Annotated in this window: 52 protein-coding genes (1 of these 52 running past the window's edge); 20 read left to right on the top strand and 32 right to left on the bottom strand. The window is 56.8% G+C overall.

Going from position 1 to position 57,671, the window contains the following annotated elements:
- Together IE102_RS04725 and IE102_RS04720 are read right to left on the bottom strand one after the other, a co-directional pair.
- Window positions 1-930: the 5' portion of an aspartate-semialdehyde dehydrogenase gene (locus IE102_RS04725; RefSeq protein ID WP_189485211.1), read on the bottom strand. It extends 99 nt beyond the left edge of the window; only the first 930 of its 1,029 coding nucleotides appear in the window; the start codon lies at window positions 928-930; its stop codon lies off the left edge, out of view.
- A gap of 145 nt (window positions 931-1,075) precedes the next feature.
- Window positions 1,076-1,501: a response regulator gene (locus IE102_RS04720; protein ID WP_189485210.1), complete on the bottom strand. Its 426-nt coding sequence runs from the start codon at window positions 1,499-1,501 to the stop codon at window positions 1,076-1,078.
- Window positions 1,502-1,751: 250 nt separating this feature from the next.
- Between IE102_RS04720 and zapE the strand changes: the two genes are divergently transcribed.
- A complete protein-coding gene (gene zapE, locus IE102_RS04715; protein ID WP_189485209.1) occupies window positions 1,752-2,864 on the top strand; it encodes a cell division protein ZapE in 1,113 nt (370 codons plus the stop codon).
- A 56-nt stretch (window positions 2,865-2,920) separates the two neighbouring features.
- Here the strand turns inward: zapE and IE102_RS04710 are convergent, their stop codons facing one another.
- On the bottom strand, window positions 2,921-4,045 hold the full coding sequence (locus IE102_RS04710) for a serine hydrolase domain-containing protein (protein WP_189485208.1): 1,125 nt from the start codon (window positions 4,043-4,045) through the stop codon (window positions 2,921-2,923).
- A gap of 140 nt (window positions 4,046-4,185) precedes the next feature.
- Between IE102_RS04710 and IE102_RS04705 the strand changes: the two genes are divergently transcribed.
- Together IE102_RS04705 and IE102_RS04700 are read left to right on the top strand one after the other, a co-directional pair.
- Entirely contained in the window at window positions 4,186-4,986 is an 801-nt protein-coding gene (locus tag IE102_RS04705) for a class I SAM-dependent methyltransferase (protein ID WP_229807561.1), read from the top strand.
- Between the two features lie 141 nt (window positions 4,987-5,127).
- Window positions 5,128-5,520, top strand: coding sequence for a DUF3597 domain-containing protein (locus IE102_RS04700; protein ID WP_189485207.1), 393 nt, complete (start codon window positions 5,128-5,130; stop codon window positions 5,518-5,520).
- Here the strand turns inward: IE102_RS04700 and IE102_RS04695 are convergent.
- From IE102_RS04695 to IE102_RS04685, 3 genes are all read right to left on the bottom strand, one after another.
- Window positions 5,517-5,798, bottom strand: a complete 282-nt coding sequence (locus tag IE102_RS04695) for a hypothetical protein (RefSeq protein WP_189485206.1) — start codon at window positions 5,796-5,798, stop codon at window positions 5,517-5,519. The two genes, IE102_RS04700 and IE102_RS04695, sit on opposite strands and share 4 nt — an antisense overlap.
- Before the next feature lie 232 nt (window positions 5,799-6,030).
- Window positions 6,031-7,422 carry an adenosylhomocysteinase gene (ahcY, locus tag IE102_RS04690; RefSeq protein ID WP_189485205.1) on the bottom strand — a complete coding sequence of 464 codons (1,392 nt, stop codon included), beginning with the start codon at window positions 7,420-7,422 and terminating at the stop codon, window positions 6,031-6,033.
- 98 nt (window positions 7,423-7,520) lie between these two features.
- Window positions 7,521-8,174: an exopolysaccharide biosynthesis protein gene (locus IE102_RS04685; RefSeq protein WP_189485204.1), complete on the bottom strand. Its 654-nt coding sequence runs from the start codon at window positions 8,172-8,174 to the stop codon at window positions 7,521-7,523.
- A gap of 130 nt (window positions 8,175-8,304) precedes the next feature.
- Here IE102_RS04685 and bioB point away from each other — a divergent pair, with 130 nt between their 5' ends.
- The 7 genes from bioB to IE102_RS04650 all read left to right on the top strand — a co-directional run bounded on the left by bioB (window position 8,305) and on the right by IE102_RS04650 (window position 16,361).
- The gene (gene bioB, locus IE102_RS04680) at window positions 8,305-9,294 is read left to right on the top strand and encodes a biotin synthase BioB (protein WP_268247447.1); all 990 of its coding nucleotides are present in this window, start codon (window positions 8,305-8,307) and stop codon (window positions 9,292-9,294) included.
- Between the two features lie 87 nt (window positions 9,295-9,381).
- Complete coding sequence (locus tag IE102_RS04675) at window positions 9,382-10,674, top strand: glycosyltransferase family 2 protein (protein WP_189485202.1); 1,293 nt, start codon at window positions 9,382-9,384, stop codon at window positions 10,672-10,674.
- Window positions 10,671-12,017, top strand: coding sequence for an O-antigen ligase family protein (locus IE102_RS04670; RefSeq protein ID WP_189485201.1), 1,347 nt, complete (start codon window positions 10,671-10,673; stop codon window positions 12,015-12,017). The genes IE102_RS04675 and IE102_RS04670 overlap by 4 nt, the downstream gene beginning before the upstream one ends.
- Window positions 12,018-12,063: 46 nt before the next feature.
- A complete protein-coding gene (locus tag IE102_RS04665) occupies window positions 12,064-13,059 on the top strand; it encodes a glycosyltransferase family 2 protein (protein WP_189485200.1) in 996 nt (331 codons plus the stop codon).
- Window positions 13,060-13,195: 136 nt separating this feature from the next.
- Entirely contained in the window at window positions 13,196-14,338 is a 1,143-nt protein-coding gene (locus tag IE102_RS04660) for a glycosyltransferase family 4 protein (RefSeq protein WP_189485199.1), read from the top strand.
- A gap of 246 nt (window positions 14,339-14,584) precedes the next feature.
- Window positions 14,585-15,391, top strand: coding sequence for an endo-1,3-1,4-beta-glycanase ExoK (gene exoK / locus IE102_RS04655; RefSeq protein WP_189485198.1), 807 nt, complete (start codon window positions 14,585-14,587; stop codon window positions 15,389-15,391).
- Between the two features lie 4 nt (window positions 15,392-15,395).
- A complete protein-coding gene (locus tag IE102_RS04650) occupies window positions 15,396-16,361 on the top strand; it encodes a glycosyltransferase family 2 protein (protein WP_229807560.1) in 966 nt (321 codons plus the stop codon).
- On the opposite strand, the gene IE102_RS04645 is transcribed toward IE102_RS04650, so the two are convergent.
- The 3 genes from IE102_RS04645 to IE102_RS04635 all read right to left on the bottom strand — a co-directional run bounded on the left by IE102_RS04645 (window position 16,334) and on the right by IE102_RS04635 (window position 19,420).
- The gene (locus tag IE102_RS04645; protein ID WP_189485196.1) at window positions 16,334-17,404 is read right to left on the bottom strand and encodes a glycosyltransferase; all 1,071 of its coding nucleotides are present in this window, start codon (window positions 17,402-17,404) and stop codon (window positions 16,334-16,336) included. The genes IE102_RS04650 and IE102_RS04645 overlap by 28 nt on opposite strands.
- 61 nt (window positions 17,405-17,465) lie before the next feature.
- Window positions 17,466-18,464 (bottom strand): glycosyltransferase family A protein, encoded by a 999-nt coding sequence (locus IE102_RS04640; protein WP_189485195.1) that lies wholly within the window; start codon window positions 18,462-18,464, stop codon window positions 17,466-17,468.
- Complete coding sequence (locus tag IE102_RS04635) at window positions 18,461-19,420, bottom strand: glycosyltransferase (RefSeq protein ID WP_189485194.1); 960 nt, start codon at window positions 19,418-19,420, stop codon at window positions 18,461-18,463. The genes IE102_RS04640 and IE102_RS04635 overlap by 4 nt, the downstream gene beginning before the upstream one ends.
- A gap of 365 nt (window positions 19,421-19,785) precedes the next feature.
- Between IE102_RS04635 and IE102_RS04630 the strand changes: the two genes are divergently transcribed.
- Window positions 19,786-21,282 carry a lipopolysaccharide biosynthesis protein gene (locus tag IE102_RS04630; RefSeq protein WP_189485193.1) on the top strand — a complete coding sequence of 499 codons (1,497 nt, stop codon included), beginning with the start codon at window positions 19,786-19,788 and terminating at the stop codon, window positions 21,280-21,282.
- Here the strand turns inward: IE102_RS04630 and IE102_RS04625 are convergent.
- The 15 genes from IE102_RS04625 to IE102_RS04555 all read right to left on the bottom strand — a co-directional run bounded on the left by IE102_RS04625 (window position 21,279) and on the right by IE102_RS04555 (window position 35,972).
- The gene (locus IE102_RS04625) at window positions 21,279-22,211 is read right to left on the bottom strand and encodes a glycosyltransferase family 2 protein (protein WP_189485192.1); all 933 of its coding nucleotides are present in this window, start codon (window positions 22,209-22,211) and stop codon (window positions 21,279-21,281) included. The genes IE102_RS04630 and IE102_RS04625 overlap by 4 nt on opposite strands.
- The gene (locus IE102_RS04620) at window positions 22,208-23,245 is read right to left on the bottom strand and encodes a polysialyltransferase family glycosyltransferase (RefSeq protein WP_189485191.1); all 1,038 of its coding nucleotides are present in this window, start codon (window positions 23,243-23,245) and stop codon (window positions 22,208-22,210) included. The genes IE102_RS04625 and IE102_RS04620 overlap by 4 nt, the downstream gene beginning before the upstream one ends.
- Window positions 23,238-24,062 (bottom strand): CatB-related O-acetyltransferase, encoded by an 825-nt coding sequence (locus IE102_RS18015; protein ID WP_189485190.1) that lies wholly within the window; start codon window positions 24,060-24,062, stop codon window positions 23,238-23,240. The genes IE102_RS04620 and IE102_RS18015 overlap by 8 nt, the downstream gene beginning before the upstream one ends.
- Window positions 24,059-24,733 (bottom strand): acylneuraminate cytidylyltransferase family protein, encoded by a 675-nt coding sequence (locus IE102_RS04610; RefSeq protein WP_189485189.1) that lies wholly within the window; start codon window positions 24,731-24,733, stop codon window positions 24,059-24,061. The genes IE102_RS18015 and IE102_RS04610 overlap by 4 nt, the downstream gene beginning before the upstream one ends.
- A 15-nt stretch (window positions 24,734-24,748) precedes the next feature.
- The gene (locus IE102_RS04605) at window positions 24,749-26,287 is read right to left on the bottom strand and encodes an N-acetylneuraminate synthase family protein (RefSeq protein ID WP_189485188.1); all 1,539 of its coding nucleotides are present in this window, start codon (window positions 26,285-26,287) and stop codon (window positions 24,749-24,751) included.
- The gene (locus IE102_RS04600; protein WP_189485187.1) at window positions 26,211-26,918 is read right to left on the bottom strand and encodes an inositol monophosphatase family protein; all 708 of its coding nucleotides are present in this window, start codon (window positions 26,916-26,918) and stop codon (window positions 26,211-26,213) included. Before IE102_RS04600 ends, IE102_RS04605 begins: the two co-directional genes overlap by 77 nt.
- A 152-nt stretch (window positions 26,919-27,070) precedes the next feature.
- Window positions 27,071-27,964 (bottom strand): glycosyltransferase family 2 protein, encoded by an 894-nt coding sequence (locus tag IE102_RS04595; protein ID WP_189485186.1) that lies wholly within the window; start codon window positions 27,962-27,964, stop codon window positions 27,071-27,073.
- Window positions 27,965-28,011: 47 nt separating this feature from the next.
- Window positions 28,012-29,013 carry a glycosyltransferase family 2 protein gene (locus IE102_RS04590; protein ID WP_189485185.1) on the bottom strand — a complete coding sequence of 334 codons (1,002 nt, stop codon included), beginning with the start codon at window positions 29,011-29,013 and terminating at the stop codon, window positions 28,012-28,014.
- A gap of 13 nt (window positions 29,014-29,026) precedes the next feature.
- On the bottom strand, window positions 29,027-30,154 hold the full coding sequence (locus IE102_RS04585) for a glycosyltransferase (RefSeq protein WP_189485999.1): 1,128 nt from the start codon (window positions 30,152-30,154) through the stop codon (window positions 29,027-29,029).
- 144 nt (window positions 30,155-30,298) lie between these two features.
- Window positions 30,299-32,065, bottom strand: coding sequence for an ABC transporter ATP-binding protein (locus IE102_RS04580; protein WP_229807559.1), 1,767 nt, complete (start codon window positions 32,063-32,065; stop codon window positions 30,299-30,301).
- The gene (locus tag IE102_RS04575) at window positions 32,052-32,957 is read right to left on the bottom strand and encodes a phosphoenolpyruvate carboxykinase (ATP) (RefSeq protein ID WP_189485183.1); all 906 of its coding nucleotides are present in this window, start codon (window positions 32,955-32,957) and stop codon (window positions 32,052-32,054) included. The genes IE102_RS04580 and IE102_RS04575 overlap by 14 nt, the downstream gene beginning before the upstream one ends.
- A gap of 146 nt (window positions 32,958-33,103) precedes the next feature.
- Complete coding sequence (locus tag IE102_RS04570; protein WP_505595772.1) at window positions 33,104-34,975, bottom strand: asparagine synthase-related protein; 1,872 nt, start codon at window positions 34,973-34,975, stop codon at window positions 33,104-33,106.
- Window positions 34,972-35,391: a lasso peptide biosynthesis B2 protein gene (locus IE102_RS04565; protein WP_189485181.1), complete on the bottom strand. Its 420-nt coding sequence runs from the start codon at window positions 35,389-35,391 to the stop codon at window positions 34,972-34,974. The genes IE102_RS04570 and IE102_RS04565 overlap by 4 nt, the downstream gene beginning before the upstream one ends.
- Window positions 35,392-35,431: 40 nt before the next feature.
- Window positions 35,432-35,716 (bottom strand): PqqD family protein, encoded by a 285-nt coding sequence (locus tag IE102_RS04560; RefSeq protein WP_189485180.1) that lies wholly within the window; start codon window positions 35,714-35,716, stop codon window positions 35,432-35,434.
- A 109-nt stretch (window positions 35,717-35,825) separates the two neighbouring features.
- Window positions 35,826-35,972 (bottom strand): lasso RiPP family leader peptide-containing protein, encoded by a 147-nt coding sequence (locus IE102_RS04555; RefSeq protein WP_189485179.1) that lies wholly within the window; start codon window positions 35,970-35,972, stop codon window positions 35,826-35,828.
- A 164-nt stretch (window positions 35,973-36,136) separates the two neighbouring features.
- Here IE102_RS04555 and IE102_RS04550 point away from each other — a divergent pair, with 164 nt between their 5' ends.
- On the top strand, window positions 36,137-37,174 hold the full coding sequence (locus tag IE102_RS04550; RefSeq protein ID WP_189485178.1) for a nucleotidyltransferase family protein: 1,038 nt from the start codon (window positions 36,137-36,139) through the stop codon (window positions 37,172-37,174).
- A gap of 167 nt (window positions 37,175-37,341) precedes the next feature.
- The gene (locus tag IE102_RS04545) at window positions 37,342-39,504 is read left to right on the top strand and encodes a GumC family protein (RefSeq protein ID WP_189485177.1); all 2,163 of its coding nucleotides are present in this window, start codon (window positions 37,342-37,344) and stop codon (window positions 39,502-39,504) included.
- Between the two features lie 62 nt (window positions 39,505-39,566).
- Here IE102_RS04545 and IE102_RS04540 read toward each other — a convergent pair whose 3' ends face one another.
- The 3 genes from IE102_RS04540 to IE102_RS04530 form a co-directional block, all read right to left on the bottom strand.
- Entirely contained in the window at window positions 39,567-41,768 is a 2,202-nt protein-coding gene (locus IE102_RS04540; protein WP_189485176.1) for a GumC family protein, read from the bottom strand.
- 178 nt (window positions 41,769-41,946) lie between these two features.
- A complete protein-coding gene (locus IE102_RS04535; protein ID WP_189485175.1) occupies window positions 41,947-43,227 on the bottom strand; it encodes an outer membrane beta-barrel protein in 1,281 nt (426 codons plus the stop codon).
- A gap of 133 nt (window positions 43,228-43,360) precedes the next feature.
- The gene (locus tag IE102_RS04530; protein ID WP_189485174.1) at window positions 43,361-43,993 is read right to left on the bottom strand and encodes a polysaccharide biosynthesis/export family protein; all 633 of its coding nucleotides are present in this window, start codon (window positions 43,991-43,993) and stop codon (window positions 43,361-43,363) included.
- A 391-nt stretch (window positions 43,994-44,384) separates the two neighbouring features.
- Here IE102_RS04530 and IE102_RS04525 point away from each other — a divergent pair, with 391 nt between their 5' ends.
- The 4 genes from IE102_RS04525 (at window position 44,385) to IE102_RS04510 (ending at window position 49,232) form a co-directional block, all read left to right on the top strand.
- Entirely contained in the window at window positions 44,385-45,110 is a 726-nt protein-coding gene (locus IE102_RS04525; RefSeq protein WP_229807558.1) for a sugar transferase, read from the top strand.
- A 315-nt stretch (window positions 45,111-45,425) separates the two neighbouring features.
- Window positions 45,426-46,595: a glycosyltransferase gene (locus IE102_RS04520; RefSeq protein ID WP_189485173.1), complete on the top strand. Its 1,170-nt coding sequence runs from the start codon at window positions 45,426-45,428 to the stop codon at window positions 46,593-46,595.
- 9 nt (window positions 46,596-46,604) lie between these two features.
- The gene (locus tag IE102_RS04515) at window positions 46,605-47,720 is read left to right on the top strand and encodes a glycosyltransferase family 4 protein (protein ID WP_189485172.1); all 1,116 of its coding nucleotides are present in this window, start codon (window positions 46,605-46,607) and stop codon (window positions 47,718-47,720) included.
- A gap of 75 nt (window positions 47,721-47,795) precedes the next feature.
- Window positions 47,796-49,232, top strand: coding sequence for a hypothetical protein (locus IE102_RS04510; protein ID WP_189485171.1), 1,437 nt, complete (start codon window positions 47,796-47,798; stop codon window positions 49,230-49,232).
- 94 nt (window positions 49,233-49,326) lie between these two features.
- Here the strand turns inward: IE102_RS04510 and IE102_RS04505 are convergent, their stop codons facing one another.
- Complete coding sequence (locus IE102_RS04505; RefSeq protein WP_189485170.1) at window positions 49,327-49,803, bottom strand: VanZ family protein; 477 nt, start codon at window positions 49,801-49,803, stop codon at window positions 49,327-49,329.
- A 183-nt stretch (window positions 49,804-49,986) separates the two neighbouring features.
- Between IE102_RS04505 and IE102_RS04500 the strand changes: the two genes are divergently transcribed.
- Window positions 49,987-50,301 (top strand): hypothetical protein, encoded by a 315-nt coding sequence (locus tag IE102_RS04500; protein ID WP_189485169.1) that lies wholly within the window; start codon window positions 49,987-49,989, stop codon window positions 50,299-50,301.
- Window positions 50,302-50,478: 177 nt separating this feature from the next.
- A complete protein-coding gene (locus IE102_RS04495) occupies window positions 50,479-50,874 on the top strand; it encodes a VanZ family protein (RefSeq protein WP_189485168.1) in 396 nt (131 codons plus the stop codon).
- A 6-nt stretch (window positions 50,875-50,880) separates the two neighbouring features.
- Here the strand turns inward: IE102_RS04495 and IE102_RS04490 are convergent, their stop codons facing one another.
- The 4 genes from IE102_RS04490 to IE102_RS04475 all read right to left on the bottom strand — a co-directional run bounded on the left by IE102_RS04490 (window position 50,881) and on the right by IE102_RS04475 (window position 55,855).
- Window positions 50,881-51,918 (bottom strand): glycosyltransferase family 2 protein, encoded by a 1,038-nt coding sequence (locus tag IE102_RS04490; protein ID WP_189485167.1) that lies wholly within the window; start codon window positions 51,916-51,918, stop codon window positions 50,881-50,883.
- A gap of 66 nt (window positions 51,919-51,984) precedes the next feature.
- Window positions 51,985-54,183, bottom strand: a complete 2,199-nt coding sequence (locus tag IE102_RS04485; RefSeq protein WP_189485166.1) for a GumC family protein — start codon at window positions 54,181-54,183, stop codon at window positions 51,985-51,987.
- Window positions 54,184-54,336: 153 nt separating this feature from the next.
- A complete protein-coding gene (locus tag IE102_RS04480) occupies window positions 54,337-54,885 on the bottom strand; it encodes a polysaccharide biosynthesis/export family protein (protein WP_189485997.1) in 549 nt (182 codons plus the stop codon).
- A gap of 256 nt (window positions 54,886-55,141) precedes the next feature.
- Window positions 55,142-55,855, bottom strand: coding sequence for a metallophosphoesterase family protein (locus IE102_RS04475; RefSeq protein ID WP_229807557.1), 714 nt, complete (start codon window positions 55,853-55,855; stop codon window positions 55,142-55,144).
- Window positions 55,856-56,286: 431 nt separating this feature from the next.
- Between IE102_RS04475 and IE102_RS04470 the strand changes: the two genes are divergently transcribed.
- Window positions 56,287-57,591 (top strand): UDP-glucose dehydrogenase family protein, encoded by a 1,305-nt coding sequence (locus IE102_RS04470; protein ID WP_189485164.1) that lies wholly within the window; start codon window positions 56,287-56,289, stop codon window positions 57,589-57,591.
- The last annotated feature ends 80 nt before the right edge of the window (window positions 57,592-57,671 follow it).

Genomic DNA, 57,671 nt, shown 5'->3' with positions numbered 1-57,671 from the left:
CCAGAAGGCGAGACCGTTCGGCACGCTTGGGTCTTTGCGGATACGCGAAATGAAGGTGTCAAATTCACCGACACATTCTTTGGGCGTGATGTAGCCGCCCGCTTCGCGTTTATCGATTACCGAGATGCCGGGAGCTTCGCGCAGGATTTCGCGCGCTTCGTCCTCGTCGAGCGGGTTTTCGAACTCGACATTGATCGATTCCGAGTGGCCAACGAACACCGGCACACGCACGCAGGTAGCGAACACTTCAATATTCGGGTCGAGGATTTTCTTGGTCTCGACCTTCATCTTCCACTCTTCTTTGGTCTGGCCGTCTTCCATGAAGACGTCGATGTGCGGAATGACGTTGAAGGCGATTTCCTTGGAGAACTTCTTGGCCGGGACATCGCCCATGACAAAGACCGCCTTGGTCTGGTTCCACAGTTCGTCCATGCCTTCTTTGCCGGCACCGGCGGTCGCCTGATAGGTCGAGACGATGACACGCTTAACCACCGCTGCGTCATGCAGCGGCTTTAGGGCCACAACCATCTGAATGGTCGAGCAATTGGGGTTGGCGATGATGTTTTTCTTCTTGCAGTCCCAGATGGCGTCAGGGTTCACTTCCGGCACGATCAAAGGCACGTCCGGGTCCATGCGCCAGGCCGAGGAATTGTCGATGACGATGGGGCCAAGCTTACCGATCTTTTCAGACCAGGCCTTAGACACGTCGCCGCCCGCGCTCATCAGCACGATATCGACCTTAGTGAAATCAAAGGTTTCCAGATCAAGACATTTGAGGGTGCGGTTGCCGAATGAGACTTCAACCCCAATCGATTTGCGCGAAGCGACTGCGTAAATGTCCTTAATCGGGAAATTGACTTCTTCGAGAGTCGCCATCATTTCGCGACCCACGGCGCCGGTAGCGCCTACAACTGCAACACGATAAGACATCGCGCATACTCCTCAACTAGCCGTAATCTGCGGCCGATATGCGTGCTTTTCGACTTCGACCGCGCACGCAAAAACGGATGCGCGCCCTATACAGCAGTGTGCAGATAATGAAAACGCTTTTTCGTAATCTGGTTATTCAGCAGAGCTATCGCAAAGATATGTGATTGGCGTTGAGCACGCTGTGCAGGCCCATGCGGTTGGCCCCGATCAGGACGCGATCCAGCGCCCCCAGCAGACCCTCAGAGGTAAACGGCTTTTTGAGAATGGCATCACCACCGGCGGCGTGGCCTTCATTGATGTGATCTTCGTCATCATGGCTGGTCACCAGCAGGATCGGGCAGTGGCTGAGGTGAAAGCCCTCTTCGATCTGGCGGATTTCTCGCGTGGCCTCAATGCCCGATTTTACCGGCATCTGAATGTCCATCAGGATGGCATCATATTCGTCTTCCTGATAGGCCTCGACCGCCTCTTCGCCATTACGGACAAAGTTGACCTCGACCCCAGTCGCCGCCAGCATGAGGTCGATCATGCGGGAATGGGTGCTGTTATCCTCAACGCATAAAACTTTCATCGGACGCTCCCTTTGTATCGATGTTTCATCACCGTTCACGCGGCTTTCCAAAAATGAAACATTCCGAAACAAACCCAGCAAGAACGCTGCCAGTTAAGGGTTAACAGGGGATGTGCAAAAAACCGATCCGCAGGCTTAAAACCGTATGTTACCCGGCGATAAACGCGCCGATTTGACACAGTGGGCAGGCTTTACGCATCTGCGGCATTTTTTTAACGCGAACCTCACGAAGTTTTGGTAAGGGTCTGCCATGAGCAGCGCCATTAAATCCCAGTACAAACGTCTGATCAAATCGGGCGACCTGACCCCCGATCCGGCCCAGAGTGCGGCGATTGACGTGCTGATCAAGCTGGAATGCAAGATTTACCGCTCGCAATCTTTTTGGCGGCAGTTTTTAGGAATCAGCCCGCGGGTCTACGGGCTTTATCTGTGGGGCCTGCCCGGACGCGGCAAGTCGATGATGATGGACCTGTTCTATGATCAGATCCGCTCCCCGTCCAAACGCCGTATCCACTTTCATACCTTCATGGCCGAGGTGCATGGGTATGTGAAACAATGGCGCGAAAGCGACCCCAAAGCCCGCAAAGCCATTTTCGGCACCCATAAGGGCGATGACCCGATCCCGCCGATCGCGGGTCTGATTGCCAAGCGCTCAAAGCTGTTATGTTTTGATGAGCTTCAGGTCACCGACATTGCCGATGCCATGATGCTGGGGCGGCTGTTTGAGGCCTTGTTCGCGCGTAAAGTCATCGTCGTCATTACCTCCAACCGCGCACCGGAAGAGCTTTACAAAAACGGTCTGAACCGCGACCTGTTTGTGCCGTTTATCCGTATGATCGCGGAAAAGATGAAGGTGCTTGAGGTCAAAGGGCCGAAGGATTTCCGGCTGGATCGCCTCAAAGGGTCCAAGGTCTATTTCACGCCGTCGGATTCCGATGCTGAGGTCGCGGCCTTCAATGCGCTGTGGGCCAAGCTGACCAAGAACCTGACCGAGACCGGCGCGTGCCTTGAGGTCAATGAGCGGCGCTTAGAGTTCCGGCGCGCGGCGGGGCCGTTGCTTAGGGCCTCATTTGCTGAGCTGTGCGCGGCCAATAACGGCGCGCAGGATTATCTGGCGATTGCCGAGCGCTTCACCACCGTCTTTATCGACCATGTACCAAAACTGAGCGCCGATAAACGCAATGAAGCCCGCCGGTTTGTGACCCTGATTGATGCGCTCTATGAAGCCGGTACCAAGCTGGTTGTACTGGCCGAGGCTGAACCGGCCGATCTTTACCCCAAGGGCGACGGCGCGTTTGAGTTTGAGCGCACCGTGTCTCGCCTGGAAGAAATGCGTTCGGAAGATTATCTTAACCGCGTTTAAAGACTTGCTGTCAAAAGTACACTGAGCCGAGGCGCGTAGCCGCAGCGAGGGACTTTTTACAGAGTTTCATAAAGGGCATCCATCAGCCGCACCGAACGCGGATCACCGATGAGGTGATTGGACTGCTTATTCATCACGTAAGCCGCCGACAATTTCTTATCCGGATCGGCCATGACCATCGACCCACCATTGCCGGAATGGCCGACGGCGCGCTCGTTCTTGCCGTAGATGAGAATGTTTTTATTGCGCAGGAACCCTGCCGCCCACGACAGCTTGAACGGCAACACGCGGTCCGGGCCATAGACCCGCTCCCGCAAGGCCTGCCCCAACGCACTCAACGAAATTACCCGGTCCCCGTCGATAAAGCCGCCGGTGGCGATGATATTCATAAATTTGGCCAGGGCCTCAGACGTGGCATGACCATTGGCTGACGGCATCTCCAGTGAGCGCCACTGCTCAGACCCGCGACCGCCGGGGAAGGCGCCTTTGTTCAGAAACGCCGCTTTTTTGATGTCATCGACCTCACCGAAATTGGGTACGGCTGACGGTTTTTGCAGGTCGCTGATCCGGTCAAATTCACTTTCGGGGGTGCCGATATAGAGATCGAGGCCGTACTTACCCGCGATATCCTCACGCAACGCCGTGCCCAAGGTGCGGCCATCGACCCTGCGGAAAAGCTCACCCAGCACAAAGCCGGTCGTGTAGGGATGGTAACCTGACCCTTCGCCCGGCGCCCACAGCGGGGCCTGCTCGCAGATCGCCGCAAGTACCGCCGGAATGTCGAACCACAGTTCGGCGGCCCGCGGCGGATCAAAGCCCGGAATGCCGCCCTGATGGGAGATCAATTGACCTAGCGTAATCTGGTCTTTACCGTTCTGACCAAATTCCGGCCAATAGCTGGCAACGGTGGCTTCATAATCAAGCTTACCCTGATCGACCAGACGCGCGATCATCAGCGCGGTCACGGCCTTGGTCGAAGAAAATACCGGCACCAGGGTCTTATCGGTAAAGGGCACCTCGCCGCCTCGGTCACACGATCCGGCCCACAGGTCGAGGACGGTTTCTCCGTCCTGCACCACCGTAAAGCGCGCGCCGCGCTCCTGACCGTCGGCGAAATTGGCCGCGAACACATCCTTGACGGGGCCGAGATGAGCCGCCGCAAACCCGTGGATATCCGTCATGAAACCGTTCCCCTTAACCAATAGGTTTGTGTTTATCCCGCGTTGCCAAAAACAGCAATAATGATGACCTGCAATATTGTTATGGCGACGGAAAGAGGGTCTAATGGCGTTCAAGCAACAGAGAATAACGGGAGCTATTCATGACAAATTTCCATCGGATGTTCGGCGCAGCCCTTATGGGGGCGGCCATAGTTTGCGTAAGCGCACCGGCTTTGGCCGCAGATGCAGCCCTGAAAGCCGCAGCCTCTGGCGCATGGCGCGCGCCTGAAAATGCCGCCCGCGATCAGTACCGCCATCCGGTCGAAGCCCTGACCTTCTGGGGCCTGAAACCCGGCATGACGGTGGTGGATGTCAATCCTGGCAACAAGGGCTGGTGGACTGAAATTCTGGCGCCCTACGCCAAGGCAACCGGCGGTGCCTATGTGGCCGCAGTCGGCAATGTCGCCAACTATTCCGCCGGTGATCCGGCCATCATGGGCGATGTCAAGGCCTATACCCTGTCGCCCACGGTCAATGAAGTGCCGGCCGGTTCGGTCGACATGGTTCTGGTGGCGCGCTATTTCCACAACTGGGCTCGTCAGGATGGCACAACTGATGCCTATATGAGCGCGTTCAATACCATGCTTAAGCCCGGTGGCATTTTAGCGGTCGAGCAACACCGCGCCGCCGAAGGCGCAGACCCGAAGGCGGGCACTGGCTATGTGCCGGAGTCCTATGTGATCGAAGCCGCGAAAAAAGCCGGCTTTGAACTGGTCGCCAAGTCCGAAATCAACGCCAACCCTAAGGACAGCCGCGACCATCCATTTGGTGTCTGGACGCTTAAGCCCATTCGCACAAGTGCCGCCCGTGGTCAGGAACCCGCCGCCGATTTCGACCGCGCCAAATATGATGCGATTGGCGAGTCCGACCGCATGACCTTGAAGTTCAAAAAGGTGAAGTAAGCACCGCCCTGATAAGTTCCTTATAAACAGACCGCGCCGGATATTGTGATTATGGCGCACAAGATACAGCTCTTATGGCGTGTTAGGGTTTGAACCTGACACGCCATCATTTTTTTAACGTACATTCCAAGGAGCCGGATCATGGGTATTTTCTCTGCCATCAAGGATGCTATTTTCGGAAAGAAAAAGGCGGCACCTGCGCCAGCGGCACCTTCTGCTCCCGCTGCCGCACAACCGGCACCGACCGTAGCTCCCGCACCCGTTGAGGTCATGGAACCGGTCGATGTCGAAGCCATTATGGAACAGTTGGCCAAAGACTACGGCCAGCCGTCCAACTGGCGCACCTCGATCGTGGATCTGATGAAGTTGCTTGGTCTCGATTCCAGCTATGCGGCGCGCAAAGAACTGGCCGAGGAACTGGGCTTTAGCAGCGCCTATGATGGCTCAGCCGATGACAATATCTGGCTGCACAAACAGGTCATGAAAAAGCTTGCAGAAAACGGCGGCAAGGTGCCGAATGAGTTGAAGGATTAGTCGTCATCCGAGTAAAAGCTATAGCCCGAACCCGCCTCACCGGAGTGTGAAGACAACACCTCAATCTCTTCGAGATAAATCATGGGCGGGTCACTCTTAGGATTGCGAACACGCTCTCTAAGGTAATTGTCTTCGCGGATAAGTTCCACGGCTTTCATCTCGGCATCATCCTCGGAAGTCGCTTCGACATATCGTGTGGTGTAAAAACCATGAACCGTCTGCTTACCGCTAAGCTTCATCACAAAGTTTTCGCCTTTAAGCATCACGCGATACCACATCCTTGCCCCCTCCGTCTGCTTCGCAAGGCTCGCATCCACCTCCCCCGTAAACAGGGGAGGAGAAGTCAGCATAATTTCTCCGCCCCTGCAAGCGTAGCGCTGCGGGGGAGGTGGATGGCCGAAGGCCAGACGGAGGGGGCGATCTGCAAACAAAAACCCCAAGCCATCGGCCTGGGGTTTTTTATTCTTCAATATCGAAAGTACACTGAGCGTCAGCGAAGGACTTTCGATATTAGTATCTATAATGCTCCGGCTTGAACGGGCCTTCGACCGGCACGTTGATATAGTCGGCCTGCTCCTGATTGAGCGTGGTCAGTTTGGCGCCCAGCTTTTCAAGATGCAGAAGTGCGACCTTTTCATCCAGTTTCTTCGGCAACGTATAAACCTGTTTTTCGTAAGCCTTGTTGTTGGTCCACAGCTCAATCTGCGCCAGGGTCTGGTTGGTGAACGAAGCCGACATCACAAACGACGGGTGGCCGGTGGCGTTGCCAAGGTTCACGAGACGACCTTCTGACAGAAGGATGATTTTCTTGCCGTCCGGAAATTCAACATGGTGAACCTGCGGCTTGATCTCGTCCCACTTAAAGTTTTTCAGCGACGCGACCTGAATTTCCGAATCGAAGTGGCCGATGTTACAGACAATCGCGTTGTGCTTCATGGCGCGCATGTGCTCAAGACGCAGCACATCTTTGTTGCCGGTGGCCGTGACGAAGATGTCGCCCTGAGCGGCGACTTCTTCAACCGTGCGGACTTCATAGCCTTCCATGGCGGCTTGCAGGGCGCAGATCGGATCGACTTCGGTGACGATGACGCGCGCGCCGCCGTTACGCAAAGATGCGGCCGAGCCCTTACCGACATCGCCGTAACCGAGCACGACCGCGACCTTACCGGCCAGCATCACATCGGTGGCGCGGCGGATAGCATCGACCAGCGATTCGCGGCAACCATAGAGGTTGTCGAACTTCGACTTGGTGACCGAGTCATTGACGTTGATGGCCGGGAATGGCAGGTCGCCTTTTTGGGCCATCTGGTACAGGCGATGAACGCCGGTAGTGGTTTCTTCCGACACGCCGATGATGGCGTCACGGATGGCCGAATAGAAGCCCGGCTTTTCCTTAAGGTAGCGCTTCATGACCTTATAGAGCGCTTCTTCTTCCTCATTCTGCGGATTGTCGAGCACCGAGGCGTCGGCTTCGGCCTTTGGGCCCAGCACGGTTAGCAGGGTCGCATCGCCACCGTCATCGAGGATCAGGTTGGGATAGCCACCGTCATGCCACTCGAAAATCTTGTGGGCATAGTCCCAGTATTCTTCGAGGGTTTCGCCCTTGATGGCAAATACCGGCGTGCCCTTAGCGGCGATCGCCGCCGCGGCATGATCCTGCGTCGAGAAGATATTGCACGACGCCCAGCGCACTTCAGCGCCCAGGGCTTGCAGGGTTTCAATCAGCACACCCGTTTGAATGGTCATGTGCAAAGAACCGGCGATGCGCGCGCCTTTAAGCACCTGCGCAGGGCCATATTCTTCGCGGGTCGCCATCAGTCCGGGCATTTCACCTTCGGCAATGTCCAGTTCCTTACGGCCCCAATCGGCCAGGCCTAAGTCTCTTACAATGTAGTCGCCCATGGGGTTACGCCTCATCTCGTTTCAAATGTTCCCTGCCTTATAACGGCAGATACGAGACGATGCAATAAACATATAAAGATATCTTTATATGGGCAATTTTATATAGGTAGATTTTGGGCGATCTGTTCAATCCAGCCGACACTGGCCTGATAGGCCCAGAGTGCGAAATCGACGACATAGTGGGCAAAGTAATAGACATAGGCCACGGCCCCGGCTGCCACCGCAAGTCCTGCCAGCATGAACAGGCCGTCCCGTTGCAGGATGGCCAGCCCGGTCAGCACCACCGCTACCCCCGGAATGACATTGGCCCCCGGCATGGGCAGCAACAGGATCAGGGCCATAATCAGGGTTTGTAAGCCCAGATAAATCATAGCCGGCCCGCGCGTCAAAAACACCCAACGCGGTCGCGCCAGATATTCCACCTTACGCAATACCGCCGCACAACCTTTAAGAACTTTTCGGAAATCATCGCCCTTGAAGTCCCAGCGCTTAACGAAGCCCGGCATCCACAGGGCCTTATGCTGCATCAGCATCTGTATTGACGGCCCGATCAGCAAGAACCCAAAAATGGTCGAAATGCCCGGAATATTAGGAATGCAAATCGGCAGGGCCAGAATGATCAGCAACAAACCGATCCCCCGTCCCTCAAGGCGCACCAAAAGATCGCCGACACTAACCCGCGCCCCGTAAAGGCCGTCCGCCAGTTCGTCGATAAGCTGAGACGCCGGAATTCGGTGCTGGCTTTTGGGCATATCGTTCCCCCTCTTAAGATCGTTAACAAAGAATAGTCTGCGGCGTTTGGCAAGCGATCAAACGCTTTCGTCGGGTTTGACCTTAAGTGGCATTTCGGTCTAATCCCTAATGCAAAGAAGGAGCCTCATCTTGGCCGACAGCGTACACCCCGTTCAGGTTTCAGCCCGTCACGACTGGTCAAAGGCTGAGATCGCTGATCTGTTTGATCTGCCGTTCATGGAACTGGTCTTTCGGGCGGCCACCGTCCACCGCCAAAGCTTTGATCCGTCTGAGGTTCAGCTATCGCAGTTATTGTCGATCAAGACTGGTGGCTGCGCCGAAAACTGCGGCTATTGCTCACAGTCGGCCAGCTTTAAAACCGGCCTTAAGGCCTCAAAGCTGATGCCGGTCGATGAGGTGTTGACCGCCGCCAGGGCCGCTCGCGACAGCGGGGCGCAGCGCTTTTGCATGGGCGCGGCCTGGCGCGATCTGAAGGACCGCGATGTGCCCGCCTTGGCGGACATGATCGGTGGCGTGAAGGCGCTGGGGCTTGAGACCTGCGCCACGCTCGGCATGATCACGCCGGATCAGGCCAAAACCCTTAAAGACGCAGGCCTTGATTACTACAACCACAACCTTGATACCTCGCCGGAATATTACGACAGCGTGGTCACCACCCGCACCTATCAGGAACGCCTCGATACGCTGGAGGCCGTCAAAAATATCGGCATGAAAACCTGCTGCGGCGGGATTACCGGCATGGGGGAGGCCCGCGCTGATCGGGTCTCGTTCCTGCACCAACTGGCGACGATGAGCCACCACCCGGATTCTATCCCGATCAATAATCTGGTGCCGGTTTCGGGCACGCCGCTGGGGGATAAAGCGCGCATTGAGGGCGGCATTTCCGGTCTTGAATTTGTGCGCACGATTGCGGTTGCCCGTATCGTCTGCCCACACTCAATGGTGCGGCTGTCGGCCGGCCGCACTGAGATGAGCGAAGAACTTCAGGCCCTATGCTTCATGGCTGGGGCCAATTCGATCTTTGTCGGCGATCAGTTGCTGACCACGCCCAACCCGGAGCGCGGATCGGACGCCCATCTGTTTGCCGAACTAGGCCTCAAACCGATGACCATAACCTAACTATCCACCGCATCGCAGCAAGGGTTTACAGACCGTAAACACATCCGCCCTAAAGTCGCCCCATATCTGCGACAAAACCGGATCAGGATGACCTTGCCCCCCGCCCAACACGCCGTCACTGGCCGTCCTTTAGTGTCCATTATTATGGCCAACTATCGCGGTGGGCGGTTTCTGAACGCGGCGCTGACCTCGGCCCTGTCCCAGACCGTGCGCGATATCGAAATCATCGTCTCCGATGATGCCTCCCCCGACAACAGTGTTGAAATTATTCGCGCCATCATGGCCGAAGACGACCGGGTCAGGCTGATCGAAGCGCCCGAAAATGGTGGCCCCGCCAAGGCCCGAAACCGCGCGCTTGATGCCGCCCGCGGCGAGTGGATCGCCATTGTCGATTCCGATGACTACCAGCACCCGCAGCGGCTGGAGCGCCTTTTAGCCGCCGCCCGCGACCAGAACGCTGATATTGTGGCCGATGATCTGCTGCATTTTCACGATGACAACAGCCAGCCGATATCTTTTCTGATGCTGGATCACGGACTGACCCAACCGTTTGAACTGACCGCCGAGCTGTTTATCCGCGCCAACACGGCCCGCAGCGGCTTGCCGACCCTGGGCTATCTCAAGCCCCTGATCCGGCGGACGCGACTGGGTGATTTGCGTTACGACACCGGCCTTAAGGTGGCCGAAGATTATGATCTGGTCGTGCGCCTGCTGGCGGGCGGAACCAAGGGCTATGTCGTGCCCGATCCGACCTATCTGTACCGCCGCCACGGCGGCTCGATCTCGCACCGCATGTCTGAGACGATCCTCAGTGACATGATTGATAATCACAACCGCTTTGTCGCAGAGCGTGGCCCGCATCCAGCGCCAGTTCAGGCTGCGCTCAACGCCCGTCTGAATGGCATGGAAACCGATCTGGCCTATGAGCGACTGGTGGCGGCCATTAAGGCCAAGCAGATCACTAAGGCGATTGGCATACTGACCCGCGCCCCCGCCCTGATTGGAAATCTTTACCGCTCATTCCGCGAACGCAGCACCCGTCAGGTCGTGCCGCCGGCACCGCCCGTCCCGACCGGCCCCAAGGCTCACGCCCTCATCCTGTGCGATAAAGCGCCAGATGCGGATTCGCTCAGCAGACTTAATGCTCTTGCCATGCAACAGGGGGCTGATACATTCGCCACAGTCACTGTGCCGGACGGGTTTTTAACGGAGCCGTTGTTGACAGACGCCGCCAAATACCGCGAACTATGGAAACATGCCGAAGCGCTCGGTAATCCGGAAACCCTGATTGTGGTGTGCGACGGACCGGCGGCGGTCAATGCGGCAGGATATCTACCTACTGGCATTGCGGCCGACATCGAAGAAAGACCTCTGTCATGACGGCTGCCCGGCAAGATGTTCAGGAAAAAGGCGCGCATAAGGGCCGCAGAGTCCCCTATGATCCCGGCGTCATTCTGCGCTTTAATATTCCGATCATTCTGACCTGTCTGTGTCTGGCGTCCCTGATGCTGGAGCCTTTGTTTACCTCGCGGGCGGCGCTGGCCTTTCTGGTTTTTGGCGCGCTTTTGATGCTTCACCGCACCAAGATCAGTCTGGTTACGCTGAACCGGCACTGGTATCTGCTGATCCTGCCGGTCTATTGCCTGTTGTCGATCTTCTGGTCGCAGTATCCGGCGGTGACCGCACGACAGGGCTTTCAGTTGGCCCTGACCCTGATTATCGCCATTGTGATTGCCGCCCGCGTCGCCCCGCGCAACCTGTTTTTCATACTGTTTGTTTGCAACCTGATGGTTTTGGCGCTGTGTCTTATTTTCGGGTCGCGTCCCGGAACCGGCGCCTGGCAGGGTATTTTCGCCAGTAAGAACGCCTTCGCGACCGTGATCGCCATGGTGTTTCTGTTTTCACTGGCGCTTATTTACGAAAAACGGGTCAAGCTCACGCTTAAGATCGTAGCGCTCGGTATCATGGCCGTCTGTCCGTTCCTGCTGCTGAAAGCGCAGTCGGCGGGGGTGATCATGGGCCTCGTGCCGCCGGTTATGATGATGGTGCTGTTTCAGTTGACCCGTAGCTGGAAACCCGTTCAGCGCATTACTATCCTGACTTTCGCTACCTGGGCCGCCATTGTCGCCGGTCTGGCGCTCGCCCCCCATTTTAGTGACATGTTCGCCAGCGTCCTGCGCTATTTTGGTAAAGACCCGACCCTTACCGGACGGACAGAACTCTGGGACATCGCCTTTGCTCACATCCGCGACCACCCTATGCTGGGCATTGGCTACCGCGCTTACTGGGTGATTGGCAATCCTGACGCCGAAGCCCTGTGGCTCAAGTTTGGCGTTAAATCCGGCGGCGGCTTCCATTTCCACAATCTCTATATTTCCAATGCGGTGGAAATCGGCATCATTGGTGTGGCGATCCAGACGGTGATCCTGTTCGGCACCTTCATCGCCGCACTTTATAAGCTGATTATTGCCCCGACGACGGAAAAGATGTTCTTCGTCATGTTCATGCTGTTCATTCTTTACCGCAGCTTCGGCGAAGTGCAGGTCTTCTTTGGGTTCAGCGATGTGTCGATGCTGGTCTACGCCATTTGCGTCTACAGCCTGAAAAAGGAAGACACGGAGCGCCGTCCATCATCACGCGCCGCGCGCCGGCGCCTGCGTCCTGGCCCTAAGCCAGCCACTGCGCCGCCCCCTGCGCCTGCGGAGCCTGAACCTGTTACCTGATTATTTTTGATTGTACCGAGTTTATTTTATTTAAGGATATTTCATCATGCCGGAATTATCAGACGGCCCTGAAACTGGCCTCGTCCACGTGCGGATGCCGACCTATAAGCGCCCAGAGCTTTTGCGGCGCGCCCTGACCTCATTGCAGCAGCAGACCTGGGACAACTGGGTGTGCGACATCTACGACGATGACCCTGATGCTGCCGGGGGTGAGGTGGTGCGCGAACTGGCCGACCCGCGTATTCACTACACACAAAACAAGCCACAGAAATATGCCTCTGCCAACATCAATGCCTGTTTCAGCCTGAGCAATCCGCGCGACGCCGATTATTTCTGCGTGCTGGAAGATGACAATTACATGTTGCCGGCGTTTATGGCCGAAAACATCGCTGTCATCCACGACCACAAGGTCAATCTGGTCTTGCGCAACCAGATCACCGAATTCAACAGCCATGTCGAGGTCCCGACCTTAAGCACTGAGGGTGTGCTCGATCACCTGTTCAAAGAAGGGCTCTATACCCCCGAAATGTTCCGGCTGTCGCTGATCATGGGTATTGGCGTTTCCAATGGCGGCCTGTTCTGGACACGCCACACAAAAAGCCCGATTGAGATCACCTGCACCTGCACGGCGGTGCTTCAGGAATACATCCGCACCTTTATCCTGACTGAGCCGATCTATGTGGCCATGAAGCCGCTGGCGGTATGGATGGAGAACGAAGCCGCGACCACCCGTAATGGCGGCGATAAGGCGGCCTATATGCAGCGCGAGCTCAATCTGAAACGCGCCATCCAGACCCTGCAACGCGCCACCTGGAAGGCGACGCCCGCCGAAGTGCGTCATCAGTTTCTGGCGCATCCGGCCTTCACCACCCCACCGCAGGCCCGTGAGCGCGGCCTGATCAAGGCCCGTCTGGGTGGCCTGTTGCCCAAGACGGTATCGGTGCGCGACGCGGTTGAGCTTACCTTGCGCGGTAGCCTGATACGGTTCGGCGGAAAAACCGACGCCGACTTTGAGGCTTTGGTTAAAAATCAGGGTTTATAATATCTTAATAAAGGTTAATATGTAGCCGAGTTTCCACCTCGGCATGCACGTCACATCGTCGGTCTGGAGATGATAGTTCCTGCGTTGGTACAGTTTTTGCTCATCAACCCTGTAGTATCACTTCGAGACCGCAACGATGGACAAGCAAATCAAGGTGTTAGCACCTACCGGGTATCCTTGGGCCTTTAACGGTCCGCGCCGTTCAAGCCATAAGGTTCGCAATCGCCGCTTCGTCCCGTTCAACCGGGTCAATGGCACACTGGACGGGGTGACGGTCTTTAACCCGGTCGATGAGATGGGCAGCGACCTGCTGCATGCCTTCAACCGCGTCCCCGTAACCACAAAGCCCTATATTATCGGCTTTGAATCCCATTTGCCGCGCATTTTCGGCATCGAGGACAAACCCGCCTATCACCACTTTCTCTATAAGCGTCTGCTGTCGTCGAAATGCCGCAAGATCATCGCCATTTCAGACTACGCGCTGAGAAACTTTGAACGCGATCTGGCCGCCAGCGACCTCAGCCCAGCCCAAAAAGCCGTTCTGCGCGCCAAGGCCGAAGTGCGCTACCCCAATATGGTCATGTCGGATACCCCCGACACTGACGATCTGCCACAGCCTGATAATTACCAAATCAGCTTTGTCGGAAATCACTTTGCGCGCAAAGGCGGCTGCGCTGTGGCCCGTATGGCTGAGCTGAGCCTCAAGAAAAAACTGCCCTTTACGTTTACCATCGTGTCTTCGCTTCAATACGGCGGCCATATCTGGTCGGACCCCACCAACGCGGAATTTTACGAGCCGTATCTGAAACTGCTCGACCTGCCCAATGTCAGGCATATCCCAAAGCTTGAGAATGCCGGGGTCATGAAACTGCTCGGCGAGAGTTATGCCTCAACCCTTTTGACCTTCTCTGACACCTTCGGCTATAGCGCGATCGAGTCCCTGGCCCAGGGCACACCGGTCATCGCGTCGGCTCAGGGCGCCTTGCCGGAATTTATCAAGGACGGCGTTAACGGCGTCATGCTTGATCCGGCCGTCACCGAAGGCGACGCTGACTGGCGCCCGCACTGGTTCGCCCGCAGCACGCGCGCCTTTGAAGACCTGTTCGCCGGAAATGTTGAGCGCTTCGCCCGTCAGGGTATTGAGCGCTTAGAAGAACTTTTGGAATCGCCTGACCAGTACCGTGCCATGCGCCATCAGGCGCGCGCGGGCTGCAATGCCCAGTTCGATCACGAACGCGCCACTGAGTTCTGGGACGATCTTTACCTTAAATCGGTGTGAAACCACATCTGTTTTTTACAGGCAATCAGGTAATATAGGATATCTTCCCGATATCCTCTTTGCCTTGTGCGCTCAGGCTTTTAAGTATAGCCTAAAGCCAGTTTGGCCTTGAGTATAAATCTGTCACGGAACGGGTTGATTATATTTGCACCCTTGTTAGTCTGAGCATGAGCGGTTCGCACTGCCCTTTGACCGTTTGAGGCGTCTGTCAGACTAAGCTATCGCCCCTTTCTGCGGAGACATGCCATGACCGGATCAGTGTTAAAGCCCTTGCTCAAGCCGTTTCTGGCGGCCACTGCTGCCGCCTTATCCCTGTTTGCGATACAACCAGCTACGGCTCAGGTCACCGGCGGCGCGTCCTTCGTCGATAACTTCGATAAGGTTGATAAGGCGTTCTGGTACGTGTCCCACGGCTGGAGTAACGGCGCCCATCAAAACTGCGGCTGGTCGATGCATGAAACCTTTGCCTATAAAGGCAATCTGAATCTGCGCTTTCAGAAAAAACCCATGGCGGACCGTTTGTTTAGCTGCGGTGAAATCCAGACCAAGGCCACCTATGGCTATGGCACCTATGAAGCGCGCATGAAAACGCCCAAGGGTTCGGGCCTTAACGGTGCCTTCTTTACCTATATCGGGGCAACCCAGGGCAAACCACACGATGAGATCGACTGGGAAGTCCTGCTGAAAGACACCAGCGTCGCCCAAAGCGGCGGTTATGTGAACGGCAAGGGCATGGGCGCTACCCTGCCCAAGCTGCCCTACAGTGCCGATAGCGATTACATCAATTACGCCTTCATCTGGGCACCTGACAGCATCAAATATTACATCAACGGCGTGCTGGTCCGCACGCTTGAAAGCCCCGCCCCCCTGCCGTCAAATGCCCAGAAAATCTTTTTCAGCCTGTGGGGTACCAACACCTTGACGGATTGGATGGGCACCTTCATTGAACCGGAAAAGCCTCTTTACATGCTGGTCGACTGGGTCGCCTATACCCGTCCCGATGATGCCTGCCAGTTCCCGGAGTCGCTTGTCTGTAAACTCAACGGAGCCTAAGTTTTTGCCCACCAGCGTCAGCGTGATTATTGCGGCCAAGGATTCGGCGGATACCATCGTCAGAGCCATTGCGTCAGCTCTTAATCAAGCTGAGGTTGTGCAGGTCATCGTCGTTGATGATGGCTCAAAAGATACGACGGCTCAGACGGCGCGCGATGCCGATGATGGCACCGGGCGGGTCGAGGTCATATCGCTTGGTAAAAACCATGGCCCCGCCTATGCCCGCAACCGGGCGCTTGAAGTCTGCCGCGGACAGTTGGCGGCCATTCTCGATGCCGACGACTTTTTGCTACCCGGCCGGTTTACCCGCCTGTTGCCCCATGCCGAATGGGACATGATCGCCGACAATATCGCGTTTGTGCCGACCGGATACGACGCGCCGCTTGAGATCAAGGGTACGGATGATGCCCACCCGCTCAGTCTTGAGAATTTTGTGCTCGGCAATCTGACGCGCGATGACATGCACCGTGGCGAGTTGGGTTTCCTCAAGCCCGTCATCCGTCTGGCCTTCCTCAAGACCCACAAGCTGTCCTATAATGAGGACCTGCGGTTGGGCGAAGATTATGACCTCTATGCCCGGATGCTGGCGGCAGGCGGGCGGTTCAAAACCACGCGGACCCTGGGCTATGGCGCGGTCGTGCGCCCCAATTCCTTAAGCGGTCAGCATCGCACCGAAGATCTGCGCCGCCTGGCCGATGCCGATCATGATCTGTTGGCCCTGCCCCTGTCGGCACCTGAACGACACGCCATACATCTGCACGAAACCCAGACCCGCAACCGCTATCGTCACCGTCACTATCTTGATCTCAAGCGCGATAAGGGCACGGTGGCGACTATCAAGGCTCTGCTGGGTGATCCGGACTCATGGTTGCCGGTCGTAAGCGGTGTGCTGCGCGATAAGTTATCCGCGCCCCATGCGGCGCCCGCCAGCCGCGATGTGCGTTATCTTTTCCCGCTGCCCGAAGCCTGAACCAAAATCGCCTCGAACTGATCGATCTGGGCCGCCGGATCGATCTCTGGCCGCCGCGCATAGGCCCGCGCCGTCTGCGACAGGGCGGCATAATGATCGCTGTCCGACCACATCCGCTTAAGTTCGCTGGCCCAATCCGCCGCCCCGCTTCCCACCGGCATCAAAACGCCGCCGGGGCCCACCGCCTCGCCTAAGCCCCCGACATTGGCCGCCAGCACAGGGATACCGCTGCAATGGGCTTCTGACGCCACCCGCCCCCAGGTTTCCTCCCACTGGCTGGGGGCCAGCAGGATTTTGGTCTGGCCATAGACGGTGCGCATATCCGAGGTGCGGCGCATGAAGGTGATGTTTTTGAACGGCGCAATGGCGGCATTCAGCGACGCTTCCTGTTCGGGATTAAGCGGCCAGCCTTCGACAAACAGGAACTCGATCTCCGGGCACAGGGCCGCGATCTCAAGGGCGCGGTCCAGTCCCTTTTTGGCGACCGGATTGATAAAGGTCACATAGCGCCCGGTCGTCTCGGTCTCATACTTGGCCACATCGATCGACGGGGGGATGACGTGCGAGTCTATGCCGAACGCTTCACGGTAACGGCTGCGGGTGAACTGAGAGTTTGAGATAAACTGCGCACCCGAAAATTGACGCGGATCGCCGCCCAGTTCCTCAAATTCGACATTGCGAAAATAGACCACCAGCGGCACGCCCTGCTTTTGCAGTTCGGCGCCAATCGGCACGGTATTATGACACTGCACCACCGCCACATCGGGACGATCGTCTTTGACAAGGGTCGGCACCGCGTCCCACGCCTTCCACGCCCGACGGACATCGTAGCCCAGACCATTATCCGTCGCCCAAGGCCTATGCGTCAGCTTCATCTTCAAACGCGCCACCAGCCCGAAAGTGCCGTCCCCGAACAGTGAACACAGTACCGACGCCTTGTGGCCGCGCGCCTGCATGGCCTTGACCAGATAGTCGGTACTGGACTGCACCCCGCCGCTGAATTCCGGAAAGTGACCGTTGCCGAAACTAAACAGGATATTCATGACGCTTATGCCTCAAAACGGCGGGCCTTTACAAAGCCCTGCGAATACAAACTTAAAGATGTTACAGACCGGCCTGACGCCGCAGAGCCAGATAATGCAGCGGCAGGCTAATCACTGACACCGGCAAAAACATGCCAAACATCGGCACTTCGCGCACAAACCGGCCGATCGCCGCCTTCGCGATCTCAGGGTTATGGCGCAGGTTTCTCAAAATCAGGAACAGCAGATGATCGACCCTTTGGCGGGCCGAACCAAAAATACGCAGCTTTTTCGCCATCCCGAAATAGCTGACCGACATCATCTTTTGGCGAAAGCGCAATTCTTCGATGACGCGGTTGGGGGCGTTGGGTGATCCCCACGCCAGAGTCTCATCATAGATCGACACGCCCTTGCCACGCTGCCCCATCAGCCGGGTCGTATAGACGATGCGGTCACATTCGCGGCTGAGGTCCATGAAAAACAGCCGGTCTTCGCAGGCCTGACGAAAGGTCGCGTCAAAGCGCACCCGGCTATGGCGGCGAAACTCATAAACAACCTGAGAAGCATGGGGCAGGCACTCATCGACGATGGCGCTGACGGCCTCAGTTGAGGTCAGTTCGCCAAACTCCGGCGCGTAAGCGCCAAATGTGCCGTGGCGGGCCTTGATGTAATTCCAGTGACTGAAGGAATCGACATCATTAAAGCTGCAATTGGCAAAGTAGAAATCCACGCCGCTTTTGAGGACCTTAAGCGCTTCGGCAATATGATCGGGCGACCAGGTATCGTCGGAATCCAAAAAGGCCACATAGTCAACCTCAGCCGGATCAAGATAGTCCAGCCCGCCGTTGCGCGCCCCGCCCGGCCCGCCATTGGCCTGCCGGATCGTGATCAACTGGTGCGGGGGCGGGAGGGTAAAGCCTTCGAGAGCTTCCGCCGCTGGCAAAGGCGAACTGTCATCGACCACCACGACGATCAGGCGGACACCTTCCGGCAGCGCTTGCGCGGCCACAGACTCTAACGCCTTACTGAGTATGCCTTTTTCCCGCTGATAAAACGGGATGACAACGCCTATGGTAATCATGCGGCGGGCCTTTTTTCACGGCGCCAGAAATCCGCCGCACCCGAAAAATAGCTGTACTTGCGCCAGTGCCACAGCGAACTGCCGATATTGCCGGACATAGCCCTGACCTTATAGCCCAGCCAGTGCCGCAGCCGCCGTTTCAGCACCCACACCGGCACATTACCAATTCTCGCGCCTGTAACGGGTGCCGGATCAATGAAATTGTCACGGCCATGATGCGCCAGATAGGCCCAGGTTTCCCCGACCGAGCGGTAATAAACCCCCACATAGTCATAGGTCAGGCGCGCCGCCGGGATCATGTGCCGCACCCGCGCACCGGGCACCCACACACCACTACTCTCACGCATGATCGCGCGGATGACGGCGGTTTCTTCGCCCAGACGTTTATGGTGCGGCCCAACCCCAAGCCCCGGATCGTAGAGATATTTGCGCTGCGCTTCGCCGCGCAGGGCATAGTTGGCACCATATGGCAGTATATGGCCTTCGAGTGACAGCGGACGCACGTCCGGCCCGAAATCACGGGCAGCCAATACATTCAATAAACCGTCGGCATGTTCGTGCCACCACGCTGGCAACTCGGTTTCCGGCACGGGTTCAATCACCCCGCCAAAGACGCTGGCCTGCGGGTTTTGCGCAAAAGCTTGCGCATAGGCCGCCAGCCAGTTCGGATCGATCAGCACATCATCATCGGTCCAGCAGATATACTCGCCCAAAGCCTCCGCCACACCGCGGTTGCGGGCATTGGACAAACCGGCCTTCGGCTCCAGCACATAGCGGATCGGAATCCGGTCAGAAAAGCTTTGGACAACATCCGGCGTGTGATCGGAACTGCCATTATCGATCAGCACAATTTCCCACTCAAGCCCGTCAGGGACGGTCATGGCCGCCGCTGTCTCCAGCACGCGCCGCAACTGTTCGGCGCGATTGCGGGTACACATAATAACGCTGATGAACATAAAACGTGCCCATTATGAAGCCACGGACAATCATGGCCAGAGGTAATAAAGCCAAAGGTAATAACGATACTAATCGTTTAAAATTAAATGACGCCGCAGAGCCGATAAACCCTGCGCCAGAATGTGTGCTTAAAAGACCATTTTTCTCAGCCCTTGGCAAGCGGTTGTGCAACGCAAACAAAACGATCATTCAAATTGCACAAAGCCTGCGAACACTATAACGTCGCCCCAGCCTACCGGCGGACATTTCAAGCGTTACAGCCACATTTTACATAGTTTTCAATTATCTGCGTTTAAGTTGCCGCCGGAACATTCCGGTACGCAGCGCCCCCATGTACCACCTTATTTAGTTATGAGCCTTTAATATGAGTAAGACCGAGGCTGACGGTTATCAGGATCTGAAACAGCGTACCACCACCTCCATTCTGTGGTCGGTCTTACGGGTGTTATGGTCTACGGGCGCAACCTTTGTCATCTTTGTCTGTCTGGCGCGGATATTGGGCCCCTCAGATTTTGGCCTGTTTGCGCTGGCCGCCCTTTTCCTCGATGTCAGCCGCATTTTCGCCAGCGCCGGTCTGGGCGATGCGATCATACGCCAGCATGTTCTCGAAGAAGAAATGGCCGACACGGCCTTCTGGGCCAATTTTGGCCTGAGCACGATTGTAGCCACGATTGTGATCATCGCGGCCCCTTTTTATGCCCAAATGATCCATAACACCAACGTCACCCATATCCTTCAGGCGCTGGCCCTGACCCTGCCGATATCGTCACTGGCCGGCATTCATGGGGCCCGCCTGACGCGTGAATATAAGCATAAATTGTTTGCGATTCAGGCCGCCATCGCCAGCATAGTCTCCGGAATCTCAGGGATTACCGCCGCCCTGATGGGGCTGGGGGTATGGTCGCTGGTCGTGCAGGCGTGGGTCGGGGCCGTACTTGGTGTCATTATGGCCTGGGTGGCCTCGCGCTGGGTGCCGAAGGTGCGGTTCTCCCCCTCAATGCTTCGCCAGATCGCCAGCTTCAGTTTCAGCACAACCTTCAATCAGCTTTTGTGGCTGCTGATGGGACGGGTCGGTGACATTCTGATTTCGCGCACCTATGGTCAGGCCGAGGTTGGCCGGTACCGCATCGCGTGGCGCATGTACGAACTGATCGGCCAACTGGCTCTGGCCCCCATCGGCAGCGTCTCCATGCTGACCTTCTCGAAATTGCAGCATGAGCCTGAAAAATTGAAAGCGGCCTATTATCGCATGATCAGCATAGTCGGGCTTTTGGTGCTGCCGCTGTTGCTGGGCTATGCGGCGCTGGCCGAAGAAATCATCAAGGTCATATTCTCGGAGCAATGGGCGGGTACCGGCAAGATCTCGCAGGTGCTGGCCCTGATGATCGTGCCGTTTGTGTTTAACTACATCTCTCCGGGCATGCTGGCCGCCGTCAATAAGCCGGGGGCTATCACCAAGGTGGCGGCCCTGCAACTGGCCCTGACCATATTGTTCACCTGGCTGGCCCTGCCGTGGGGTCTGGTCGGCATTGCCGCCGCCTATGCCCTCAGAAGCTATCTGACCCTGCCGTACCAGCAGTATCAGCTTAAGCGCTTTGTCGACATTCCGGTGCTGACGGCGCTCAGTAAGCCCTTGGTGCCGTTGCTGGTCGCGCTGGTTATGGCAGCGGTGGTGTGGAGCCTGCGCCCGGTTCTGTTCGGCATCTATGACAACGCTCTGTTTGTGGTCATAACCGGCAGCTTTATCGGGGCGGTGATCTATGTGTCAGGTATTCTGATTTTCGGCAGGTCGCTGGTGGCACCGATCATAACTCAGGCCCAGCCGATACTTAACCGGATTTTGAAGCGTAAGCCGGTTTAAGGCAGTTTGCGCTTAAGCCAGGTGGCCGCGATCATGACCAGTGCGGCCACGGCAACAACGGCCATAGCCGCATATTCCCTGCGCGACTTCAGCCAGCGCAAGGCATAGCTCAGTTCACGCTGACGGGCCTGAAACCCGTCCCGTCCGTAAGAGTGGCGCAGGCTGTCGCGCCACGCTGACATATAGGCGGCACGGCTATCGGTCCGCAGGATATATTTCATGAAATAGGCCCCGCGCCCGCGATCATAGCCTTCCATAATGCGCGGCACATCGCAGGCTTTACGGCCATGGTGGTGCGCGACCTGAAAGCGCGGATCAAAGCGCGCCGGATAGCCGGCCCAGACCGTTGCCGCCACCGCATCAATATCCTCACACGGAAACGGTGTCCCCGCCCCCAGTTCAGGATCGAACCCACCCGTGGCCTCCAGAACCTCACGCCGAAAGGTCAGGTTCGCCCCGTGCAGCGCCCCGGCCTTAAGGAACGCCCGCGCCGGATAGACCTCAGCCAGGTTGCGCTCATCAATGGTGATCGCGGCATCGTCGGGGTCATGCAGCCGGATGCGCCCGCCGATCACACCCGCATCGGGATAATCCGCCCACGCCTCAACCAGCCGGTCTATATAGTCTGGCTCAAGGTAGCAATCATCATCGGTAAAAGCGATAATCCGCCCTCTGGCCTGTCGCCAGGCGGCATCGCGCGCGGCCCCCAGACCGATCCGCGTCACGCTGAGATAGCGCAGATGCGGATCGCTTTCCGCTGCTGCCCTGATGACTTCGGCTGTATTATCGGTCGAGGCATTATCGACCAGCAAGGCTTCCCAACCATGCCCGGTCTGTTGCGCCATCAGGGAGGTGAGCGTCCCGCCCAGACTAGCGGCACGGTTGCGAGTGCAGATGACTATGGATACCGTGATCATATCGCCGGTCATCGGCTAACAATCTCCGGCGCATAGTCGCGCACATCGGCCTTGGTCAGCAGCGGCTTCATGGCCTGCCAGTAATCGCGTAGTTTTTCATTCCCGCCCGGCCAGCGATCCAGCAACGGCGCCAATGTATAGGCCTTCGTACCAAACACCGCCGGCACATAGAACAGGGTCGAGGACATAAAGCCGTAAACATCGGTCGCCGGATAGTGGCCAAGATAAAACTCCGCCGGCATGCGGCTGTAGAATTCCGGCAAGGGCACGCATTTGGGCTGACCCGCAATGACACTCATCACCGCCTCACCGTCACGCGGATGGGGCTTGAAATAGACGCGCTCATAGCGGGCGGACAGATCGGCCAGTACGGCCTCAAGCAGGCGCAGATATTCCGGGTCCGTCATCATGCCCAGATTAGACAGGGGCTGCGACAGAAACAGACATTCGCCCTGCCCTGTATTTTGGGATTCAGGCTTAAACAGATTGTCCTTAAAGGCCTGCCGCGTTGAAAAATGCGGGGCGCCCGGCTTGAAACCGACCACATCGGGAAAGACGCTGTAGACTTCCTGAAAGCGGTTCAGTCGGATAAACTTGGGCCGCGCCGAAGGTTTTAATCCGGTAGCCCGCGCCACGGCCTTTATCGCGTCAGATATGACATATTGCGGATTGCGATCATTCAGGGATTTGTTGCCATAGTCATGATCGATATGCAGCGAAAAGCCGTCTTCATAGGCGCACAGGATTTCAGGCTTAAAGCGGTAATAGGTCTCGACCGCAAAGCGGTAGAACCGGTAGCTGATAAACAGGCGTTTGGGTCGCGGCAGGTCAGACGCCAGCGCCTCATCAAAACCCATATAGTCAAACGGCGACGGCCCTAAAAACCGGGCGTCTATCTCATCGAAAATGGGGCGAAAATCATGGCCGTCACGGTACACCACCGCCCGATGCCGCCCCGGAAAATAGGCCGAGACAATCAGCCGCGCCATCAGATACTGGATCGGCGTGCTGATCAGAAAAATCGTATCGTACCGCCCCTCAGTCATCCGCCGCTCCGGGCAGTTCCACCACGTCTGGCTTCCACGGCGTAAGGCTACCGCTTGCTATCGCCGCCATGACCCCTTGCGCGAACTCACGGGGCTTTGTGTAATCTAGTCCGCCAAAATCGTAATAGGCATACTGCCACCATTCGGAGGCCAGCAGCGCCTCGATCACCTCTGGCGCGAAACGATATTTCAGAACCTTGGCGGGCAGACCGCCAACTATGGCATAGGGCGGCACATCCTTGGTGACGGTCGCATTGGCCGCGATCACCGCACCAGTGCCGATGGTCACGCCAAGACCTAACGTCACATTATCGCCGATCCAGACATCATGCTCGATCACCGGATAGCCAAGCCCCCGGCGCGGATCATAGGCCGTCGGTGTAAATTCACCATTTCGCGCCTCAAGCGCATCATATAGCGGCGACAGATACGGCACATTATCCGGCCGGAAAAACGCAATCGACGATGACACCCACTCGGTCGGATGGGCGAAATCGATAAAGCGCAGGCCCTTGCCGATCGAGCAGTAACGCCCGACCGTCAAACCCTCCGGCAATGGGGAATGAGAATAGGACGCCGCCCCCATGTCGCACAGGCCGCTGCCCGCAAACCAGCGGCTGGGGGAATAGGGCCCGCCGTAAAAGGCGCACGGCCCTTCGATACGGATCGGCTGTTTGACCGTGTAGGTATCAAGCTGGCTCAGCCAGCCCTCGCCCTTGGCAATTTCCGCCCGGTCGTAGGAAAAGAGGACGCCCGCCGCCCGGAACCGCTCCAATAGCGCCGCATCGACCTTAAGCTCAACCGGCGTCAGGCTCATGCGCCGAACCGCTTTTGGAACAGCAGTTGCGCCACCTCAAATTCCTCCAGCGTGTCGATATCCATGCCTTCGGTCGCATCGGTCACAAAGAAGGCCGGACGGTCGCCAACTTGAAACCGGTTGCGCTTCATGACGCCTTTTTTGGCGACCCAAAACGCGCAGTTCATCTGATACAGCGGCTTGATGTTCTGGCTGTAGGAATGCCACGGCCCCCACTGATAGTTGATCGGCAGGAAATCCGGATTGAGGAAATAATGCTTGTGGGCGCTGAGCGACATCACACTGTCGCGGCTATCCTGCTCCAGCATGGCCACCGCATCGCCGTAGCGATGAAACAGCGGCGTGGTGACGGGGACTATGGCCACATAGGTGTCGTCATCGACCGGCATTTCATCGAGCAGCCCGACCAGAGCTTCCGACCAGGGCGTCGCATCACTCGACCATTTCGGATTGCGCAACAGGAAGTCTACGCCGTGACGGGTGGCATATGCGGCGACCTTATCCGCTTCGCTGGAGACGTAGATTTCGTCAAAAACACCCGACGCCTTGCACTGCTCCAGCTTGACATCCAGCAGGGATTTTTCGCCGACAAACGGGCGCAGGTTCTTCTCAGGCAGGCGCCCGGAATGGGCCTTGGCGGGCACTAAGGCCACACATTTCGGTTTCGACACGATCTTCCCCGCTTTTTAAGCCTGCGCCACCCGGTATTTGTGGTGTTCGCTTTTGTTGACCCGTTTTTCGCCGGAGCCGACCATGCGTTCGGTCAGGCGGATCTGATCGACATATTCCTTAAAGGCCGGGGTAGTCAAATCAACCGCGACGGCATCAAAGTGCGCCCATTCGGTATTGCCGAGCTTAACATGCTTTTCGACCATGCGCGCACCCGCCGCCACGGCCAGCGCCGAACCCAGCCAGCCGAAATCATGACTGGAAAACGCCGGTACGATACGCGGATTTTGTGCCGACAGTTCATGGTAACGGCGCACGACCGCGATATTGGTGTCTTCGGCGGGGGTCGGATAGGCCGAATTGGCCTGCATCAGGATCAGCTTTTCGCACGCCGTGAAATTATCCAGCACCCAGCGCTCATAGGCCTCGTCGGTCATGCCGGTCGATAAGACCACCGAGCCGGTGTAGTTTTTCGAGACATATTCCAGATAATCGGTGTGCTCGGAAATGGTCGACGGCAGCTTGACCATAGCCGGTTTGACATCGAGCATGAACTCAAACGACGGCTTATCGAGGATCGACGCGAACCAGCCCATGCCAAGGCTTTTACATAGCGTATCGACGAACGCGAAATCGTCCTTGCTCAGTTCCAACTGATGGCGGTAATCGCCAAAGGTTGAGCCAAACGGCGACACATATGGGGCTTTGAGCTGCTCAGTCGAATAGAAGCTTTCGACATCGCGCTTTTGCAATTTTATGTAGTCCGCCCCCGCCGCCTTAGCGGAGCGGATCATGCGCTCAAGACGCAGACGGTCGCCAAAATGGTTGGTGGTCAGCTCTGCGATAACATCGACCTTATGGATATTGTCGCTGGCCTCAAGCGGCTCCGGCGTGCCCAGTTGCGCGTTCAGTTCGGTAGGCGTTAGCGCGCTGAACGATTTGGTGCCAACATGGCGAACTTCGATTTCCGAGCCCTTAAGGACATAGAGCGCGTTCAGGAAATAGAATTCCTGCGTGTTGAATACCATCTTACGGTCAGCGTCGCGGGCGTGGGAAAAATCGCTGTCGATGCGCTCACTATAGGCCTGGCTGCCATCATAGCTAAAATCAAGGCCGACCATGTAAACCGTCTGCGGACGGCCACGAACGGCGGCGACTTTACGGGCGACCTGAAGGGCGGTGATGAACAGAATATCTTCGATGACCAGATCACCGGCCTGAAAGCGCTGCATCATCAGATCGGCAGATTCCTGCGTCAGCGGCGTATGCGGCAGTTGCACCACCGAACGATCCGCTGCTTTCAGCGGTGTCGAGGTCAGGTAGGCGCGCGATTTCAGGCCATTGGCCTGAACGCTGTCGGCGGCCCAGGCCGCATGGAATACGCTGATGTCGGCAGGCGCGATGCGCTCGGCATCGTTCATGGCGATGACCAGAGAGCCCGCGAAAATCTGCGGGTCGATCTGGTCGATCGACGGGCCTTTACCGAGGATGAAGATCGTGTCGGTGGCGTATGTCGAAGCGATGTTTCCGATCAGGTTCGAGATAGCGTCCGTCATAGGGGGCTCCTTCAACAATAACTTCACAGCCGTGTTCACGCGCAAGCTGAACACCGGCCAGCATATCCCAGCTTTTGGCGCCGGCCGGATTGACAAACCGCGCCAGCGACCCGCGCACGACATTAAACAGGTTATAAACGGCACAGCCCATGATGCGGGCTTCGCCGCCGACGGGGATCATTTCGACCAGCTTATCATTGATCGAAGACGAAAATCCCATGATCCGTGACGTCTGGTAATCAATCTTATCGCCAGTCATGAGCTTAAGCCCCATTTCCGGCACCATCAGCATGGAGGCGGCATGTTCGCGCTTATGCCAGATCGACAGGGACACGCCCCATTCCGGTAGACCAGAGCAGAAGTTCTCAGTGCCATCGATCGGATCAAGCACCGCCGTCCAGTCCTTATCGTCGGCAGCCCCCACGGCATAGCTTTCTTCGCCGACGAAATTGATATCGCCCATCAGACCGGTCAGATGATCCTTGATGGCGTTTTCCAGAAAGACATCGGCGACCGTCACCGGACTGCCGTCCTCTTTCCAGGTCACGTCGCGGCGGTTGGCCAGAACATGGGGCAGATGCTGGTGCACCACCTCGGCCACACTACCGAGGATTTTAATCGCGTCGGTCATTGAGGCCGGCCTTGAAAAATCGAACAATAAAAAAATCAAAATCAATAGGCTCGGACTTTAGTGCCAAACGGGGGGATCGCAAAATTCTTTTTGCGGCGCACCCAACAAAAAATCCTATTGAAAAGCCTGAATTAACCACGCCCCGACCGCCTTCAGTATTGACTTATTTCTTTGGAGCCCGACAGGCCGGACATAGTCCCCAGATGCAGCGCGCCGCGCAGGATATTGCGTCGCCGCTTTACCGGCGACCAGAAGGTCAACGCCGCCGAAGCAAAACTGAAACCGGCCTTGGCAGCGGCCATCGCCTGCTCAACCACGACCGGACGCGTCAGTCCGCCCTCACGGATCAGGCGACCGTGAGTCTGGCCTGAGCGAAACCGGCGGTCGCGCAGCCACCTGAAACTGGCGCGCGCAGGCGGTACCGGCTCCTCGATCCACGCTTCACGGGCATAGGCGATTTTACCGCCGCGACGATAAATCTGCGTGAAAAAGTCGGTATCCTCACCGCCGCTTTTGCCGCGCGACAGATCAAAGCGTAAGCCCGCTACCTTATCCGACTGGCGATCCAGCAAGGCATTACAGGTATAGCCGGTCAGTATCTCATCACCGACGATCACCGGATAGGTCGAATGGAAATCCCCGCCCCTGATCCAGCCTGCGATCCCTTCCGGATAAAGCGCCCTTACCGGCCCCAGAACGGCATCCGCACTCGTAGTCTGGGCGGTCGTCACCATCTCTTTCAACCATGCGGGCGTGACCAGCTCATCATCATCGATAAACAGGGTATAGCGCCCTGTCGCCGCCTCAAGGCAGGCATTGCGGGCCACAGAAATATTGGCCGCAGGGGCATGCACATAGGTCACCGGAAACGGCACTTCCGGCCCCATCGCCTCAACCCGATCTCTGGCCGACGGCACCTCATCATTGTCGGCGACGATCACCCGCACGGCATGACCGGCAGGCACCTCAAGCCCCGCCAGCGAGCGCAGGGTGTCGGCAATATGCTCACGCCGGAACGTACAGATACAGATATCGATATCGGCCATGTGAGCCCTAAAAATAACAGAATAAAATGAAGGTGGGCCTTAAGCCCTTAAGCCGCTTTAAATTTCAGCTCAAACCATTTTTTCCAGAACCCGACCGACCAGGCGACGTGCATGGTCATGGCGGCATAGCCGGACATGAACCCTTCGACCGAGCGCGTCCGCACGCCTTCGATCACCGACAGCCCGCCCCACAGGCACAGCCACCCGATCAGCGGCAGAGCGCACACCCACCAGATCAACGCCAGCGGCGCCATCAGGATCGACGGCAGCACCATGGCCGGAATGATCTGACGCAGGCCCGGCGTTTGTTTATGCTTAAGGATATTCTGAATACGACCACTGCCATAGCCGCGGTATTGCTTAAACAGGCCCCTGGCGGTGGTGCGCGGCAAATATTCCATGACGGTTTTCGGCGTCATCCAGATGTAGTAGCCGATCTTACGCAACCGGAAATCAAGTTCCGCGTCTTCGTTATGGGCAAAGCTTTCGTCATAGCCGCCCACTTCGCGAAACGCCTTGATACGCATCAGGGCATGGTGGCCGTGATCGACAAATTCGCCCTTATTGACCACGCGGTGTTTTGAGCCGCCATTGCCGAGCGGAGAATTTTGGGCGATCGCTACGGCCTTCTGGAATGCGCCTGCGCCGATAGTGTTCATCGACACCACGATCGAGGCACAGCCGACCTTGCGCGCCTCGTCCATCAGTTGCTCACAAAAATCCTCCGGATAGGTACCGTGGGCATCTATGCGGATCAGATACTCAGCGTCGTCACCGTAGCGCTCGACCGCCAGATTGATACCCGCGCTTTGGATTTTCTTCGGATTGTGCAGCAACCGTACCGGCGCGCCATCATCAACATAGCGGCGCACAATATCCTGCGTGCCATCGCTCGATCCGCCATCAGCGACGACAATCAGAGACCCGGCCTCGCCTTCGGTGCGCAGCAGCCAGTCCAGCAGCTTACCGATATGGGCGGCCTCATTCAGGCACGGAACCACCACCAGCACTTTTTCGGTACGCACAGGGTCTGCCGTCGGTAAATTCATAGCCAGTCCCGCGTCACGCATGTGCCACCTGCAATGTTTTCAGGTGGTCGACAAAACCCACACAATCGTCACGGGTGGCGGTAAACAGAGACGGCGGACAGGCCTTAAGGGTCGCCCGCAAGGTCGACAGGCGATCCGGGGTGAGCGTCTCAAACAGCGCGATCAAGGCCTGCGGTGTCGCCTCATCCAGCGTCAGGCCGATGCCGTGACGGCTGACAAAATTTCCGGTTTCCGTGCCGTTCATGGCAATCGGCACCGAACCATAACGGCTGCCTTCATAGAGCCGGTTAGGCAGCAACCATTTTGAGTTCTGGCCTTCTTCAAAAAAATCAATCGCCCAGGTCAGATCGACCTGCGCATAAAGCGCGCTCAAATCCTCGGCACTGTACGGGCCCTCAAATGTGATGTCGGGCTCAGCCGCGACCTGCGCATCAAAATCCTCAAACTCATTATAGGCAGGTTTGCCACGCATCACGACCTTGACTCGCCCGTCCATCAGGCGCGTGAACTTTGACAGCAGATCCAGTGATTTGCAGCAGCGCAGGGCCCCGAACCAGCCGATGGTGATAACCCCGTCTATGTTTTTAGCCGCCGTAACGCCCACACTACGGCTGCTCAAGTCCAGCACCTTATTCTCCAGCAGGAAAACCGGCAGGGTAAGGTTCTGCATGGGCGCAAAATAGTTCTCAACAAAGGCCGGGGAACTAGTGACGACCAGTGATGCCCGCGACATCAGACTGCGTTCGGCCCCACGCAATAGCGCGCCGATAAAATCACGGCGCAGCAGCAGGCGGTGGATATCGAGGCTTTCGTAAACAATGACGGGGGCGGACGTAAACCGTCTGGCGGCCTGACGGGCCAGAAACAGCATCTCCAGATTACGGGCGATGATAATGTCCGGACGTTCCCCTTTAAGGGCACGGATCAGAGACGGCGCACTGGTGATCGTCTTGGCGGCACGATGGGCAAAGGCACCGTTGCGGGTTTCGCCCAGATCGATGACCTTGCCGGAATCATCTGCCGGTTTTTGTGACCGGCGAAAGCCCGCCAGATAGACCTGCGCCCCGCCCGCCTCAAGCATAAGGGTTCGGCGACGCACCGCAGCATCTTCCAGATCATGCACAAGATAGAGTACCCGCATGGTCACACTAATGGGTTCCGGAAAATTAAAAACCTATACGATTCGCTTAAAGCATGAGCCACAATAGCCCGTGAACTCAAACAATTTATGAACAGGACGCGGTAATCCTTGCCCAGACAGGGTTTACGTCCCATAGCCAAGGCCTTATCCATCTCCATGACCCGATACGCGCCCGCCCTCAACTGTGATCACCTTATCGGCGTATTCGACCACCACCGGATTGTGGGTGATTAACAGCACGGTCATTTGCCCGCGTAAGCTATCGATCGTCGATAATATGCCTTGGGTATTTTCACGATCAAGCGCGCTGGTCGATTCATCAAGGATCAGCAGCGCCGGCTGACGCAGCAGGGCGCGGGCCAGCGCCACCCGCTGACGCTCCCCGCCCGACAATTTGATACCGCCGTCACCGACCGGCGTATCCAGCCCCTGCGGCAGGCGCTCAATAAAGGCTGCTGCCTGCGCTTGGCGCAGCGCATGCCACATATCATCCACTGTGGCATGGGGGGCGGCTATTTTCAGGTTTTCCGCCACGGTTGCCGACAGCAGATAGGTTTCCTGCGGGACGTAAGCAATGTGGGTGCGCCATGACGGCCCATGGGCGGCCTCTAAGGCCACGCCATCAATCAGGATGCGGCCGCTATCAGGCATCAGCAGGCCCATGACCAGATCAGCCATAGTGCTCTTGCCGCCGCCGGAGGGGCCGACTATGGCCGTGATCTGGCGGGCAGGCAGGCTGAAACTGACGGCATCGACCGCCAGATGATCACCATAAGCAAAACTGACCGCCTCGAAATCAAGGCTGTGCTTTAGCCCCGACGGAGACAGCGTCGTCGCCGCCTGCGGGATTTCCACGGCGGCGTCACAGTCGGCCTTGACGCGCTGCATGGTCTCAAACGCCGGTAAATTAATAATGGCGTTTTGCAGATGATCTTGGGTGCCGGTAAAGCGCGGCGATAAGCGCATGAAGATCACCAACAGCACAATGATGCGCGAAAACGGCATGGCGTAGACGGCGTAGGCGACATAGATGAAGACGCACACCATGACCGCGCTCAGGATCTGAAACAGGGTCGTCCCCAGCGAATTGATGCGGGTATAACGCATCAGGTCGCCGCGCATCCGCTCTAAGGTGCCGTTCAGCTCAGCGATATAGCGCGGTTCAGCATTAAAGCTTTTGGTGACCTTAAGGCCCGCCAGAAAATCGCTGATAGTGCGGTACTGGCGCTGGCGCTCGGTCGTCAGCTTATCGCCAAAGATCGCGCCCTGCTTACGGATGGGGCGCAGGGCCACAAACACCAAAGCCCCGGCCACCGCCGCAATCGCCGTCATCTGCCACGAAATCATCAGCGACAGCAGCATGTAGGCGCATAAAAACACCGCGTTCTGGATCAGCAGAAACAGGCTGGCGGTCGCCGTCTGCACCCGGTCAATATCGCCGGTAAGAACATGGTCAAGGTCCGCCGTGCGTTTACGTGCCACCGCCGACCATCTGGCCTTAGAGATGCTGGCAAACAGGTCGATGCGCAGACGATTGACCGTATCAACCAGCAGCGCCGACATGTAGATATTCTTGAACCGCGCAAACAGCGCTCCGATGGTCACCACCGCGACAAAGATCGCCAGAATCAGCCACAGCTCAATCTGAAACGACGCCCCCAGCACCGGTGCCAGTGGCCCGGTCGGCAAGTCGAGCACCGTCCCTGTGCCCTGCGCGCTGATGAACTGCAACAGCGGCAACAGCAGCAGCAGCGACACCCCTTCGCTGAAGCTACCCAAAATCAGGAAGACAACGGATAAGATTGAGCGTTTGCGCGATACCGACAGGACGTAAGCCGCCAGCGACCGGCAACGCTGCCAAGTCTTAAGGCCACTCTTTATAGGCGAATCGCGGGTATCAGCCAAGGTCATGCTCTATAATAGCCACAGCTTCGCCCAAGCGCTCCAGCGAATCCGGCACAACCAACCGCCGGACCACACCTAATTCAGCCAGATAAGCACATTGCTGCATAAAACCCGGCGCACTGCCCGCCGACAAGGCCTCTTTACCAAAGCGGATCAGATAGGAAAAGCGCATCAGAGCGCGGAACGCCTCGACCGGGCTTAGGTCGATGACCTGCGCCTGCGGCCCCCGTTCCAGCACATAAAGGCGGCCCGGTACAGCATAGTCATTGGAAAAATGCGCACTGACGCTGTGCTGGCGCTTATCAAAGCCCGGCACGTCGATCATTTCCAGCGGGCGGGCGTGTTCAATCGCCACGGACGCCGCCGATTCATCGGTCAGCTTCATCTGCGGGAAGCCCGGCAGGATGCGCACCTCTGGCTTGAAATCAAAGGCCAGCACGTCATCGGTCAGCAGCGGATAGCCCTTACCGACCAAAGCCCCGGCGGTCGTCGATTTCCCGGCGCGTTTATCCCCCAGAAAGCCAGCGCCCTTGCCATTAATTAACACCGCGCTGGCGTGCAGCACCATCAGGCTACGCACATGCAACAGCATGGCCATAACCGGCCCGAGCAGCGGCAGGCGCACGATCTTTTCCGGCACATCAGCGCGCGCATCGACCACAATTTCCGATGAGCCTCTGATCTCAAACTTACCGACCGCGGCCCAGTCCAGCATCTGAAGGTCGCGGCTAAACTCAAAGAAGGTCCCAGGTGCCCCCACCGGCAGGTCACGCCCGATCGACGCGCACCGGATCACCAGATCGGCAGCATCATTATCTGACGGCAAAAGCTCCGGCAGTTCGATCTCGGAATGGATCGTCAGCCCGTAGGCGGTGTGACGAAAGAGAGGCTTGGTCATCAAGACAACTTTCTTGAGCAACGTGCAGAAAAGTGTTGCGCGGTTTTCTGCGAAGACGTTGCGTAAAACTAAGAGCGCACGCATTTTAATCTTTACTGAAACGCCACTCCTGCCGGGCTCAGACCACGGCTCCACCAAATTGTGTATCAATTTGAATGGGTTTTACCCTGGCTGTGCCGCAGCCAGAGCGATAAGGCGACGGTTCGCCATACCGCTTGCAAATCATAGGCCGAAACCTTCGCTCCCCGCTTACGTAACCGATTGAGCGATTTTTTCACCCGTTCAAGGTCAACGAAGGCCGCCACATTATCACGGTTATCGTCGATCACGTCACGCATCAGGCCATCATGATGGGTCAAAAGGCCGGTCGCGATATGGGGCGCGAAATCGAACTTGCTGCGCCGCCACTGGACTTTGGGGGGCAAAACGCCCTCCATCGCCTGACGCAGGATCAAGCGGACATGGCCCTGATCGAGCTTGGCCTCAGACGGCAGCGACAGACAAAACTCGACCACCCGCTTATCGAAGAACGGAAAGCGCGCCTCAAGGCCGGCCCCGGCGGCAGCGGCCTCAAGCACCTCAAGGCTGGACGCCAGCCCCGGCGATTGCAGAAAGGCCGTGTGCTGCGATGCTTCATCCTGATGCTGAGGGCGGTGGTCCGCCGCCGCGCGCGTGCGAAACTCCGGCTTAAGCAACACGTCCCGGTCAGCCTTGGGCCAGCGCTTTTGCACCCAACCGGCGACGCGTCGCAGAGAGTGCGAACCTTTAAAGCGCCCATAGCGAATGAACAGCAGGATAAACAGACCCAGCCGCCCCTGCCCGTACAGGCCGGAAAAGGCACGGGTTTGCGCCCACAACTCCCGCCACTGCCCTCGCTGCGCCAGTTCGTGGAACCGGCCATAGCCGTGGGATAGCACCTCATCGCCGCCGTGGCCTTCAAAGACGACGCGAAAGCCCTCAGCCCCGACCCGCTGGAACAGAGAACTGGTCATCCGCAGACCCGGCGCGCCAAACAGCCGCCCCTCCAGCGCCAGAAGGGCCTGGAAATCACCAAACGGTGCGTAACCATCCATGGCCACATGACGCGGACGGAAATGGGCGTGGGCAATACCGGCGTCTATATAGTCGCGCTCGCTTAAGTGAGGCGTCTTATCAAACACCACCGAAAAACTGTCGACCGGCGCATCGGGTTGCAACTGACTGGCCAGACAGGCGATCGAGGTCGAATCCAGCCCGCCACTGAGCAGGGCCGCCACCGGCTGAGGGGAGCGCAGGCGGCAACGCACCGCCTCGGTCAGCAGGGCGCGTAAGGCCTGCGGGCTTTTGTCGGTTATCGTCGCATCTGGGGCGGCCTGCCAGTAACAGGTCAAGGTCGGCACCAAATCAGGCCCGGCGCTTAAGATATGCCCCGGTGGCACCCGCCACAGGCCGTCATAAACCACCCGGTGATCACGCGGCAGTTGCCCGGTCATGAAATCGGCCACATCAGCCTCAATCAGCCCCGCCTTGGACACATCGGTAAACGGCGCGCCCGGTGCAGCCAGCACCTTCGCCTCACTGGCCAAGGCCAGTCCGGCCCCGTCGGCGCGGTAAAACAAAGGCTTTACGCCCATATGGTCGCGGGCGGCAAAAATGCGGTGGGTGTCGGCATCATATATAATGAACGCAAAGTCACCGATGAAGTGATGGACGCAGTCCTCACCCCACCGCCGCCACGCCGCCAATATCAGCGCCCCTTCGGACAGGCTTTCGTTCGTGATACCGAGGGCGGCCAGCAATTGGGGACGGTTATCCAGCCGCGCATCGACCACAGCGCGCACAGTACCGCCTTCAAAAATGGTGGCCTGAGCCGGGTCTTCGGGCAGGGTGCGCATCAGGCCCATGCCCAAGGCAGAGTGCCCCTCCGCCCAGACCTCGGTTCCATCGGGCGCACGATAGGGCATGGCCCGCAACATGGTTAACACCAGGTCGTGTGATGAACCTTCAGAGTTCAGAAAAATACCGGCAATGGCGCTCAAGGGATCTGCGCACCCATCCGGGTCAGCAGCTTATAGCGCTCAAGCTCACCGGATTCATTGCCAACCACGACCTGATCGCCGCTCATGACCCAGGCATGGGCCAATAGCCCCTTATCGCCCTGTTTATCGCTCTGGGCCACACCGACACATAAGGATGAGCCAAACCCATGGCGTTTAAGGATATGTTGCGCGGTCATGGCCCGTGACAGGCAGGTCGCGCCGGGAATGGGTTTGGCGGTCTTAAACACAAACCATCCGACCCGGCGGGCTTCCCATGGTGGGGCGGGCGGGCCCTCAATTTCACGGATGTGCTGTTTTATTTTTTTATACCCAAAGGCAAGGATATAGGCGCGGAAATAGAGGTTCAGCGCGAAATATTTGGTTCCCGACAGGATATTTTTCCAAGCCGTCTGCATGGCTTTATGTATCCAAGTTTTGGGCCGACGGTCAGGCGCTTTACGCGCTGACGGCAATCAGGCCCTGTTCTGACAATTGCGTCAGCAAAGTCTGCAAATCCTGTTCCAGAACGTCGGCACTGACATCATAGGCCTGTGTCATCGCGCCCAGGATATCGCCAATGGTCTTGGCGGAGCCTTCGATCTGCGACCAGACATAGGCGCCGGTCTGATTAAGATTAAAATAGCTGCCGGTGCGTAGATCCAGCAGAGCCAGCCCACCGGCCAGTTCCGTGCCGACCACATCGCCCGACGCCGTAATGATTGAGGAATTCACCAGCGCCACGCAACCACTCCGGATTAAAAATTTTGAAACTAAGATAATATATGTAAAAAATGCCCGGCGACATAAAACCCGCCGGGCATTTTAGAACTCTTTACTCACAGGCCCGGCCTTAAGAGAAGGTCAGGTCCGCAAACGGGGTGCCAACCGGGAAGGAGGCATCCAGTGTACCACCGGTACCCGTGTTCTGGGTGGTGGTTTCAAAGTCGCCGACCTTAGCAACGGTCGGGGCTTCGTAAACAGCCTTAACTTGCGTCATTTCAATAATCTCCGATATGGGGCGTACCCCTTTGGATAACGAGAAAAATCTCTCATATTGAGTGCTTAAAGTCAAGCATAAGGATTTCTCAACATAAATGATGTATAGTGCCACCAACTACTTTACATCCGTTTTTATCATTTCTTTTCATTGAGGACCGACGCATGAGCCTTCTGTGTCTGAATCTGGCCCAACTGCTTGATCCTGGACACGCGCCAAAACCCTCACTCGGCCCACAAGAAAATCGTGAAAAATCAATTGATTATGCCCTTAAAAACAAGCTTGGTGTGCTTTTTGCACGTACCCTGCCCCCCTATGAGCATGATGCACCGCACTATAAAGACTTCATAAGTGAAACCAAGACGGTCGCATTAACCAATTCCCGCATCCTTCACCTGGTTCACAAAACTCACCTGACACTAGAATTTGCGAGCATTAACCACGTATTTTATAAGGGCCCGCTGCAACAAAAAATTCTCTACGGCGACTTTTTTTCGAAAAAAAGTGTCGATGCAGACCTTTTGGTGGCCAGAAAAGACTTCTCCCGCGCCCGCGAAGTGCTTGTCGCCGCTGGATTTTCGGTTCCGGCAGAATGTCACCGTCTATGGTGGCGTCTGTTTTTGGGTGAGCAACACCTGTTCACTGATTCGTCCGGCCCCCATTCGGTCGATCTGCACCACCGCCTGCAGCAGCCCGGATCGCCAGCACCCCGCCATGTTGACAGATTTATGAGCAATCCTGTTAAGGTTAATTTGGGCTCAAACAGTATTCCAACCCCTAACACTAAGTATATAGCGCTTATCTCGGCGATGAACCTTGTGAAAGCTATTTACAACCGTCAGCCGGGCGGCAGCTATGCTATGGACCTGCTGACGGCGCTTCGCCAGATGTCGCCCCCAGAAATCAAGGCCCTGCAACAGGAGGCCCGCCTTCAGGGGCTTTTTAACACCACGCAATTTGCCGCGCGTCTGTCAGCCCTAGTCTTTGGGGTCAGTGATCTGTTCTCGGACGCATCCTTGGTTTTACCCGTCGCCGAGAGCAAAATTGAGCAGCTACTCTTATCGCCGGATGAAATGCTGGCGGACATGCCGCGCCGCCGGACTATGCTGCGTGTCCTGAGCGATCATCCCGCGACCGATTTCCCGCGTGAGAGTGCACGTTGGCTGGCGTCTGAGACCGCACGAATCACCCCTTGGTTATAGGGCGTCGATATTTATCCGTTTGTGAAGCGCAGCAGGTGCGTGTTAACATTATGTGTTAACATTCTGGTCATAAATAATACCTGAAATAGACTGGCTACGGCCGCGTGCGGGCACCGGTCAGCCTTTTATATCTGACGCGCTCATATTTCAGCGGAAAAGCATTTTACATGAAGCCTGAAACCTTCGACATCGCGGCGGACCGCGAAGATATTCTGCAAATCCGCCTTGATCTGCGCTCCATCGGCTTTGATTATCGCCGTTATATATGGATATTTTTAGCGCTGTTTGTGGGCGTATTTGCGCTCACCTATCTCTATCTCAGCAGCCGCCCCAAGCTTTTTACGGCGACCGCGATCGTAGCTCTCGATGCCCGCAATGTGGCCCTTACCCCCGAAAACCTGGCACTGGTTCAATTGCGTCAGGATGACACGCCGGAATCGCTTCAGGTCAATACGGAACTGGTTTTGCTGCAACAGGTGTCTCTGGCCGAGCGCGTTGTTGAGTCGCTAAAACTGGATCAGCACCCGGCCTTTGCGCCGCCACCGGTTGATCCCAAAACGGCAAAAAAGACTGAGGTCAGCGCGCAACCCTCGCAACCCGCCCAAACGCCAGGGGAAAAAGCAGCCCTTAGACGGCGCGCCATTGCCGGTGCGCTATTGTATGGCCTGAAGATCAAACGCCAGGAAACCACCCGCATTGTCTATCTGAACTATTCATCGCCGTCGCCCGAACTGGCCGCAGATATCGCCAATGAATGGAGCCTGCAATATATCGCCCAAAAGATCGATCAGAATCAGGCCGAACTGCAAAGTGCCGGCAGCGGCATGGCTGCGCGTCTGGATAAACTGCGCGGCGAAGTGCTCGCCCGCGAAGAAGCTCTGGCCAATTATAAGGTCGCCAATAACCTGATGACCGTTGGCACCTCAACCCTGACCGAAAGCGAAATCTCAGCGCTGAACCGACAGGTCGCCAGCAACAAACTCGATCTGGCCGAGCAGGAAGCCAAGCTCACCACCGCCCGCCAGCAATTGCAAAATACCGGCGTCAGCGCCGAAATGGCAGGCCCCGTGGGTTCACGCGTTCTGACCACCCTGCGCTTAAAACGCGCCCAGATTACGCGACAGATTGCCGATCTGCAAACCACCTACGGCCCCCGCCACCCGCAGGTCATCGCCGCGCAGGATCAGCTTTCCGATATTGACCAGCAAATCCGCATCGAAGGCGACCGGCTTTTGTCCAGTCTCGAAGCCGAGGTTGATGTTGACCGCCGCCGCCTCAGCCAGACCCAGTCCAGTCTGGGGGCCGCCACCGGCCAACTGGTCTCCGCCAACAGCGCCAGCGCCGGTCTCAGCCAGCTTGAAAATGATGCGACCGCGGCTCAGGAGGTTTTTGAACACTATCTTGACCTTTATAAACAATCACTTACGGCCAATCCGGCGCAAAATATTCATGCCCGTCTGATCTCACTGGCCCGTACCCCGTCGGCGCCCAGTTCCCCCAATCTGGTCATGGCCTTTATAATTGCGCTGGGTCTGGGCACCATCGCCGGTGTCGGCGGTGTGTTCACCCGTCAGATTTTTGAAACCGGCATCATCGCCCCCGGTGATATCGGCTATAAGCTGGGGCTGCCGCATCTGGCGACGCTCGTTAAAGTTAAATCCCCGTCCAAAAATGCGCCCCTGTCGCTGCCCGATTATGTCATTCAGAATCCGGGTTCTGCTTTTGCTGAGGGACTGAGAAGCTTACGTACCGCTCTGCTTTATACGGCGAATGATCATGGCGGGATTATCGCCATCACTTCGCCCCTACCTTCGGAGGGCAAATCGACCACCTCGGTTTGTCTGGCCAGGGTCATGGCCCTGTCCGGTCAGTCGGTAATTGTGGTTGAATGCGATCTGCGCCGTCCGGGCCTCAGTCGCGCGCTGGGAAAGCGGGCCGAAAATGGCCTGATCGAAGTGCTGCAAGGCGATGCCAATCTGGAAGATGTTATCCTGAGCGACGATACCGGCGTTGATTATCTGCTGGCGCCGCGCAAGGATCGCGACGTGACCGGCGTGTTCGAAGCCCCGATCATGGACCGCTTCATCACCTATCTGCGCCATAAGTACGACATTGTCATTCTGGATACGCCGCCGGTTCTGGCGATTGCTGAAACTCAGATCCTCACTAAGTTTGCCGATCAGACCATTATGCTGGTGCGCTGGGCCAAGACCCCGATGCGGGCAGTTAAGGCGGCCCTGTCCAGTTTGAGACAAACCGGCGGACCCGTTATCGGCATCGTCCTATCCCAGATGGATGAGCGGCTGTTCAAGAAAAGTTCAATGTACTGAAACAAACAAAAAGCCCGCGACCATAATGATCGCGGGCTTTTTGTTTAACTTATCCGGGTGACCTACTCGGTGTAATATCCCTTATAGGCCTTATAGTAGAAGCCGGAGTCGCCGTAGGCGTATTTGGCCTGCTGGTTGACGTCGATCTGGCTCAGGGCCACACCGGCCATCGGCGCATCGGCACTGATAAGCAGATCAAGGGCTTTCTGGGCGGCGTCACGCGGCGTTTTACGCCAGTGTACAAGCATGACTACCGCATCGACCTTACGCACTAGAATACGGGTATCAACCACCGGCAGCACCGGAGCGGTATCCATAATGACTACATCAAAGCGCTCTTTGAGTTCAGCGATCAGGCCGTCCATCGACGGATCACCAAATACGTCGCGGGTGGTATAGCTTTCCGGCTTGACCGGCAGGAGCTTGACCTTACCGCCAGGACCATCGGTCAGGGCCTGATCAAGCGTGGCCGAGCCGTCCAGCACTTCCAGAATACCAGCTTCGGGCTGATCCTGAACATAGGCGTTGATCGACTTACGGCGCAGGTCACAGTCGACAACCACAACCGTCTGCCCCGCCATAGCGACAATCTGAGCCAGACACATGGACGCCGTGGTCTTACCTTCGCCGGGCAGGCAGGAGGTCAGGGCGATGACGCGGGCCTGCTCGCCGTCACGGGTATAGAGCAGGGACGCTCTCAGGCTGCGGAAGCCTTCGGCAAAGACCGACAGGGGCTTTTCCGTCACATAGGTGACCGGATCTGTGCGCTTATGACCCTTTTCAACCGTCGAGGCCAGATCCGGCAGACCGGCCAGATAAGGCTGGCGCAGATGACGCTCAACGTCCGTGGAGGTGGTCAGGACGCTGTCGAAGGCCCGACGACCCAGTACAGCGGCGGCACCGGCCCCAAAGGCCCCTACCAGCGCCAATGCGACGCTTAAGGAGACCTTGGGCGACGATGGCCCCATCGGCAGCTTAGCCTTAGCCACGATACGGGCGTCGGACTTGGCCATGCCTTCCTGCGACGAGGTTTCCTTGAAACGCTCCAGATATGATTCGTACAGGCTGCGGACGGCCTGAGCATCACGCTCAAGCTCGTTCAGGCGAACCTGAGCGCGGTTGTTGCCCGCCAGCACACCGCGGGCAGAGCCTACGCTGCCGGCCAGAGACGAGGTGCGTTGACGCTGAACCTGAACCTGAGCTTCGAGGTTAGAGATAATACGGGCGATTTCGTTGCGGATCTGCTGGTCGATATCGGCCTTTTCACGCTTGGCCTTGATGATTTCAGGATGCAGCGGGCCGTAACGGGCTTCCAGTTCGGCTACGCGGCGGCTAACCTCGGCGCTTTGCGAGCGCAGATTGGCAACCACGCCGGAATTCAGGGCTTCACCGACATCTTCACCGGTCGAACCGGCGGCAAGCTGACGGCGGGCGGTGGCCAGACGAGCTTCGCTTTCGGCTTCGTCAACACGCACCACAGCCAGTTGCTGATTGAGGCTGGAGATTTCCTGCTCGGTCAGCGTAGAACCGGTCGAACTCATCAGGTTATTGGCGATCTTATATTGCTGAACCGCACGCTCGGCAGATTCCACCTGACCGCGCAGCTCATCAAGGCGCGAGTCGAGCCAGCCGGACGCACTGCGGGTCGCTTCAAAGCGCGCTTCCATTTGCTGAGCCAGATAGAAGTTGGCCCACTCATCGGCGATGCGCATGGCCTTTTCCGGCGAGGTGCTGGAATAGCTGATGTTGATGACGCGGGTGGTGCCTTCGCGGCGCACAGTCAGACCGCCCAGCACGATATTGGTGATGATCTGCTGGCGAGCCTTTTTCTCAAGCGGCGTCAGGGCCGCTTCGGGGCGCTGAGGCTCGGTCACCAGACCGAAATATTTCTTGCGCGGGTTAAGGAACGGGTTGAACTCAGGGTCCTTATCCAGATCCAGTTCCCGGATGGCCATCTCCGCGAGCGATGATGACTTGATCAGGGAGACTTCGGTATCGATAGTGGCGGCATCCTGCGGCAAATCCGACAGCACCTGCTCACTGGCATTGGTGATATTGACGGAGCGCGGATCGATCATCACGGCAGATGACGCTACATATTTCGGCGTCTGCGACAACAGCGGAAACAGGATCAGGACAAAGGCGGTACAGAACACAACGCCAAACAGCAGCGAGTAGCGCCGAAAGTCAGCGATCAGCCCGCGAAGGTCCAGACCCGCTTCATCGTCCGAACTGCTTTTTCCATAATTATCACGCGTTTTCATATGACAGATCTTTCCGGCACTTGTTCAGTTATGGAACCCGTGAGCCATTTTTTGGGAACCCAAAGCCCATTTTGCAAAATAGGGGCCAAGACACTAAGGCCAGAACACTAAGGCCAAGATATGGGGACCAGAAAATGCGGGCCATGGCATCAGAACTGATCCCATGGCCCGGCATGCGTTAATATTGTACGCCTAAAGTAAACTTAATGCTGTTATGAGTATAATCGCGGAAGGCTGAGGCCCCTTCGGAACCCAGCTTTGAATGCATGTATTCGCCCTTAAGGCTCAGGCGGCGGTTAATCAGGTAGCGCCCGCCCAGGGTTAAGCTGTCGCGTGTATCATTACGGTCCAGACCCCGGTATTCATCATCAAAGTGAAGCACCCCGGCCGACAGTACCAGATTGCGCAGCAGTTCATGGTCAACCGTCACGCTAAGCTGGGTCGACAGGAAGCCTGACGCCCCAGCGTATGGCGTTTCGTTGATCGAGCGGCCCGCGTTGAAGTTAACCGTCGTCAGACGGGTCGGGAACCATTCGATCTGGGCATTAAAGGACGAGCCGCGCGCCGTGGCATAGGCGAAGTTGTCATAGTCCTGCATCAGGTAGCCGGCCCGCACTTCACCGCGCAGAAGATCCGTCAGATCGAACGCCGCACCGATCGAGATATTATAGCCGTTAGAGTCACGCTCAGCCGCCGCTGAGGCCAGATCATATTTACGCTCATTATATTCATAGGTGACAAACACCGACGTATCCGGGCTAAGGGCATAATCGCCGCGCAGGCCCAGGCGATTGAACTTCACATCGCGATTGTCCTGATCCTGAATCCCGGACGGGAAATTGACCAGATCGTTGGTGCGCACATCGGTGTAGTCCAGTTCACTGATGCCGCCATCGATGCCAAAGCGCAGGCGGTTGAAGGTAAACTGACCGCCCAACACAAAGCCGTTGTTTTTCACCTTGACCGGCTCGGCGATGTTTTCGCTAAGCGACGGGTCACCGCGCGATTCGCTGCTGCGCCCCAGGTTGACCGTGCCATAGACATTGCTGAACCGCGTAATGTCGGCGCGGCCATACGCGTTGGCGCCCCAGTCTTCGGAATTTTGGGTGTCATTATCGCCGTAGCGACGGATATTGCTGTACACCGAGCCCATCAGGGCGTGGCGGCTCCAGCGTGACTGGGCGCGCACTTCCGGGCGTGCGGTAAAGATCATGTCGTCTTCTTTGGCTGTGTCGCTGAAGAAGACGTTGTCGGTACGCTCAAGCCCCATATCGACCTTGGGGTAGATGTCAAACCCGCCGGTGCGGATGCCCAAAGGTTCATAGCCCGCGGGCACGCGCGCGGCCACCGACGAGTTTTTGTCCTTTTCCTGTATGAAGTAATCTTGAGCCCCGGCGATTCCGGCCGTGGCGCACATAGCCGGGATCAGCGTAAGCGTGAGGAGTTTCTTTTTTTGCATAAGGTCCATGCCAGAGTGTAGAGTTTTTCGCACCTTCCCAATGAAGGTCACGACGGGTATGCCATAATGGTAAACGACCAGCCTGTTGACTGGTCTTATAATCTTAAACGCTTAACTAAATCTTTGTTGCGCATCAGAAATATCGTTCTGTTACACGGATAGTGTCGCCGGGTTGCACCGTCAGGGTTTGTGTCAGATCGACCGCACGTTCCTCAGCGGAATTGGCACTTTTGATGTAGACCTTCTTCTTGTTCGCCCGATAGGTAAAGCCCTGAGCGCGCGCAATCGCATTCATCACCGTCATGCCGTTGACGTAAGGGTATTCGCCCGGACGGCTGACTTCCCCCAGAACGTAGAACGGCCGAAAGGTCAGAACCTCGATACTGACGCGCGGGTCTTTGAGATACCCTTCACGTAAGACCGCGGCATATTGTTCCTGCAACTCCCTCACGGTCAGGCCCACGGCCTTGACCTCACCGATCAGCGGCAGAGCCACCGTGCCCTGGCCGTTGACGACGAACTCACCGCTCAGGTCAGGTTCGCCAAAAACGATGACGCGGATTTTGTCATCGGCGCCCATTTTATAGCTGTAAGCGTCAGCACTTACCGTTTGGGATGGCTGAGTTGTCTGAGTTTGGGACACCGTCCCGGCGTCGGGCACAGCCGTACCCTGTGCGTAAGCCAGACCTGCCGACCCTAAACTGGTCAGCGTCAAACTTATCAGCACAACCCAAAGAGATACTAATCTTGCGAAAAAGGTCGACATGTTTCGGCTCTCGTCCATGGTCTCATAGTTAATTGTGCGGCGCAATATCGATTTTGACACGCCTCTGAACTAATGATAGTGAAATAATTGCAAAAAGCTGTTAAGTCCAAACAAAACAAATTGGCTGCATCAAAACGATGCACAGGGCTTCATTTTTAACACATAAGATGCCCTTTTGATTGAAATGATTAATCAACCATCAGGGGAATCCCATTGCGGGCGAAGCTGTTAACCAACAGTTTTTCGCAAGTTTTTATATTCTGATCGCCATCAGTTGCGCAAAGAGCGCAGGCTGAAATTTTTTATGGCATACATTGTGCAATGCGGGACAAATCGTTGACAGTTTGCCCGTCAATTTAAATACTGACTGTGCAGTTTTGGAGAGGTGATCATGTTGATCAATACGCCGTCTGCGGCAAGTATGGAAAACAGCGTCTCCGTCGGATTTAAGGTACGCACCCCACAGGCACGCGATAAGGCCGGTAAACGGGCCAGATTGCGTCGCCTGAACCACGGCGTTATTCGTTGCCTGGATCTGATGATTAGTTTGAGCGCGTTGATATTCCTGGCGCCGGCGATAGTCGTGATCGCCTTGTTTATCCGTCTTCAGGACGGGGGCCCGGCGCTTTACCGGCAAAAACGTATCGGCCTGAACGGCCGTGAGTTCTTCTGTTTCAAACTGCGCAGCATGCATATGCGCTCCGATGAGATTCTGCGGGAAATCCTGTTGAACGATCCGGTCGCCCGCGCTGAGTGGGAAGCCGAACAGAAGCTCAAGAACGATCCGCGCATTACCGTTTTGGGACGCATCTTGCGCAAAACCAGCGTCGATGAGCTGCCTCAGTTGCTCAACGTCATTCGCGGTGAAATGAGCCTGGTGGGCCCACGCCCGATCGTCAGCGCCGAAGTGGTCAAATATGGCCGCTCCTTTAAAAACTACGTGTCCGTGCTGCCCGGCATTACCGGCCTGTGGCAGGTCATGGGCCGCAACGATGTCAGCTACAGCCGTCGTGTAGCCATGGATCGCCTGTTTGCCCGTAAGCATTCGTGTGGCATATATATCATGATCCTGGTAAAAACGTTACCGGCGGTACTGTTACAAAAAGGCTCATATTAGGGCTTACGGCACATCTCAAAACCCAAAGCGGCAGGCTCACCTGCCGCTTTTTTTGTGTGCTGCAAAATAAAAATTCAATAAATTTCGGGGACAAGCTATGACACCCCTGCGCATGGCACCCTTCTTGCTGAAATTGGTTATGGCCGGGCTTGAAGGCACGTCGCCTGCGTTCACCGGGTTTTTTACGGAATCGAAAATCCAGTGAGTTCAGCAGCTTATTGCCTTTCGCAAACCCACGTTATACAACCGTAATATGTGTTAACCATTATTAACTGACACATAACCAATTCACGCCGAAGGACGCGCAGATACGCAATGAAAGTCGCCCTTGTACATTACTGGCTAGTCGGCATGCGCGGGGGCGAACGAGTACTTGAAGCGTTGTGTGAACTTTATCCGGATGCGGATATATTCACTCTGGTGGCCGATCCAGCCAAGCTGTCGCCCACCATCCTGAAACATAAGATCCACACCTCGTTCCTGCAAAAGTTCGGTGGCGTGAAACACTATAAGGCCATGCTGCCGCTAATGCCGTTCGCCATCGAATCCTTCGATGTCACCGGTTATGATCTGGTGATCTCAAGCGAGGCCGGCCCCGCCAAGGCGATCGTGACCCGCCCGGACGCCACCCATATCTGCTATTGCCATTCGCCTATGCGCTACATCTGGGATCTGTATGACCAGTACCGCTCCAGCATGGGCTTTATGGGCCGCCTGATCATGTCGATCGCAGCCCCCATGCTGCGGGTGTGGGACGTGACCACCGCCTCGCGCGTCGACCACTTCATTGCCAATTCGCACTATGTCGCCAAGCGTATCGAAAAATTCTATCGCCGCGACGCCACGGTCATTAATCCGCCGGTCGATACCTCACGCTTTGTGCCTCTGGCCAGCAACAGCGACGGTCCCGGTGACTATTACCTGTGCGCCGGTCAGATCACGCCCTACAAAAAAGTCAGCCTGGCGGTCGAAACCTTCACTAAATCCGGTAAGCCGCTGGTGGTTATTGGCGCTGGTGCCGACTCAAAACTGAAAGCCTCGGCGGGCCCGAATGTGCAGTTTCTGGACTCAGTTGATGATAAGGCCATGGCCCATCACTTTGCCCATTGCCGCGCTCTGGTTTTCCCCGGTGTTGAGGACTTTGGCATCATCCCGCTTGAAGTCATGGCCAGCGGACGCCCTGTGATTGCCTATGCCAAGGGCGGCGCGCTTGAAACCGTCGTGGATGGCAAGACCGGCATATTGTTCAAAGAGCAGACGGTCGAATCGCTGATGGCCGCTGTCGAAGAGATGGAAACCCGCCACGAAAGCTTCGATCCGGCGACCTTGAGCGCCCATGCCTCAAGCTTTGCCAAGCCGATCTTTGTCGAGCGTCTGCGTCGCCATATCGAAGACTGCCTTAAGGGCGAGGATGTCCCGCCCAGCCCGGTGATCGAACTGAAACCCAGCAATGTCATGCTGGAAAAACAGGCTATGCGCGGTTAAGCTATAACTATGCATCCGGTTCGCGTAACACTTAATGGCAAGTTCATGGGCGCCCATATGACCGGCGTTCAGCGCGTGGCGATGGAAATCGTGCGCGAGCTTGACCGCCTCATCACCCTTGATCCGGCCCTTCGCGATCAGATCGCTTTTGAGCTGGTGGCCCCGAAATCCGCCGCCGAGGCCATTGCCGGATTGGGTCTTAAGACCATTCCCACCCGCACCGCCGGCCGCTTTGGTGGCAACCTGTGGGAGCAGATCGACCTGCCGTATCTGGCACGCGGCACCCGCCTGCTAAACCTATGCAATCTCGGCCCGGCCTTAAGCCTGAATGCCGTGACCATGCTGCATGATGCGCAGGTGCACGCCTCGCCTAAGTCCTACAGTGTGCCGTTTCGGCTCTGGTATCGCTTTATCCAGCCGTGGCTCGGTCATCGCAGCCAGCAGATATTGTCGGTGTCGGAGTTCTCTAAACAAGAGCTGATCCACTATGGCATTGCGCCCGCCGCCAAAATCACCGCGGTGCACAATGGTGTAGACCATGTCCTGCGGGTGCGGCCGGATCGTTCCGTGCTTGAGCATCTTGGCCTGAGCGAAGGCGGCTATGTCATCGGCCTGGCCAATACCCAGAGCCACAAAAATATCAAAGTGCTGCTGGAAGCCTTTGCCGACCTGCCCAACCTTAAGCTGGTTCTGTTTGGCCGGGCGGATCGCAACGCCCTGCAATCCCTGACCGATGTTCCGCTTGGCGATAATATCATCGCTGCGGGCCCCGTCAGCGATGAAGCCTTAAGCGCGCTTATGGCTCAGGCTCTGTGCATTGCCTTTCCGTCGCGCACCGAAGGCTTTGGCCTGCCGCCGCTTGAGGCCATGCTGCTGGGGTGTCCAGCGGTCGTGGCGCCCTGCGGCGCGCTACCGGAAGTGTGTGGGGAGGCGGTGCTCTATGCCGACCCTGATCAGCCCGCAGACTGGGTCCGCCAGATCAGTGCTCTCAGTACCGATCCGACTTTGCGTCAGACCTATGTCAGCCTTGGGCGGCTCAAGGCATCCCACTATAGCTGGGCGCGCACGGCCCGTCAGCTTCTGGAACTTTTAGCCCCCGCCGCCGTTGCAGCAAAAGCCGCTTGAAAAATGCTGCCGTTATGAATAACCCTGTTCGGGCTTCCCGACGGTTGCCCGAAGGGCGCGAAAAGGACCAAAGACGTGACGCCTGTTTCCATACTCTGTCTGCTGATCCTGATTTACGGCCTGACGCGGCCACCATCTTTCCTGCTGATTACGGCACTGGTCTATACCAGCTTCGGCGCTCTGGCGCTCATCCCCCCGGCCCTGACCGCAGGCGCCAGTATTCTGGCGGCCCCGGTGGCGTTCCTGTTCCTGATCGGCAAACTGCTGTGGATGCAGAAAACGGCGCTGATCTATACGCGGACCCTGGTGAACCCCAGTCGCGTCGGAATCTTAGGGCTATTCACCCTGGTGGCAGTCGTGGGCGCTTTTATATTGCCGAGCCTGTTTGCCGGTGAGATGTACGTCATCCCGATGCGCCTGGCCACCAGCTATTCCTACGCCCTGACGCCGCTCTATCCGACGACGTCTAATATTACCCAATCGCTGTACCTGATCATCTCGTTCATGATCGTCACCGCCATGGCGACTATGGCGCGTTTGCCGGATTTCAAAGAGACCTTCACCAAGGCGATTTTGTACGCCATGATCGCCGCCATCGCGACCGGCATGATAGATTTCGTTTTCGGCATAGCCGGCAAGACCGACATGCTCAAAATTTTCCGAAACGCCAGCTACGCCATGCTGGTCGATCAGGAAGTCAGTGGCGGCGTGCGCCGCACGGTCGGCCTGATGCCGGAAGCATCCTCCTATGGCACGCTGGTGATCGCCCTGCTGGGGCCTTTGCTGTTCATGCGTCAGCTCTATTCGCCCAAGATGACCAAGTGGGTGGTCATGCCCGCGATTGGCCTGGGCTTTCTGTTTGCCGCCCTGTCCACGTCGTCGACGGCCTATGTCGGTATTATTGTCATCGTCGGCCTGCATTTTGCCGATAGCATCCATAAGGCCATTAATGGCGATATGGCTCTGCGCGCCCGCGTGGCCAAGGAGCTGGGGGTCATTTCCATTCTGGGTCTTCTCGGCTTCATCGGCCTGATGGCCCTGCCCGCCACGCGCGAGCTCATTTTCACTCTGGTCGATGAGATGCTGCTTAATAAGACCCAGTCCCTGTCCTATATCGAGCGGTCGTCGTGGAACACCTATGCCCTGCAGAATTTCTGGGATACCAAGGGCTTTGGTGTCGGGGCCGGCTCGGTGCGGACGTCGAACTTCTTCGTCAATATTCTGGCGGCGACCGGCTTTATCGGCGCCCTGCTGTTTGCCATCTTCCTGATCCAGCTTATCTCGGCCCGCGTCAGACCTGAGCAAAAAGAGCTTAAAGTTATTTTGCACGGCGCCAAGCTGTCCGTCCTGCCGGTTCTGGTCTGCGCGTCTCTGGTCGGGACGACACCGGATTACGGCATCTTCGTCGCCTGCCTGTTTGGGGTGATTGCGGGCACCAAATATGTCGTCCCGCCGCGCGTGGTCGGCCATATTCACCGATCATCGGAAACCGAGGATGTTCAGGCATCATAAAAAAAGCGGCCTTTAGCGGGCCGCTTTTTTTATGAATTTTTGTTTTAACGTGCATTTGAGTCCGAAAACCGTTGAACACTTTTCGGAATGCACTCTAAGAGGCTTCGCTGGTTCGGCGGCGACGCACCCCGGCCAGGGTCGGCGGTGTCGGTCGGCGGGCGATGACCTCCTTAGCAAACTGATCGGTAGCCCGACGCTTCCAGCGCTTGCCGCCGCGCATCTGAGCGCGCCAGGCGGCAAAGTTCATAGGTGCAATCGCCATGACCACCCCGGTCGCATCGGCCAGCCAGTCATAAAGACTGGCGCTGCGGCCGGTAAACATCTGAATGATTTCGCTTAAGCCCGCAACAATCAGGCAGGCCAGACCGACATCCCACTTACGGACACGCGGAAAGGCCGTCACCGCCAGCAACGTCAGAACAAAGAAGGCCAGAACGTGCGCTTCTTTATCACTAAGACCCAGTTCCTGCTCGCGCCCCTGAAACGGTCCAAACATCAGAACCGCCAAAATGACCGCCAGTAAAACAACGGCCGTGCGTACAAGGAAAATTGCTTGAGATTGCCTGCTCATATTACCACCTCACCTTGCCCTAACCTTTAACGGATACACACATAAGGTGATGTTAAATTTCATGGTTAATAGAGGTATAATTTACAGCCCTCTTATATTTACCTTCTGTTTATTAAGGATTGAAACTATTACTTAAGGCCGATAGGTTACTTTGGGAGCATAGATTTTTTGCAGGGATAGAATATGCCTGAGCTCAACTTAGCCCCGTCATTCGAAGACACCACCGATGTCGTGACGCGCGATTTCACCAAACCGGCAGCGCCTGCCAAGCGTGATCGCAGCCATCTGACGCAGGTTTCGGACGCCGCGCACTACGTTCATGTGCCGTCACCTGCGCAAAAGTTGCAGGCCGACCTGCGCACGCAGTTGTCGATGCCGTTCCCCGATCCATCGCCGGAAACCCAAAAAATCCCAACGGTCTACACGGTGACGGCTCTGGTGCTGTTTTGTGGCTCAGTGTGGACTGCCGTTGTCATGGGGCTGGCGCATCTGTTGTAAGCATTTTTCGACGAAGTGGACACCGGTTCGTCGTTAAAAAATGCGGCAAAACAAAAAACCTTACACGGAAAAAGACCCACGTTACGCAATCGCAACATTTTTCCTTGTTTAGACTCGCGCTTTGGCTTTAATAGGATTAATTAAATCCTAATAAGCCTTATCGTGAGGATGACCACCATGACCCTGTCCATGCCTGTTCTGGCGTTGCGCGGACTCGTGCTCGTGGTATCGATCTGGCTGTTCGTCTTCCTGCTCGGTCCGTATCAGACCCTGCCCTTTGAACTGGGCATGAGCGACAAAGAAGCCCACGTCCTGACGTTCTATTGCTTTGCGTCGCTGTTGCTGCTGGCGACCCATACGACGCGCCGGGGCAGTGTGCTGTTGTTCTGCATCACCATTAGCGCCGTCGCCGAAGTGCTGCAAACCAGCACCGGGCGCGATGGCAATGTCGCCGATTTCCTGGCCAGCAGCCTTGGCTCGACCATGGCGGTTCTGCCGACCCTGATCGGTTTTATGCGCCAGAAGTTCAAGCGCAATGTCGCCGACAACAAGCATCTGCAAATCAGACTGTAGTAAGTTTTACGAAAGACTTTCGGTAACGACCGGGGCAGCAACCTCTTCCGGCTTCCAGCGATGTTCGCGGATCGCCACAAAGCCATAGAAGAACCCTAACGCCCAGCCGGTATGCATGGCAAAGGCCGCAGGTCCCGCCAGCAGCCCACACGCCGATTTACGCTTGGCCGTGATCATCAGCGAATAGATGGTCAGCACAAACAGGTAGGTCAGCGGCCACAAACCAAACACACCTGATACCGGCAGCAGGGCCAGCGACGTCAGCAGCAATATAAGATGCAGCGGCACCGCCATCTGGCGCAGGCGAATGGAGCCCGGATGGCGACGCACGGTACGTGACCGCCCGCAGCCATAGTTGAAATATTGCCGGAACAGCTTGATCAGGCTATCGCGCGGGAAGTAGTTCAGCCGGATATCGCTATCCATATAGATGCGACCGCCGCGCGCGCGCAGGCGATTGTCGAACTCACCGTCTTCGTTGTGCGAGAAGGTCGGATCATAGCCGCCGGCATGCATGAAGCTGGCGACCTTGAACGCCGCATGATGGCCGTGATCGACAAAGCCTTTGACATGACCGCCGCGGTGCGCGGCCCCGCCGGAGCCCAGCGGTGTATCAGAGACCCAGGCCACCGCCTTTTGCAGGCAGCTAAAGCCCACCGAGTCCATCGGCACGACCACAGAGTCAGCCCCCGTATCGTTCAGCGTCGTCAAAAGCCGGGTGATGAAATCAGGCTGATAATCCGAATGGGCATCGCAGCGGATCAGCACCCCTTGCGGATGGGCAAATTCCTGAACGCACAGATTGACCCCGGCACTTTGCAGCTTTGCGGGATTATGGATCAGTTTGACACGATCATTATCGCCAAACCGGTTGCGCACAATATCGGTCGTGCCGTCGCGTGAGCCGCCATCGGCGACCACCACGACACAGGATTGAAGATCCGCAGAACTATCGAGCAGGTTTTGCACCACCCCTTCGATAACCCCGGCCTCATTGAGGACCGGCACCGCGATAACCACGTCATATTTAAGCTTTACCGACATAGGCTTTGATACCCATAAAAAGGCTGCCCCGGAGGATTGCCTGACGCAGGTTATGCGCCAGCGGGGTTACTGCATGTAATAGTCTTTATATTCCTCGTAGTAGAACGCACCTTCGCCGTAAGCATACTTGGCCTGCTTATGGACGTCGATCTGGCTCAGGGCCACGCCGCTAAGCGGGGCCTGCGAGTCGATCAGGATCTGCAACGCGCTGCGGGCGGCTTCGCGCGGGGTCTTGCGCCAGCGCACCAGCATGGCCACCACATCGGCCTTGCGGGCCAGAACCCGTGTATCCACCACCGGCAAGACCGGCGCTGTATCCAGAATAACAATATCATAGCGTCGGCGCAGACGGTGGATAAGATAGTCCATAACCAGCGAGCCGAAGACGTCCTTGGTGGTATCTGTATCCTGCGCCAGCGGTAACAATTTAAGCTTGCCGCCGGGGCCGTCGACCACGACATCATCAATGGTCGCCATACCCGCCAGAACCTCAAGCAATCCCTGCTCGACCTTATGGCCGATGAATTTATTCAATGACTTACGGCGCAGATCGCAATCGACCACCACCACCGACTGACCGGCCATGGCAATGACCTGGGCCAGGCAGATCGAGGCCGTGGTCTTGCCTTCGCCCGGCAGAGCTGAGGTGACGGCGATAACCTGTGCGCGCTCACCATTACGGCCATAGATCAGAGAGGTTTTAAGTGTCCGGAAGCCTTCGGCAAACACCGACAGCGGTTTTTCCATCAGATAGGTCGACGGGTCCATTTTGGCCGCCGCCTTATCGAGAGAGACATTCAGCAGCGGCAAACCGGCCAGATAGGGCTGGGCCAGATGCAGTTCAACTTCGTTAGAGGTCGTAATCGTCCGGTCAAGGGCACGGCGGCCCATCACGACGGTCGTTGCCGCCCCCAGCGCCCCACAGAAAGCCAGGGCAATGCTCAGCGGGATGCGCGGTTCGCTCGGATTGGTCGGACGCTTGGCGGTGGCCACGATGCGGGCATCGGCGCGGTTATTACCTTCCTGAGAGGAGGTTTCCTTAAAGCGCTCCAGATAGGAATTATAGATGGTGCGCGCGGCCATGGCGTCGCGTTCCAGCTCATTCAGCCGCACCTGAGCGCGGTTATTGCCGGCCAGTGTACCGCGGGTCTGGGATACACTTTGCTCCAACGCACCGCGGCGTTGACGCTGCACCTGAACCTGCGCCTCAAGGTTTGAGATTATGCGCGTGATTTCGGCACGGATTTGCTGATCGATGTCTTCTTTTTCGCGCTTGGCCTTAAGGATTTCCGGGTGACGCGGCCCATAACGGGACTCCAACTCGGCCACCTTGCGGCTGACCTCGGCGCTTTGGGTGCGCAGGGAATGGACAACGCCGGAATTGAGCGCCTCACCGACATCATCGCCCGATGAACCCGTCGCCAGTTGGCGCTTGGCCGTAGACAGGCGTGCGGCAGCAGCGGCTTCATCCAGCTTAACCCCGGCCATCTGGGTATTTAGGTTGGAGATTTCCTGCTCGGTCAGGGTCGCCCCTTCGGAGCTCATCAGGTTATTGGCGATCTTATATTGCTGCACCGCGCGCTCAGCCGTCTCGACCTGCGCCCGCAGTTCGGTCAGGCGTGAATCGAGCCAGTTAGACGCATCGCGGGTCGTGCTGACCCGCGCTTCCTGCTGCTGCACCAGATAAAGCCGTGCCCAGGCATCGGCAACTGCGGCAGCCTTTGACGGCGACAGACTGGTGAAGCGGACATTGATGACGCGGGTAGCGCCCTGACGCTTAACCGAAACCCGCTTGAGAATCTTGTTAATGATCACCTGATGGCGGGCATCGGCCTCATCGGCAGTGGTCGCTTTTTTGATCGGCTGGCTGTCGCCGATAAAGCCAAGGAACTTCTTGCGCTCACCGATATAGGGGTTGAACTCAGGGTCCTGATCCAGATCAAGGTCGGTCATCACCCGTTCCGCCAGAGCGGTCGATTTCAGGATTTCAACCTCGGTATCGATGGTCGCGGTATCGGCGGGCAGGTCAGAGACAACCTCTTTACCCGGCGTAGTATTAACGATGCGCGGATCGATCATAACACTGGCTTCGGCGGTATATTTCGGCGCCTGCGTCACCAGCGGCACCAGAATAAGCGCAAATATGGCAATGAAGACCAGGCCGAACAGCAGGATATAACGGCGGAAATCAGCGATGAAACTTAACACATCGAAGCCCGCATCATCAACATCACGCGCTTCGACTGGGTTCACAACTTCCGCCATAGGCTATTGCTCTTCTTAAAAAAATTTATGCCGAAACGCCACACACACTTAAAAGACGCCCGACATTTGTCTTAATACGCACCTTGTTCCGAAACCGCTTACACGGGTTCGGGGTGCGCACTAAATGCGCGGGAATCACACCCGCGCACCTTATCAGAAATATCGTTCCGTGACCCGAATGGTATCACCGGGTTGCACAGTCAGAGTTTGTGTCAGATCGACCGCACGTTCCTCAATTGAGTCCGCACTTTTAATATAGACCTTTTTCTTGTTCGCGCGATAGGTGAAACCTTGTGCCCGTGCGACCGCATTCATCACGGTCATGCCGTTGACATATGGATATTCACCCGGACGGCTGACTTCACCCAGAACGTAGAATGGCCGGAAGGTCAGAACCTCGATACTGACGCGCGGGTCCTTAAGGTAGCCTTCGCGCAGGACGGCCGCATATTGTTCCTGCAGCTCCCTGATACTCAGGCCCATAGCCTTAACTTCACCGATCAGGGGCAGGGCGACCGTGCCCTGACCGTTGACGACGAACTCGCCGCTCAGGTCAGGCTCACCGAATACGATGACCCGGATCTTGTCGTCGGCGCCCATTTTATACTTGTAGGCGTCCACGCTCGCAACTGCGGTAGACGGCGCGGCTACCGATGCAGTTTGCGCATCGGATTCAGACGCAGATGTTTGGGCGAAGGCCATACCGCCTGCCCCGACCGAAACCATAAGTATCGTTGCCAATACAAAGAAAATCTTTTTTACGTATGCCTGCACGCTAAGCCTCCTGCCTCAACCCGAAAATGTCTTTCAATCTTCTGCTGCGGCGCAAATTCAGATAACGGATACGGATATAAAGTTCCAATAATGATATGTGTTTTTCCATTACTTTTAATAAGTAAATGGTTAACCTCACGACGGAACTTACCCGGCGTTAAACTGTGCAATTAATATGCCATTTTTATGTTACGTGGATAAACTGGCGCGTTTCCTTATGAAGACGCACACAGGTTAACACCCCTGTGGCATAGGCGCCGGTATCCACCCCGATCCGCCAGGTCGAATTAAACGGCTCCGGCGTCGGCGTATGGCCATGCACCACCACATAGTTGCAGGCCTTGGTCGCCGACAGGAATTCCGCCCGTATCCATAATAAGGTCATGGCGTCCTGATCATCCAGCGGCACGCCCGGCTTGACCCCGGCGTGGACAAACACATAATCACCGCCATAGATAATCAGCTTCATGGCGCAGATGGCCTCAAGGTGCGCGCGCGGCAGATTATTGCCAAACTGGTCGCGCGCCTCAATCCAGGCCTCCGCGTCGCTACGCAGGGGCGGCGCCTGGACTCCATAGTTCATCAGGGTCGTACCCCCGCCGTGCTGCACCCAGGTTGAGCCGCTTTCGGGGTCTTCGAGGAAGTTGATCAGCGACATCTCGTGATTGCCCATCAGGACTTCGAGGTCGCACCAGATCTCGTTCTTAAGCTTAAGGATCGTCTCGATCACCTTATCGGAGGCCGGCCCGCGATCAACATAGTCGCCCAGCAGCACCACCCTTGGCTTTTCCTGATAGGCGTAAGAGTCTTCGCGGATCTTGTCGATCATGCGCGTCAGCAAATCGGCGCGGCCATGAATATCGCCGATGGCATAGGTCAGCCGATCAACGATCGGCACGGGGTCACTCTTGCGCGGTGAAAACAGATTTTTGAAAAAGCTTATCATGTAAAACGCAATCAATCCGCCGCGCAGGCTTTATTGTTATGCAGCCAGTCTAAACCAAAGATCACCTTAGTTCGCAATCTGAAAAAATTTACTAAAGATATTTCTTATCAGATTTCGACGATAGAATAGGTCACAAATCTTAACTTATGACGCTCAGGTTCGCACATCAGGTTCAGGCAGGGTCTGAGCGTGGTAAATCTATTGACAAATGCGCGCGAAGCCGCCAACAGATTTAGGGATTACCAGCATTGAGCGCCGTCATCAGGTTTAGGATTTAATCCATTTTTTTCACAGCGTGGTGCGCGGACATGTCCGGCGTATTCACGATTTCTGGCAGTATTTCCGGCACATTCGTCCGGTATTTTTGACATTAGGATATAGTCATGCGCGTAACCATGATCGGTACAGGATATGTGGGCCTTGTCAGCGGCGCCTGCTTTGCGGATTTCGGCCATGTCGTGACCTGCGTCGATAAGGACGCCTCAAAGATTGAGCGGTTGCAGGCCGGGGAAATTCCGATTTTTGAGCCTGGTCTTGATAAGCTGGTCGAAACCAATGTCCGCGAAGGCCGCCTGTTCTTTGCCGTCGACCCAAAAGAAGCCATCGCCTCGGCCGATGCGATCTTTATTGCGGTCGGCACGCCGTCACGGCGCGGCGATGGCCATGCCGATCTGTCTTACGTCTATGCGGCTGCCGAAGAAATCGCCGATCTGATGGACGGCTTTACCGTCATCGTCAACAAATCAACGGTCCCCGTGGGCACCGGCGATGAGGTCGAGGCCATTATCAAAAAGCGTCGCCCGGACGCCGAATTTGCGGTCGTATCCAACCCGGAATTCCTGCGCGAAGGGGCCGCCATCAGCGACTTCAAGCGCCCTGACCGCGTCGTCGTCGGTACCGAGGATGAGCGCGCCCGCAATGTGATGCGTGAGCTTTACCGCCCTCTGAACCTGAACGAGAGCCCGCTGCTGTTTGTGGGTCGCCGCACCTCGGAACTGATCAAATATGCCGCTAACGCGTTTTTGGCCATGAAGATCACCTTCATCAACGAAATGGCCGATCTGAGTGAAGCGGTCGGTGCTGACGTTCAGGCCGTGGCCCGCGGCATCGGGCTGGACAACCGGATTGGCACCAAGTTCCTGCACGCTGGCCCCGGTTACGGCGGTTCGTGCTTCCCCAAGGATACGCTGGCCCTGGTGAAAACCGCTGCCGATCATGGCACACCGACCAGGCTGATCGAAGCGACCGTCGCGGTCAACGCCTCGCGCAAAAAGGCCATGGCCGAAAAGATCAAAAAGGCGCTCGGTGGTGATGTGTCCGGCAAGACCATCGGAATCTTAGGCCTGACCTTTAAGCCCAACACCGACGACATGCGCGATGCCCCGTCGCTCGATATCGTACCCGCCCTTCAGGCTGCCGGGGCTGTCATTCAGGCCTATGATCCTGAAGGCCGTCACGAAGCCGAAAAGCTGCTGACCGATGTGGACTATAAGGCCAATCCCTATGATGCGGTGGCAGGTGCCGATGCGATGGTCATACTGACCGAGTGGGATCAGTTCCGCGCCCTTGACCTCGACCGCGTTAAATCGGTCATGAAGACCCCCGTCATGGTCGATCTGCGCAATGTTTATAAGCCTTCGGAAGTGCGCTCGAAAGATTTTGATTACACCAGCATCGGTCGCCCCTGATGCCTGATGATAGAAAAAGCCCGCCAAACCGGCGGGCTTTTTTAGGATTATTCGCACTTAGCGGAAGGCTTCAAATGAAA

It is taken from the genome of Asticcacaulis endophyticus, from assembly GCF_014652575.1.
GTDB lineage: Bacteria > Pseudomonadota > Alphaproteobacteria > Caulobacterales > Caulobacteraceae > Asticcacaulis > Asticcacaulis endophyticus.
The sequence above is the reverse complement of the archived record's forward strand: the minus strand, read 5'-3'. Positions and strand labels throughout refer to the sequence as shown.

Excerpts from the sequence above, each read along its gene's own strand:
- IE102_RS04720 (WP_189485210.1), bottom strand. The coding sequence starts at position 1,501 with ATGAAAGTTTTATGCGTTGAGGATAACAGCACCCATTCCCGCATGATC.
- zapE (WP_189485209.1), top strand. The coding sequence starts at position 1,752 with ATGAGCAGCGCCATTAAATCCCAGTACAAACGTCTGATCAAATCGGGC.
- IE102_RS04710 (WP_189485208.1), bottom strand. The coding sequence starts at position 4,045 with ATGACGGATATCCACGGGTTTGCGGCGGCTCATCTCGGCCCCGTCAAG.
- IE102_RS04705 (WP_229807561.1), top strand. The coding sequence starts at position 4,186 with ATGACAAATTTCCATCGGATGTTCGGCGCAGCCCTTATGGGGGCGGCC.
- IE102_RS04700 (WP_189485207.1), top strand. The coding sequence starts at position 5,128 with ATGGGTATTTTCTCTGCCATCAAGGATGCTATTTTCGGAAAGAAAAAG.
- IE102_RS04695 (WP_189485206.1), bottom strand. The coding sequence starts at position 5,798 with ATGTGGTATCGCGTGATGCTTAAAGGCGAAAACTTTGTGATGAAGCTT.
- ahcY (WP_189485205.1), bottom strand. The coding sequence starts at position 7,422 with ATGGGCGACTACATTGTAAGAGACTTAGGCCTGGCCGATTGGGGCCGT.
- IE102_RS04685 (WP_189485204.1), bottom strand. The coding sequence starts at position 8,174 with ATGCCCAAAAGCCAGCACCGAATTCCGGCGTCTCAGCTTATCGACGAA.
- IE102_RS04675 (WP_189485202.1), top strand. The coding sequence starts at position 9,382 with ATGACCTTGCCCCCCGCCCAACACGCCGTCACTGGCCGTCCTTTAGTG.
- IE102_RS04670 (WP_189485201.1), top strand. The coding sequence starts at position 10,671 with ATGACGGCTGCCCGGCAAGATGTTCAGGAAAAAGGCGCGCATAAGGGC.
- IE102_RS04665 (WP_189485200.1), top strand. The coding sequence starts at position 12,064 with ATGCCGGAATTATCAGACGGCCCTGAAACTGGCCTCGTCCACGTGCGG.
- IE102_RS04660 (WP_189485199.1), top strand. The coding sequence starts at position 13,196 with ATGGACAAGCAAATCAAGGTGTTAGCACCTACCGGGTATCCTTGGGCC.
- exoK (WP_189485198.1), top strand. The coding sequence starts at position 14,585 with ATGACCGGATCAGTGTTAAAGCCCTTGCTCAAGCCGTTTCTGGCGGCC.
- IE102_RS04645 (WP_189485196.1), bottom strand. The coding sequence starts at position 17,404 with ATGAATATCCTGTTTAGTTTCGGCAACGGTCACTTTCCGGAATTCAGC.
- IE102_RS04640 (WP_189485195.1), bottom strand. The coding sequence starts at position 18,464 with ATGATTACCATAGGCGTTGTCATCCCGTTTTATCAGCGGGAAAAAGGC.
- IE102_RS04635 (WP_189485194.1), bottom strand. The coding sequence starts at position 19,420 with ATGTTCATCAGCGTTATTATGTGTACCCGCAATCGCGCCGAACAGTTG.
- IE102_RS04630 (WP_189485193.1), top strand. The coding sequence starts at position 19,786 with ATGAGTAAGACCGAGGCTGACGGTTATCAGGATCTGAAACAGCGTACC.
- IE102_RS04625 (WP_189485192.1), bottom strand. The coding sequence starts at position 22,211 with ATGACCGGCGATATGATCACGGTATCCATAGTCATCTGCACTCGCAAC.
- IE102_RS04620 (WP_189485191.1), bottom strand. The coding sequence starts at position 23,245 with ATGACTGAGGGGCGGTACGATACGATTTTTCTGATCAGCACGCCGATC.
- IE102_RS18015 (WP_189485190.1), bottom strand. The coding sequence starts at position 24,062 with ATGAGCCTGACGCCGGTTGAGCTTAAGGTCGATGCGGCGCTATTGGAG.
- IE102_RS04605 (WP_189485188.1), bottom strand. The coding sequence starts at position 26,287 with ATGACGGACGCTATCTCGAACCTGATCGGAAACATCGCTTCGACATAC.
- IE102_RS04600 (WP_189485187.1), bottom strand. The coding sequence starts at position 26,918 with ATGACCGACGCGATTAAAATCCTCGGTAGTGTGGCCGAGGTGGTGCAC.
- IE102_RS04595 (WP_189485186.1), bottom strand. The coding sequence starts at position 27,964 with ATGGCCGATATCGATATCTGTATCTGTACGTTCCGGCGTGAGCATATT.
- IE102_RS04590 (WP_189485185.1), bottom strand. The coding sequence starts at position 29,013 with ATGAATTTACCGACGGCAGACCCTGTGCGTACCGAAAAAGTGCTGGTG.
- IE102_RS04585 (WP_189485999.1), bottom strand. The coding sequence starts at position 30,154 with ATGCGGGTACTCTATCTTGTGCATGATCTGGAAGATGCTGCGGTGCGT.
- IE102_RS04580 (WP_229807559.1), bottom strand. The coding sequence starts at position 32,065 with ATGACCTTGGCTGATACCCGCGATTCGCCTATAAAGAGTGGCCTTAAG.
- IE102_RS04575 (WP_189485183.1), bottom strand. The coding sequence starts at position 32,957 with ATGACCAAGCCTCTCTTTCGTCACACCGCCTACGGGCTGACGATCCAT.
- IE102_RS04565 (WP_189485181.1), bottom strand. The coding sequence starts at position 35,391 with ATGCAGACGGCTTGGAAAAATATCCTGTCGGGAACCAAATATTTCGCG.
- IE102_RS04555 (WP_189485179.1), bottom strand. The coding sequence starts at position 35,972 with ATGACGCAAGTTAAGGCTGTTTACGAAGCCCCGACCGTTGCTAAGGTC.
- IE102_RS04550 (WP_189485178.1), top strand. The coding sequence starts at position 36,137 with ATGAGCCTTCTGTGTCTGAATCTGGCCCAACTGCTTGATCCTGGACAC.
- IE102_RS04545 (WP_189485177.1), top strand. The coding sequence starts at position 37,342 with ATGAAGCCTGAAACCTTCGACATCGCGGCGGACCGCGAAGATATTCTG.
- IE102_RS04540 (WP_189485176.1), bottom strand. The coding sequence starts at position 41,768 with ATGAAAACGCGTGATAATTATGGAAAAAGCAGTTCGGACGATGAAGCG.
- IE102_RS04535 (WP_189485175.1), bottom strand. The coding sequence starts at position 43,227 with ATGCAAAAAAAGAAACTCCTCACGCTTACGCTGATCCCGGCTATGTGC.
- IE102_RS04530 (WP_189485174.1), bottom strand. The coding sequence starts at position 43,993 with ATGTCGACCTTTTTCGCAAGATTAGTATCTCTTTGGGTTGTGCTGATA.
- IE102_RS04525 (WP_229807558.1), top strand. The coding sequence starts at position 44,385 with ATGTTGATCAATACGCCGTCTGCGGCAAGTATGGAAAACAGCGTCTCC.
- IE102_RS04520 (WP_189485173.1), top strand. The coding sequence starts at position 45,426 with ATGAAAGTCGCCCTTGTACATTACTGGCTAGTCGGCATGCGCGGGGGC.
- IE102_RS04515 (WP_189485172.1), top strand. The coding sequence starts at position 46,605 with ATGCATCCGGTTCGCGTAACACTTAATGGCAAGTTCATGGGCGCCCAT.
- IE102_RS04505 (WP_189485170.1), bottom strand. The coding sequence starts at position 49,803 with ATGAGCAGGCAATCTCAAGCAATTTTCCTTGTACGCACGGCCGTTGTT.
- IE102_RS04500 (WP_189485169.1), top strand. The coding sequence starts at position 49,987 with ATGCCTGAGCTCAACTTAGCCCCGTCATTCGAAGACACCACCGATGTC.
- IE102_RS04495 (WP_189485168.1), top strand. The coding sequence starts at position 50,479 with ATGACCCTGTCCATGCCTGTTCTGGCGTTGCGCGGACTCGTGCTCGTG.
- IE102_RS04490 (WP_189485167.1), bottom strand. The coding sequence starts at position 51,918 with ATGTCGGTAAAGCTTAAATATGACGTGGTTATCGCGGTGCCGGTCCTC.
- IE102_RS04485 (WP_189485166.1), bottom strand. The coding sequence starts at position 54,183 with ATGGCGGAAGTTGTGAACCCAGTCGAAGCGCGTGATGTTGATGATGCG.
- IE102_RS04480 (WP_189485997.1), bottom strand. The coding sequence starts at position 54,885 with ATGGCCTTCGCCCAAACATCTGCGTCTGAATCCGATGCGCAAACTGCA.
- IE102_RS04470 (WP_189485164.1), top strand. The coding sequence starts at position 56,287 with ATGCGCGTAACCATGATCGGTACAGGATATGTGGGCCTTGTCAGCGGC.